The following is a 55,772-nucleotide window of genomic DNA, read 5'->3' on the forward strand; positions in this document are numbered from 1 at the left end:
ATCTGGCCAAGGCCTTTGAATTGCTGGAACGCCTGCAGCCCGGCCTCGACAAGCTGCATCAGGAGCTGCTTTTGCGCAGTGTCGAGGGGCCGCTTCACATGATCCTTGGCGGGCCGGGCAATCTGGCCTTCGGCACCGCGCAGCACCGCTCGATGGAGTTGATGCATCAGCTTGGGATTACCGGCGGGCGGACCCATGTTCTTTATAACTCCGGGCTGCATGACTGGGCATGTGCCCGATTGGACGCCGCAGACGAGATCAGCCACGATATCCTGTCGATGCCGGGCGAGGATGAAGAAGCCTTGCTAAGCGGTCACACGCTTGCGGGACTGGTGGCATGGCACAAAGGAGATATTGCCGCGGCCAGAGCACAAATGGGCCATGTCATCGCACTTTACCAACCCGACAGACACGCGGCCCTGTTTCCGAAATATCTCAAGGATTTCGGGGTCTTCAGCCTGTTCTATTCAGCGCTTGCCGCGGCCATTGCAGGCGACCCGGACACCGCCCGCAACTTTGCCGTCCGCGCCGAGGACCTCAGCGAACGGCTGGGGATCGCGCATGCCAAGGGCTTTGGCAAACTGGCGCGCTTCCTGACCGAGATGTTCTGCGGCGATCCGGACGCCACCGCCCGGCACGCGACAAGCGGGTTGGAGCTTGCCCGGACCCACCGCTTCCCCGAATTCGAGGCGATGGCGATCTTTGCGCAAGGATGGGCGATGACCCGCAGCCCATCAACCCATGCCGAGGGGCTGGAAAAGATGATCGCGGGCTTCCAGAACTGGTGCGATACGGAATTCATCGCATGGCAATCCCTGTTCGAAGCCATGATCGTTGAAGAGCTGGTTGTTGCCGATCGCCGGGCAGAGGCGGTCGTCCACCTGCGCCAACTCAAGACCCGGCTGGACTGGACCGGAGAGAAGCAGTTCCTGCCACTGGCTTTGAACGCCGAGGCACGTCTTCTGGCTGCCGATGGGCAACGGATCCCTGCCAGTGCCTGTGCCCAACGCGCGGTCGATCTGGCCAGAAAAAACGGCATGGCGCTGTGGCTGGCGCGGGCCGAGGACACCTTGTCCGGTCTCGACAGATGAGCCCGCCTGCCATGCGCGACGTCGATCGCTTCACACTGCTGGCCCAGCTTGAACCGGATATCAAACAGCGGGCTGCGGCTGCATTGCGATGGCGCAATTATAGCGCCGGCGAGATCATCATGGGGCCGGACGAAGACAGCGGCGACGTGTTCTTTCTGGGCTCCGGTCAGATATTCGCCGTGCATTGGACGGAAGACGGCCGCGAGATCATCTTTTCCGCGATCCCCGAGACCGGATATTTCGGCGAGCTGATGGCAATCGATGGCGTGCGCCGCTCGTTGTCGGTCTATGCGCGCACGACCGCCAGTCTGGCCATCCTGCCCGGAAGCGTCTTTCAGGAACTGATGGACATCAGCCCGGCTTTCCGCCGCGCCGTCCTGATCGATCTGGCCAAGAAGGTCCGCGACCTGACCGAGCGGAACTATCAGTTGACGACCTATTCTGTCATCGACCGGGTCAAGGCGTTCATCCTGCGCTTCGCGGCCGAAGCCAGCCGTTTGCAGCCCGGCGATCTGTTGCCGGATTTGCCCACCCACGCCGAAATCGCCGCTCATATCGGGGCGACCCGAGAGGCCGTGAGTCGCGCCTTTTCGACACTGAGACGCAAGAAAATCATCACCGGCAGCCGCCGCGGCCTTCAGATCAGTGACCCCGAGGCGCTGATGACGCCCTTCGGCACCGACGAGGACGAGGCGTTTTCCGGGTGCCGGCATCCCACCCGGCCGCAGCAGGCCGATAAAAGAAATACTCATTAATCGAGGCATCGGCCCCGGCACCATCTGTGGTCCACCTTCACGCCGCGTCCAGCGCCATGCCCTGACAGGCCGCTTGCTGGTGAAGCCTCTCGTACACGGGGCGATAGCGCGAGTTGTGCATATAGACGCTGAGGGCCGACAGGATCAGATTCAGATCCTCATCCGACAGCAAAGGTTGGAACTGCGTATCCGATTTTTGGTACGGCATGAACTTTCTCCCATTGGATAATAGCCATTTCCTCCGTGGCCTGCAGGAATGAATTTACCGGCACGGATCGCCGGGCGATGTGCGCAAGATCACAAACTGCGAAAGAATTTCATCCAGAAGGCGAGATGGCGACAGCCGCCACAGCCTGTTTGCCCGCGACGATCCGGACGTTTATCTGGGGCTTTGCTGATCGGGAAAAATCGGCTCAAAGGGAATAGCTGAAGTTGCGGCCAGTTAACGGGCCGTTGACGACCCTGATCGGTTCACTCACGCCGGCCAGCATGACCTGCCCGGCGGGTTCGATCCTTATTTGGTCGTGCGTGTCGCATCCGCGTGATCTTGTATCATGCGCCCTCTTGAGCCCGGCGCAGGTTCACGACGGATTTTATCGCCATGCGCTTCGCCTCCTCGGGCGCGACGCCCATGGCGTCGCAGTTATGGAGGATGGCTTGCATGACCCGCAATTCATGGTCATTGGCCACCGACTGATCCCGAGGTGGCTGGGGGCCTTGCGCCGTCATCTGCCTTTCCTTGCCACGACGCTTGCCACCACATCCTTGGTGCTGGGCGCGGCAGCGATCACCTTGGCCTTTTCCTTCTTGGGCTTCTTTTCGTCGCGTTTTCGTTTGTTCATGCCCTTGGCCATCTTCTGGCTCCTCTGGTTGCCGTCGACAGTCGACGGAATGTGCAGCGTAGACCTTTGTACGGGGATAGATAGACAATTCGCTGCGACTGTGACCTGGGCCTGCACCCGGCGCATGTCGCGACCGGTTGCCTATGTCCACAATCCGCAGCGACACTCTTGAATGTAAAGAAATACCATCCATATACCATCCAAACGGATGGAAAAAAGGTGCCGACGATGCGTCAGTTACGAGAGAGGACGCCGGAAAGCGAGAAGATCACGCTGAATCTGGGCTTTGTCGATCTGGGCCGGATCGATCTTCTGGTGCAGGAAGGCTTTTATTCGAACCGAAGCGATTTCATCCGCACGGCGATCCGCAACCAGTTGGACAGTCATGGAGAGGTCGTCACCCGCTCGATCCAGCGCAACACGATGGAGCTGGGTTTGCGCGATTACAGCCGTGCGGAACTGGAAGCCCTCCGCGATGCCGGAGAGGTGCTGCACGTCAAGGTCGTGGGGCTGGCGCGTATTGCCGCCGATGTGACGCCGGAGCTGGCCACCGCCGTCATCGGTTCGATCACTGTCCTTGGCGCGCTGCAAGCCGGGGCAGACGTCCGGCGAGCGCTTGCCGACCGTATTCACTAATCACCCCTATCCAAGGATCACCAGCATGAAACCTTTTGATATCGGCGCTCTGCGTCGGGCGATTGCCGGTGCGCGCCCCGGCGCCGCCAGCGATCTGGTGCGCCGCACCTTGGCGCAGCATGGATTAGTGGGGAAGGCCGAGAACACCGACGCCCAAAATCCTCTGTCCGCCATGACTGATCTGTTGAACCGGAACGTCCGCCCCGCTCCAGCCGTGCTGGTGCCCGGCGCCAGCTTGACGACCAATCATTTTACCTGTGAGGCAGGTGCCCGCGAGTATCTGACCTATGTTCCCTCAAGCGCGCTCAAGGGCATCACCGGGTTGATCGTCATGCTGCATGGCTGCACGCAGACCCATGCCGACTTTGCGGCGGGGACCGGGATGAACACCTTGGCGGAACAGCATGGCTTCGTCGTCGCTTATCCACAGCAGTCGCGCGGAGATAACGCTCAATCCTGCTGGAACTGGTTCAGTCCCGGCGACCAGCGGCGCGACCGGGGAGAGCCTGCGATCCTTGCCGGTATAGCTGCGCATGTCGCTAAGCTGCACGGTATCCAAGCCTCGGAAACCTTCGTGGCCGGACTGTCGGCGGGGGCAGCGATGGCGGTGATTATGGGCCAGACCTACCCCGACATCTTCGCGGGGGTGGGGGTCCATTCCGGCCTGCCTTTCGGTGCCGCCCAGGATGTTCCGTCGGCCTTTGCCACGATGGCGGGAACCGTAGGGGCTAGCCCGCCGCGGCCCGGGGACCGCCGGGCGACCCCTACCATAATCTTTCAGGGAACCACCGATCACACCGTCAATCCCGCCAATGCGGATCGGATTGCCCAGGACGTTCTTGCGGCGGGTCCTGAACTGACCCTGTTCGACAAGACCTCCAGCGAGTCGAACGGCCGCAGATATGTCCGGGAAACCACGACGACAAGCGACGGGGTGGCGCTGCTGGAATATTGGAAGATCGACGGATTGGGTCACGCTTGGTCAGGCGGAAATCCTGCCGGCTCTTATACTGATCCGGCCGGGCCGGATGCCAGTGCCGAAATGGTCAGATTTTTCCTGCAGCTTGCACGGAAAATCTAGTGAGAAAATATCCAGGTCATACAGCGTGGTTTCTTAAACCAACGGGCAGTCGTTACATGATTTAGCGGTGCGCGCGCTTTATTTCTATTTGGGTCGATATACATAAAACTCTATCAGCGCAATTTCTGTCCTGCGCTGGTCCTATTTATGATGCTTATCCTATTGGCGGCGATAGGAAAGACCGCTCCAAATTCGGCCTTCATCGCGATGGATCCCGCCCCGAACCGCTCCGATATAAGCTGCGGCGGCGGCGACAAGGGCGGAGGCCGCCAGAAGGAAGGCGCTGAGGATGCCCGTAACGCGCGCTTCCTCGGCTATTTTGGCGGCTTGATCCTTTGCTTCCTGGATCTTTTGCTCGGCTTCGGCTTTGAGTTGCTCTGCCTGCGCCTTCGCTTCTTCCAGTTTCTGCTCGGCCTCCGCGCGGATTTCTTTGGCGCGATCGACGGCCTGCGTTACGCGGGCATCGACCTCGGCCGGCGAAAGCCCGGTGCGTGCCGCAACGGTTTCGCGCAGAAAGTTCTGATCCTCCTCTGAAATCTCGCCTGTCGTGACGACGTTGACAAGGACGCCGGAAACATCGCTTGCAGAGGCATCGGAATTATCCGCAGCTGGCATGCCCGGAGCCGTCGCCGGCTGATTGGTATTTGCGCGCAGCAGCGCATTGCTGATATAGTCGATCGGGTTCGATTGCAGCCCATGCGGCATCATGTCGGACAGCGTCGGCGCGACTGCCTGACCCGCCCCTTGTGCGACGCCGCCGACCAGTTGACCCGCGCCCGATACCAGTCCTCCGGCCACTTGGCCTGCCCCCTCGGTGCCGCCGACAACCGATCCCGTGGCTTCTGCTACCGAACCGGCCGCGCCGCCAACAGCTTTGACACCACCCGTGACCGCGCCAGCCGCCAAAAGGCCACTGAGAACGATCCCCAGACCCCAGACGACCAAGCCGTGGATGCCGTCGCGGGCGGTTGTTTCATCCGTCGCACCGTCATCGCTGCGTCGGCGCATCCGGCCGGCAATATATCCGCCCAGCATATAGGCCGCGACCAGTGAAACTACCGACACGAGGCCGGTCAGGATCAGCATGAAAACACTGATTCCGCCATTTTCGTCGAAGGAAAAGCTTCCCAGCCCCAATCCAACCGAAAAGGTTGCAAGAACTACGGTAATTCCCGCCGCGACGATTGCCCCGGCAAATATGGCTGGAATATCAACGTAGCCGCGACCGTTACCCAGACCCGGCGCTGTCTGTTCCTGAATGGCCATTACCGTAATCCCAGCATGGAAAGTATGAAAAGAACCACGACCACAAGGCCGACAAGATAGATGATTGAGTTCAAAGCCGTTCCTCCCGGATAAAGCACGAATGCTGCAGGATGTTTATTCGCTGGGGATAACGTGGGGCATATGCACAAGTTCCGGACCGTTAGACTTTGTTAATCAGTCTATCAGGGCAATTTTCGAAATATTTCTGGCTTGGGAACATATTGCGTTATCAATTGTTACTCGCGCCCCCGGTATTATACCGGACCATTTTGGTAGGAGGCCGAAATGAAAATCTACATGGGATTACTGGCCGCTTGTGCCGCCGGTGCGTTAACTGCTTCGGCAGCGCAGGCCGACTGTGCTGCTGAACTTGCCGCACTCGAAAGTGGCGCAACATCAACGCCAAGCGCCGAGGGCATATCCAAAGATGGATCGCTGGCACCCCTTCAAAGCGCGACTGAACAGGAAGCTGTTCCCGGACAAGATCCACCGGCAGAGCCAGACAGCGCGCCCGCTGCTATGGCAGAGGCACCATCCGACGCGACGGCGGGAACCGATGATGGGGCTACATCCGACGCTGAAGGGGTGGCCAAGGACGGCTCGCAGGCCCCCTTGGAAACCGATGCCAACCAAGCGATGTCTGGACAGGATGCACAGGCTCAGCAGGAAGGTGAGCCGACTGCTGCGGAAACCGCTCAGGCAGGCACTGCCACAGGTGATCGCGAAGCTGCCATACAGAACGCCCGCGATGCACTGGCAGCAGGGGACGAAGCCGCTTGTCTGGAGGCAGTCGCGGAGGCTGCAAAGCTTTAGTTTATGTTAACTCCGCCGTGATCGGCTGAAATCTGCCTATGTTCTTTCCCGGATTCGGCAAGCGTTCGTGTGCATGCTAGCGTTCTCTTATCGGTCAGAGGAGGGGTGAGCTATGGGGCAAAAATATGTGCCAGAATTGCACGACCCGAATTATCGCAAGGCCGAGGGACAGGACGACAAGCCCTTGACGGACGAAGAAGCCGAGCGCCGGTTTGATGCGATCATCGCCAAGCTGGACGCCGAAGACCGGGCGGCGCAGCGGTCACAATGAAATAACGCCCTGCCGATAAGGCGGGGCGTTTTTATGAAAAAGCCCCCGCGCCGTAGCGCAGGGGCGGCAGGTCAGGCGCGGTCACCTACATGGGAGACCTGTCGCGAGGCAGTGAGATTACCGGCGCCCTTCGTGCTGCAATATAACCCCTTAAGTGCATATTTGTTCCACGCTCTACCAAGAGTTGCGCTCGCGGGGTTCTTCTTGCCGCAGATATTTGGGCTTGGCCGAGTTCATTACGTCGAATTCTTCAGGCTTATGCGCGGCGCCTTCGTGCTTTCCCTGCCCATTCTCCCGCCGCGGCAGATGGGTGGCGGGGTTGCCTGTGTCCGTTGGACGTTCTCGGGTTATCACGGTTACCTCCTGCCGCGCCAACCTGCAGGAAGCCGAGTTGTTCCTGACCTGCAAATGCCCTTCGAAGCACAAGTATCCGTGCAGTTCAGGGCAGATTCTGCTTTGCCTACAGCATCCGCCGAAGCTTGAAGGCCACGGGAAAGGCAACGCGCGTGGTGGCCTGCGTCAGGATGAAAGCGATAGGCCAGGCGATGATGAACTGCCTGGGCCAGGCATGCAGCCACTCGGCGGTCAGTCCCATGCCGATGGCGGACATGATGCCCGACATGGAAAGGGCCATCATGAAGGTGATGAGGATCTGGGCGATTATCAGGGTTCGTTTATCCATCGTTCTTCTCAAGCAACGGGCAGGGCTGAACGAGTGGAAACCCGAACACGACAGCACCATCCCCAAGTGGCGCCGCGGGTTCGTGGCAAGCACGACTAGATCCTGCTGGGCAGGGGCCGGAATAACCAAACCGGCCTGAAATCTTTTCGGCAGGCGAGTTTCCTAAACCTTGGGATGCGGAGAGTCAAATCGGGCACTGATCCGCCAGTGATGCCTGCAGAAAACTGCGCGTCCCCCGCAAAGATTTCAGCCCTTCAGAATCAACGCGATGCCGCTGACGATCGAGAATGTCAGCACCGCCACGCGCAGCGCCGGGCCGTTGATGCGGGTGTGGACCAACCGTGACAGCCCGGTGCCGATAAGCACGGCCGGGACCAGATACAGGGCTGCCAGCAATTGATCCTGTCCGATGCGACCTGCGATTGCCAGTATCACCAGCGAGATCATCTCTCCGACCAGAAAGCAGGTGGCGACGGTCGAGCGTAAGACCGGTCCGGGGGCATGTTGATACAGCAACGCCAAAGGGGGGCCGCCGATGCCGGTTGCCGTTTCTGTGACGCCGGTGAAAAGGCCCACGCCCAGCGACGCCGAAGGGCTGGGCGAGAATGGCGGCGACAGCAGCGCGACAACGGCGGCCAATACGGTGAACAGGCCGACCGCGACCTCCAATTGCCTCACGGACAGTGCGATCAGCACCGCCATGCCAAGGAAGGCTCCGAAAAAGCGCCCGGCCGTGATCCAACTGGTTCCGCGCCGGTCGATCATCTGCCGCTCTCGCCACGCGACCAGAAAATTCAGCGGCAGCATAAGGATCAGCAGTGTGACCGGCAGATAGCTGGCGTCGATCAGGCCAAAGATCGGTGCCATGATCAGCGCAAACCCGATGCCGACCGCACCTTGGACAAAGGCCGAGGCGCCAACCATCATCGACAGCAAGGCAAAAGCCGCAAGCGTCATGCCGGCCTCGCCGCGATCAGGCTGTCCGCCGTCGGGTGGATCCGCTGGATAGGGGCGGCGGCAAGGGCCGGGGCTGCCAGCTCGCGGATCTCGCTCATCAGGGCATGCGCGTCCCAGTCCACCGGCCAGCCGTGCAACAGCCGCAATCTGCCATTGGTGAAGACCGCGTCGATCTGGTCGCGGTTGCCATAGCGTACCAGCTCCCATGTCAGGTCATGCGAGGGCGTGAATTCGGGCCGGTTCAGATCCACCAGCAGAAAATCGGCGGCCAGCCCTTCGGTGATGCGGCCCGTCACCCGCGCCAGACCGCTGGCATCGGCGGCCATCCGCGTTGCCGCATCCACCCACAGCCAACCGCCGCCACAGGAACTGTCGCCGCAGGCAAGGCCATAACCGGCGCGCTGCAACGTCTCTGCCGCATCCATCAGACGGAACCCGTCGGCCCTTGTGCCATCGGTGCCAAGGCCAAAGCGGATGCCAAGCGCCCGCATCTGCATCGCCGGAGCAATCGCATTTCCCTTCCAGACCGAGGCCACGGGGTTATAGGCGACCGCCGTGCCGGTATCGCGCAACAGGTTCAGCTCGGACGGCGTGACCAGAGTCGAATGCGCAATCAGCGTCTGCGGGCCAAGCGCGCCGATATGGGCAAGATGCTCCAGCGGGCGGCGCCCATTCGCGACCAGCGAGCGTTCAACCGCAACAAGATGTTCGTTCACATGGGTCTGGAAGGTCACGCCCGCTTCGGCCGCCATGGCCGAGATCTGGCGCAGCATCGCATCGCTGGCCACCTCGGGGATCGAGATGGCAAGCGAGCCGTGGATCAGCGGATCGTCCTGACAGGCCTCCAGATGCGCCTCGGCCCGGCGGATGATCTCGTCGTGTTCAGGCATTTGCGCCGTGCCGCCCTGGTCGTTGCAGATTTGCGCCACGACCAGCCTCAGCCCCACCTCGCGTGCGGCATCGACCAGTTTGCCGATATGACCCGCCGAGCGTGTCCCGGCATCTACGGCGGTGGTAAAGCCGCCGCGCAGGCATTCCAGTGCTGCCAGTTTCGACGACAGGTAAACCATATGCTCGTCAAGACTGCCTTCCAGCGGCACCCAGATGCGACGAAAAATCTCGGACGGTTCACCAAACACCAGCGATTTGCCCAGTGATTGCGTCATATGGGTGTGGGTGTCTATGAAACCCGGCATCATCAGATGATCCGGCAGTTCGATCACCCGCGCCTGCGGATGAGTGGAGCGCAGGGCGGCGGGATCGCCGATCTGCCCGAACCGTCCACCCCGCAAGAGGACGGCCATCCCGCGCTGCGGTCCGTCGTCCAGAAGCAGCCGCCCGGGCACGACGATCACATCCTCGGCCGAGGCAAAGAACTGGCGCAGGTCGGTCATCATGCTTGCTCCGTGGTTTCATGGGATTTGGATGCGCTGAATTCGAAAAGGGCGTTGACGACCGCCGCCGTGATGGTGCCCATGGCCAGCCCATTGCCCAGGATCATCTGTGACCATTGCGGAAATTGGCTGTAAACACCCGGCACAAGGATCGGCATCAATCCCATTGCCAGCCCCGAGGCCAGCGTGAACATCGCGCCGTGGTCCCGCAGATCGACCCGGCTTAGCACATGAATGCCGATGACGCCGATGATCGAAAAGACGATGATGGCGGTGCCGCCGACCACCGGGCCGGGCAGGACGCTGGCCAGTCGCGATACCGGTGCGAGAAGCGCGATGATGACAAGGAGCACTCCGGCCATCGCCGTGACATAGCGCGAGCGGACCCCGGTGGCCCGGACGATACCCACATTCTCGCCCGAGGTGATGATCAGCGAGGTGCCAAATACGCCGCCTATGATCGACATGACTGCGTCGCCCTTGATGGTGCGCGGAACGATGGCATGGGCGTCGCCCTTGCGGTTCACGATCTCGGCGGTGGCGATGGTCTGGCCCGTGGCCTCGGCCATCGAGATGATCGAGAAGATGATGAGCGGCAGCGAGGCGATGATGTCGAATTTCGGCATCCCGAAGGGGAACAGATGCGGCACCGCGATGATCGACCCGTCCATCACTCCCGTCACGTCCAGCCGGCCCAGTGCGGCCGCCAGCAGCGTGCCCGCGATCAGCCCCAGCATGACCGAGATGCGTTGCATCGTGCCGGTGAACACGCGCGAAAAGATCACCGTCAATGCAATGGTCGCCAGCGCCAGCCCGACGTTGACCGGATCGGCGAAATTCTCGCTATCCGGTCGTCCGGTGATCGTCCCGCCATAGATTTTGACCAGATTCACCGCCACCAGCAGCAGCATCGTGCCGACCACAATGGGCGGAAAGAAGCGCAGCAGGCGCCGAAATACCGGCAGCGCGATGAAATAGAACACGCCGGTCATCAGCACGGCACCAACGGCGGTCTGCACGTCGGTCTGGCTGGCAATGGCTAGAAAGATTGCAATGGGCGCGCCGCCGGGCACCATGATGAAGGGCAGCCGCGCGCCCAGACCCGCCGGCCCAAAGCTTTGCAGGATCGAGCCCAAGCCACAGACAAGAAACGTCGCACTGATGATTGATACAGTCTGCGCCGGATTGAAACCCAGCGTCTGGGCGACCAGAAATACCGCCGTGATCGGCGACGCGGCCATCACCAGCACATGCTGGAACCCGTAAATCACCAAGTCCTTGAACGGCAGAATGGTATCTACCGGCTCGGTTGTTGGGTTGGCATCCCTTATCGATGTCATTGGTTTTCCCCTGTTGGAAGTGTCGTTTGCTTCTATGCAAATCGTTTTGCTAAGCATTTTCTTATCAACATAATCGATTCGTGCAAATCGTTTTGTTGCCGGTCCGGCCGGCTTGCGGCTAAACTGGCGGTCAACACTTGGCGCATGGAAATATCTTGAGCAAACCGACGATCTCGGATCTGGCAAAGGCGGCGGGGGTGTCGGTCACGACCGTTTCGCACGCGTTCAGTGGTCGCAGACATGTCGATCCCGACACGCGGGACCGTATTCAGAAGCTTGCCGCCCAGATCGGCTATCACCCCAGCAGCATGGCGCGGGCGCTGCGCAGCGGGCGGACCGGGGTGATCGCGCTGGCCTCATCGATGCCCTTCGCCGTTGCCGCCGGGCCATCTCGACTGGGTTTTCTGATGGAGATCGCGGCCTCGGCTGCCATGTCGGCGCTGACCCGCGATCTTGCGCTGTGCCTGATCCCGCCGCACCCTTCGGTCAAAAGCTATGGCTCGGTGGGCTTTGACGGCGTGATACTGGTCGAGCCTGCTCGCGACGACCCGGTCGTGGTGCATTTTGAAAGCCGCAAGACGCCGGTGGTGTCTATCGGCACGGTGCCGGGCCGTCCCGACATTCCCGCCGTCGATATCCGCTCGGCCGAGACGGCGACCCTGCTGCTGGAGCATCTGGCGCAACAAGGGGCCAGACGGATCGCGGGCGTGATCGGCTCCAGTGCCCGGTCGAGCCAGATCGAGGCTGAACAGGCTTGGCTGTCCTTCGCAGAACGTCGGGGGGGGCAGGCTGCGCTGTTGAGACTGGATGAAGCCGAGGGCGAAGACATCGGCTACCGCGAGGCATTGCGGTTGCTGCGGGACGATCCGGGGATCGACGGCCTGTTCGCCTCGGTCGATGCCTTTGCCAGCGGAGCGGTCCGGGCCGCACGAGATCTTGGCCGCGCTATCCCCGGCCAGTTGCGCATCGTCACCCGCTATGACGGCCTGAGGGCCAAGCTGTCCCAGCCGCCCCTGACCGCCGTTGATCTGCATCTACCCATGGTTGCGGAGGCAGCCGTGCAACTGCTGTTCGACCGGATCGAGGGAACCGGCAGAACCGTCATGGCCGATTTGCCCGAACTGGTTATCCGGCGGTCATCGGCGGCAGAACCGTAGTTTCACGGTGAGTGCGGGATCGCGGCTGTTGCAGCGTGGATCGAGAGCGGTTGTCTTGAGGGATCACCGATAGCCGAAACCCATGATATAGTCCCGCAGCAGCCCCTCTTCATTCTCGGTTTCCCGCAATAGGCATTCCAGAGCATCGCGCGCATTCAGCACCCCGACCGGGTGATCCGCGCCATCGACAAGCGGCAGGTTTTTCAGCCCCCGTTCTTGCATCAACGACCAAAGCGCCCTGAGGTCATCGCTTTCCCTGCATGTCACCACCTCTCGGCGCATGACCGTGAAAACAGGTGCATGGGTGTGAAGATGCTCCCCTCGGGCCAGCCGTTCGACCAGATCCGTCTTGGTGAGAATGCCCGAAAGACAATCCCGCCCATCGTGCAGGACGACCATGTCGGTTCCGGCTTGAAGATGGCGGGCAACATCCAGAATGTCGGCCGCCTCATTCATCATGACCAGCCGTTCCCGTGCCTGTTCCACAACATAATGAACGAATGCCATCGCCATCACCCCTGCGGTTTCAGAGTTTCTGAATGGGGGAAATCCCCCTCAAAGCAATCACCGCGCCGCACACAAGCCAGCCCGTCTTTGGACTGCTGCGCCGGTGCCTAAACAGCCGCTTCTCCATGTCGCCAATAGCTTACGACCAGATGTTCGCCCTTTTCAAGGTCGGTCTCGTTGCGCTGCCAAGCCCTGATGGCGCGGAATGCCGAATATTCACAGCCCACCCAAAGATAGCGGCTGCCCTGTGCCGGATCAGGCAGACCCGCCGCGCAAACCGCATGTTTAAGCTGGGCCCCCGTTTCACCGCGGCGCATCAGCCATTCGACCTGCACCGAGGAACGCGTGGCCAGATTCTGGATCTCGGCGGCATCCTCGACCTCGATAAAGGCGCGGCCCTGCGCTTCGGGGGGCAGTGCGTCCAGCATTCGCGCGATGGCGGGCAGTGCCGTTTCATCGCCCGCGAAAAGATAGTGATCGGCCGGTCTCAGCCCACCGCCACCCGGCCCGACGATGCCGATCTCGTCGCCCTCCCGTGCCGTATCCGCAAGCGCCGAACCGGGGCCGGCCTCGGGGTGCAATACGAAATCGACAAGGATCGTGGCGCGGTCGCGTTCGACCTCGCGCACCGTATACTTGCGATAATCGGGCCTGCTGTCGGGATTATCCCATATAATCTGGCCGCTGGACCCGACGCGGGGCCATTGCGGATGGCGTGCGTCCTTTTGCACAAGCACGTTTAGATGCAACGCTTCCATCTGGTCAAAGCGACCGACATCGCCGCGCAAATGCAGGCGGCGCATGCGGGGGGTGATGGTTTCGACGCGCGTGACCTGCATGATCTGGAAGTTCGGCGGGCGATCCAGGGTGCTGCCATCGCCCTGCCAGGCGATCTGCGGCTGGTCGGGCGCGGACAGTTCAAGGACATGCTCGGCCAGTATCTGACGCATGAAATACAGTGGCTCGATATCAGGCGCCTCGATGCTGATTTCCGTCACCGGCAACGCTGGCCGGATCATGGCCTGCGCGTTGTGCAGGGTGATATGATGCACCCCATCCAGAACGCGGTGGCAGGCATGGTGATCCTGCAGATGCGCGCAAAGCGTGGCGATGATGGCATGCGGGTCGGACAGCCGGACGTGGCAGCGGGCGGTAAGCTTGCGGGTCACGAGGGGGTTCCTTCAGGGGGCGTCGATGCAAAAGCTGCCGCTTAGGGGAACGGCAAGGAAATCGGTGTTGATCCGGTCCAGCGTGTCCTGCGGGTCCAGATGGGCAAATATTTCGGGATGAATCCATCGGGCAAGGCATTCGGTCACGACGACATTCAGCGCCGAGATCGAAAGCTGGTGCGACACGCCATGCGCGCGGCCTTCGGCCACGGCGGGGATGTTGCGACGGATCGAGCCGGCAAGCACCTGCTCCAGCGATTGCTGGGCGTCTTGCGGCGGGATGCCGGCGCCGATGACGAAGCCGCCGGCCCCCGCCAGATGCGCGCCGCCGGTGGCGACATAGATGGCGGGACCGTCGATCATCAGGGTCTCGGGCGCGACACGGCCATCGTATCCCGCGATCCCCCCCGAGCCAAAGCTTTCGCCGCCGGCCAGCGCCACCATCTGGGCCAGCATGTTGTCGCGGCCGGGGACGGCGCAGCAGGGACCGGCGGCATGCCCTTCGACCAACACTTTCGGCCGGGGCGCATCGGCGGGGACGGCTTGTCGAATGGCCTCCATCCGGGCCGAGGCGAAATCGGCAAAGGCGTCGGCACGATCCTCGCGGCCCATGGCGCGGCCCAATAGATGCAGCGCGCGCGCCGAAGAGGTGACGCGGTCAATCCGGTGATCTTCACTGTTCTCCAGAAACAGCACCGGGATTCCCGCCGCCTCCAGCCGCTCGGCCAAAGGCTGCCAGCCGGGGTCCCACAGCGTCACCACGAAAAGATCGGGCGCCGCCGCGATGATCGGCTCGACCGAGGTTGATGCCGGGGTCACCCCGGCGATTTCCGGGACATCATCGACTGCGGGAAAGCGGGCGCGGACAGCGGCTTTCAGACCTGCATCCAGCCGCTGCGGCCCGCCCCAGCCGGCGACAGTGGCGACGGGGTCGGGCTCCAGCAGCGCCAGGGACAGCAGCAGCAGGCTGTCATTGGTCGCGATGTTGCGGGCAGGTCGGTCCAGCCGCACCTCGCGCCCGGCGGCATCGGTCAGCACGATCTCTGCCCGCGCGATGGCGGGCAGGATCAGGGCAAGGACAAGGATCAGGGCCCGCATGTCACCAACGATAGCTGAGGTTCAGCGTCGCCTCGCGCGCAGTGCCATAGTTGCAGCTTCCTCCGGTCGCGTTGCGGCAATGGCTGACATATTCCTTGTCGAACAGGTTCGTCACCGCAAGCTGGACCGCCGCGCCGTCCCATTGGGGACCAAGCCCGCCAAGCTCATAGCTTGCCGCGACATCGACCAGCCCACGGCCGGGGATGCGCAGATCGGGGTTGTAGCTGTTGTCCGTCTGATAGTCCGACATGGCACGGATGCCGCCCGAAAGCTGCAGGCCCGGCACCTGCCCGGGACGGTAATCCGCCCAGAGCGTCGCCTGATGGCGCGGCAGGGTCTGGATTTCGCGCCCCTGTTCGACCGGGTTGTTCGATTTGGTCACCTTGCCGTCGGTATAGGCATAGGACGCGGCAAGGCTGAACTGCGGGGTGATTTCGTATTTCGCCTCGATCTCGGCACCCTTCACCCGCTGCTCTCCGGTCTGGACCGAGCTGTATGCATCATAGGGCGTCAGCGCATTCTTGATCTTCATGTCATAGACCGAAACCGAGATCATGCCGCGTCCGTCCGCGGGCGCATATTTCACACCAAGCTCGAATTGGCGGGTTTCCTGCGCCTTGAAGGGGTTGCCAAAGGCATCGACACCCAGCAACGGCAGGAAGCCGGTCGAATAGCTGACATAGGGGGCCAGTCCGTTTTCGGCCAGATAGATCAGGCCGGCACGATACGATGTCTGATCCTCCTTGTTCGTATACCGCTCATCGCTGATGCGGTTATGGGTTTCGATCCGGGACCAGTCATGGCGAACGCCCAACGTGCCGATCCATTTCCCCCAGCGCATCTGGTCCTGGGCATAGATGCCGGTCTGCGTCTGCTCTTGCAGGGCCGAGCGGGTCACGGCGGGTGCGGGAATGTCCACCGTGCCATAGACCGGGTCCAGATAGTCCAGCGGCGGCACCCCCGCCACGCCATTGCCGAAATTGGTGCTGGAATCGGCGCGAAGGTAATCCACCCCGAAAAGCAGGCGATGCTCGACCGCGCCGGACACGACCCGACCCTCAAGCCGGGTGTCGGCGTTAAAGCTGGTCACATAGTCGTCCGAGATTGCCGAAGCACGGTTCAGCACGGTGCCCGGTGCGTCAAAGGCAAAGGCCGGGTTGACCAGTACCAGCAGCATATCCTGTTCGGATTTGGCATAGCGCAGTGTCTGGCCGACGCTCCAGTCGTCGTTGAAGCGGTGGCTGAACTCGTATCCGATGGCGCGGGTGGTGCGGTTGAACTCGTTCAGCGAAGGGTCGCCCATATACAGATCGCGCGGGATGTTGCCCGCCGGGTTGTCGATCAGCGTGCCCGTCGCCGGATAGAAGCGCGGGTTGAAGTTGTCGGGGTTGTCCTTTTGGTAATAGGCAAAGGCGGTCAGAACTGTATCCGGCGTGACCTGCCATGTCAGGCTGGGCGCGAGCATGATCTGACGATCCCGCTCTCGGTCGATCTGGGTGTGGTTGTTGCGGACTTGCCCGACGAGGCGATAGCTTAGCGTGTCGCTAAGGGGGCCAGTGGTGTCAAACCCGCCCTGTGCGCCACCAAAGGATGAAAAGCCCAGCACCACCTCGTGGCTGGCCTGCCGTTCCGGGCGTTTGCTGACCAGATTGACCAGACCGCCGGGGATAGAGCGGCCATAAAGCACCGAGGCCGGCCCCTTGACGACCTCGATCCGGTCCAGCGCATAAGGGTTGATCGTGGGCGTGGCGTAGTTGTTCGGATCGCCCGGCAGGATCAGCCCGTCCAGCCAGATGGTGCCGTAAGTGTTCGAGCCGCGGATATACAGCCAGTCATAGCGGATATCGGCGCCGTTCGGTTCGGGATGGATGCCGGGGGTATAGCGCAGGGCCTGCGCGACGGTGCGCGCGCCGCGGCTTTCGATTTCCGCGCGGGTGACGACGTTGACGGCCTGCGGCGTCTCGGTCAACGGGGTGCGGGTCTTGGAGGCAGATGCGGCGCTGCGTGCGATGGGCGCATTATCGGCTTCGGCATCGATGACCACCGGGTCCAGCATCACGCTGGCGTCTTGTGCCCAGACCGGTCCCGCCGTCAGAAGACCAAGCGCGGTTCCCCGCAATAGCCATGCCATACCGTTGCGCATCGTCCAGCCACCCTTTGCCGTATAATTGACAGATCCTGTCAGGTTCATCTATGCCATAGGGCAGCTCTGCCCATTCGCGCAATTGGCGCGGATTTTGCGCGCCAATCAGAATCGTTTGCGAAAGCTCATGTCCCCATGATGATCAACGATCGCAGCCTTATGATGCGCGTCAGTGATATGCTGACCCGTCCCGGTGTCAGCTTTGACAGCCCCGAGGATCTGGATGCCGACCAGATGCTGATGCGGGGCGCCTTTCTGCATCGGCGCATGCGCGAGGGGCTGACGATCCACCTGAGCGATGCGGTAGAAGAGCACGCCTTCACCGTGACCTCGCAGCTTGATCGGGGGTTGAACTGTGTCTTCTTTCTGGAGGGGCGGGTCGATCTGACCATCGGCCGGCGCAAGATCGCCTATGGCCGTACGGCCGCCATGCCCCCCATAGGAGCCGCCTTCCTGTGCCGTGAGACCGAGCGCTTTCAGCGCGTGTCGCGCAGTGCGCAACGTCTACGGCATCTGGTCGTGTCCGCCGATCTGGACTGGCTGACGGATGAGGCGATGGAGGCTGCAGGTCTGTCTGGCGGCGGGGCGGCCTTGGGCGACGATCTTGTGGATCATCGCTGGGCCTTGCCTACACGCATGATCTCCCTGATTGCCGAAGTCTTTGATCCGGCCCCGGCGCTTCCTGCGCTTCACAATATGTATCTTGAATCGCGCGCAATCGAGATCGTGGCCACCACGCTTGGTGCCATGGCAAAACCACAGATCGAGGCGTCGCGTCTGTCCCCGCCCGAAATGGCGCGTCTTCGCCGCGCTTGCGACTTCATCAGCGAAGATGCGGACGGTGCGAACTCGGTTGCCAATATCGCTGCAGCGGCGGGCGTAAGCCAAGCCACCTTGCAGCGGCTTTTCCGCGAGGCGTTTGGCCTTAGCGTATTCGATTACGTCCGGCGCGGCAGGCTTTCCGATGCCCATGATGCGCTTCAGCGGCGGCGAGTCACGATCCAGCAGGCTGCGGCGCTGGCCGGTTACTCGACAGCCGCGAATTTCGCCACCGCATTCCGGCGGCTCTATGGATATCCCCCCGGTGCTATAGGGCGCGCGCAGGCCTAAGCAGGATAGAGGCAAGGGTCGAATCGACCTGCGAGCCATGGCCTTGCAGCCGCCGTCCGCTGCAAGCGCACTCCCCCGCGATCAGCGGCAGGGTTGGGCCGCGCGGGGTCTGGTTTTTCTATCTTGGCGACGGGAAGAGGCAGGATCTTCTCCATTCCGTTCCGGCTTTGGAATAGTGGCTCGGCGTTAACGCGACTAAAGTGGTCGTGGTTTTAACTGCAGGATCCTAGCCCGATGCTTATGACCACGATCACGACTCAGCTCGACGAAATCGAAACCCCGCAAAGGCTGGCCGACGAATTCGGTGCCGCTGCAGCAGAGGACGATCGCACGGCCAGCTTCCCCTTTCGGCAGGTCGAGGCGCTGCGCGAAAACGGGCTGCTTGCCCTGACCGCCCCGCAGCACCTTGGTGGCCGGGGTGCGGGACTGGGGGTCGCGGCGCAGGTCATCCGCGAGATCGGCCGTGGCGATCCGGCAGTCGGTCTGGTGCTGGTGATGCAATATGCCCAACTGGCATCGCTGCATCGCGGGCGATGGCCCGCCGGGCTGGTGGCGCGCGTCGTGCGCGAGGCTGCGACCGAGGGGGCGTTGATCAACGCGCTGCGCGTCGAGCCCGAGCTTGGCACGCCAATGCGCGGCGGACTGCCGGCGACCATTGCCCGCCGAACCGGCGATGGCTGGCTGCTGTCTGGTCGCAAGATCTATTCCACCGGCAGCGAAGGGCTGCGCTGGGGTATCGTCTGGGCTCGCACGGACGAGGACGAGGCCCGCGTCGGGCAGTTTCTTGTTCCCATGCAGGCCAAAGGTGTGCGCATCGTCCCGACCTGGGACACGCTGGGGCTGCGTGCCTCATCAAGCCATGAGGTCCGGTTCGACGATGTGCTGCTGCCGCTGGATCATGCGGCGGATATCCGGCGCCCGACGGAATGGGCCATTCGCGGGGATGAAACCTCGGCCTGGGTCAACCTGCTGATCGCCGCGCTTTATACCGGGGTGGCCGAGGCGGGCCGCGACTGGATCGTCGGCTTCCTGAAGTCGCGGGTTCCAGCAAACCTCGGCAAGCCGCTGGCCGAACTGCCCCGGATGCAAGAGGCCGTGGGCGCCATCGAAGAGCGTATCGCCGTCAATCGCCGCCTGATCGCCTCGGCTGCCGAACAGGCGGATGCAGAGCGGGTGCCTTCGGCCAGCGAAACCGGGGTCATCAAGCATGTCGCCACCGAGAACGCCATCGCTGCCGTCGAAGGGGCGCTGAAACTGGCCGGCAATCACGGCATCGCCCGCCACAACCCGCTGGAACGCCATTACCGCGACGTTCTGTGCGGCCGCATCCACAGCCCGCAAGAAGACAGCGTTCTGGTCGTCGCCGGACGCGCCGCGCTTGGGCTTTGACATCAGGAGAATAACCATGTCCGTCGAATTCATCGGCTTTATCGGCAATCACAACGCCTCGGAAATCATTCCGCGTCGGGGTCCGGTCATCGACCGCGACTTTGTCCGCGCCTCGGCTGCGATCCATGAGGCGGGCGGTTTTGATCGTGTGCTGCTGGCCTTTCATTCCTCGACACCCGACAGCCTGTTCGTCGGGCAATATGTGGCCAGCGTCACCAGCCGGCTCAAGCTGATGCTGGCACACCGGCCTGGCTTTACCGCGCCCACGCTGGCCGCGCGACAGCTTGCCACGCTGGATCACCTGACAGATGGGCGCGTTGCCGTGCACATCATCACCGGCGGCAACGACCGCGAACTGGAACAGGATGGCGACTGGCTGACCAAGGACGAGCGTTACGCCCGCACACGCGAATATCTGGATATTGTCCGGCAGGAATGGACCAGCGAAACGCCCTTCGACTATCGTGGCGACTACTACAGGGTGAAGGGTGCCTTGGCGGATATCAGGCCCAAAGGCCCCGAGGGTGTCCCGGTCTATTTCGGCGGTTCGTCCCCGGCGGCGATCGACGTCGCCGGCCAGCATGCCGACGTCTATGCGTTGTGGGGCGAGACCTACGAACAGGTTGCCCAGACAATCGCCGCCGTCCGCGCCTCAGCAGCCCGCCATGGTCGCAATCCCCGTTTCTCATTGTCGCTGCGTCCCATTCTTGCTGAAACCGAGGACGCGGCATGGGCCAAGGCCGCACGTATCCTTGAGCAGGCCAAGGCGCTGCGTGCGGCGGGTGACGAGCCACGGTTGGTCAACACGCTCAACCCCGATCAACCGCAGAACGAGGGTTCGCGCCGCCTGCTGGCCGCCGCTGCCCGGGGTGCCCGGCTGGACAAGCGGCTGTGGACCGAGATCGCTGCGCTGACAGGCGCCAACGGTAACTCGACCTCGCTGGTGGGCACCCCCGATCAGGTGGCCGATGCGATGCTGGATTATTACCGGCTGGGTATTTCGACCTTCCTGATCCGGGGCTTCGATCCGCTGCCGGACGCGCTGCAATATGGCCGCGACCTGATCCCGCGCGTACGTGCGCGCGTTGCGGCCGAATTCACTTCCAGCCACGCTGCTGAATAGGGGAAACATCATGGACCGAAACATCGTCACCACATCGCGCCGCGGCCTGCTGCGATCGGGCATCGGCGTCGCGCTTGCCGCGCCTTTTCTGGGTCTTGGCGTCGGCTCTTTGGCCCGTGCACAGGGGGCAGGGGGCCTTAAACCGCTCCGGTTCGCCTCGAACGCATCGGCGATCTGCCTTGCCCCGGTCTTCGTTGCGCAAGACCATGGCATATTCGAGAAACACGGGCTCGAGGTCGAGATCGTGAACTTCGGTGCCTCGACCGAGGCGCTGCTGGAGGCCATCGCCACCGGCAAGGCGGACGGCGGCGTCGGCATGGCGCTGCGTTGGCTCAAGGCGCTGGAGCAGGGCTTCGACGTCAAGATCACCGCCGGGACCCATGGCGGCTGCTCGCGTCTGGTTGCGCTGCAATCCACCGGGATCAAGGAGTTGACCGATCTCAAAGGCAAGACCATCGGGGTCACAGACCTTGCTGCGCCGGGCAAAAATTTCTTCTCGATCCTGCTGCATCAGGCCGGTATTGACCCCGAAACCGATGTGAAATGGCGGGCCTTCTCGACCGACGTGCTTGAGATCGCGGCAGAACGGGGCGAGATCGATGCCATCGCCGACGGCGATCCCCGGGCGTATTTCTGGCTGAACGACACACCTGATAAATATGTGCAGATCGCCTCGAACCTGGATCACGGTTTCGAAAACCGGGTGTGCTGCATCGCCGGTCTCAGCGGCAGCCTTGTGCGTAACGACCCCGAGACCGCCCGGGCACTGACCCGCGCACTGCTTGAGGCGCAGGACTGGACCGTGGCCCGCCCCGAGGATGCCGCCAAGGCGTTTCTGCCGCAGGCGCCCAAGAACCGCAGCGTCGAGGACCTGATCGCCGTGCTCAAGGATCAGACCCATGACCACACGCCGACGGGCGCCGACCTGAAGACCGAGATCGCGCAATATGCCGAGGAACTGCGCGCCATCAACGTCTTCCGCCGTTCGACCGATCCACAGCAATTCGCCGAGCGGGTCTATGCCGACGTGCTGACGGCCTAGGGAGGACGGAATGGCTTCCATCGAAATTGCAACCGGGGTTGGTGCGCAATCGCATCCCTCCGGCTCTGTCCAGCGCGTGACGCTGCTTGCCTCGCTGGGGTGGTTCGCGGCCGTGGCAATCCTGCTGTTCTGGCAGGACCTGACCTTTCAGCCGCTGGTGCGCGAACTGGCATTGTGCTGGGCTGTCGTCGGCGGTGTGCTGGCGGCTCTGGGCCTTGGCGGCAACAGGTTGGGCCGTGTCGGCCGCTGGACCGCCGAGCGCGCGCCCTGGCTGCTGGCCATCGGTATCAGCGCGGCGGTCTGGACGGTGCTGACCGCCAAGACCGGCATCTTGCCGCAGCCGTTTTTCCCCACGCCGCAGGCCATGCTGGAGGTGTTCATCTATGACTGGCCCAAGATACTCTACAGTGCCTCGTTCTCGGTCTGGCTGCTGGCCAAGGGCTTTTTCTTCGGTGCCATCGCAGGCTTTTTGATCGGCATCGGCATGGGCTGGTCGCGGGCGGTCAGTTATTGGGCTACGCCGCTGCTGCGCTATATCGGGCCGCTGCCCGCCACCGCCTGGCTGCCGCTGGCCTTTTTCATCTTTCCCACTTCAGGCTCGGCCAGCGTGTTCCTGATCGCCTTTTCCACGGCCTTCCCGGTGGCGGTGCTGACATGGTCGGGCATCGCCGCGGTCAACCGCGACTATTACGAAATCGCGCGGACGCTGGGGGCCTCGCCGTTGTTTCTGATCCTGCGCGTAGCGGTTCCGGCGGCGCTCCCGCATGTTTTCGTCGGCCTGTTCATGGGCTTGTCCACCTCTTTCGCCGTGCTGGTCGTGGCCGAGATGTTGGGCGTCGAGGCGGGCCTGGGCTGGTACCTGCAATGGGCGCAGGGCTGGGCGGCCTATGCCAACATGTATGCCGCGCTGTTCGTGATGGCGGCGATGTGCTCGGGGCTGATCACGCTTCTTTTCCGCATCCGCGACAGGGTGCTTGTCTGGCAGAAAGGAGTCGTGCGGTGGTAGCACAGGCCCTCAAGATCATCCCGCAACAGGCGGGCAGTGCCATCGGCATCGAGGCGGTCTCGCACCGCTTCGATCTGGAGGGCGCGCCGCTGCCGGTGCTGGACGACATCAGTTTCGATATCGAACCGGGTTCCTTTGTCGCGTTGCTGGGGCCATCGGGTTGCGGCAAGTCCACGCTCCTGCGGCTGATCGCCGGGCTGGATCATCCGGCACAGGGCCATATCCGCGTGGCGGGCGACGAGGTGGCCGACCCAGACCCCTCGCGCATACTGGTCTTTCAGGACCCGACCTTGTTTCCATGGCGCACTGTGCGGGCCAATGTCGCGCTTGGGCTTGAGGCGCAAGGGACGCTTAAGACCGAGGGCTACCGCGTGGGCGACGCCATAAAGCTGGTGGGCCTGTCGGGTTTCGACAAAGCCTATCCGCACCAGCTTTCAGGCGGCATGGCACAGCGCGTGGCCTTGGCCCGGGCGCTGGTCAACCGGCCCAACGTCCTGTTGCTCGACGAGCCGCTGGGCAAGCTCGACAGCCTGACGCGGCTGGCGATGCAGACCGAACTGACCCGGTTGTGGCAGCAGAGCGGGCTGACCGCAGTTCTGGTAACGCATGACGTGGAAGAGGCGCTTTATCTGGCGCAGCGCGTCATCGTCTTTGGCCCGCGTCCGGCCCGCGTCGTGGCCGATCTCAGGGTTGATCTGCCCTATCCCCGCCATCGCGGCGATCCCAGGCTGGCTGAACTGCGCCATGAGGCGCTGGGTCATCTGGGTCTGGATTCAATCTGGTAGGGCGAGGGAGCCGATAATGAAGACCGCAATCACGGTGCTGCTGCTGGCCGCGCCGCTGTCCATGCCTGCCATGGCGCATATCCATCTGAACCCGGAACAGGCGCAGCGGGGCGAGACGGTCGAGCTGGCGTTTGTCGTCGGCCATGGCTGCGCCGGGGCACCGACCACCGCCCTGCGCGTGGCGCTGCCTGTCGGGCTGGCGGATGTCGTGCCGGTCGAAAAACCCGGCTGGCAGGTCTCGGTCCTGCCGGATGAGATCGGCTGGCAGGGCGGGCCGCTGGCCGATGGGCGCAAGGAAGGTTTCAGTCTGCGCGCCACCCTGACGGCAGATGCGCCCGACACCATCGCCATTCCGGTGATCCAGATCTGCGGCGACATCCAGACCCGCTGGATCGAACCTGGCGCGAATGCCGACAATCCCGCTCCGGTGCTGCGCGTTCTGCCGGCGCGATGATCGGTGCCGGCATGTTGCGATCCATTCTGGTGGGGCTGGCCGTGCTGCTTTGGTCCGCCGGGGCGGCGCTGTGCCATGCCAGCCTGATCTCTGCCGACCCGCCCGATGGCGTGGTGCTGCAAACCGCGCCGCCGACCTTGTCCCTGACCTTCAGCGAGCCGGTTCGTCCGTTGGTCGCACGGCTGAGCGCCGCCACGGGTCAAAGCCGGTTGCTGGAGCCGCCGCAGGTGCAGGGCAACCGGCTGATCTATGCCATCCCCGCTGATCTGGACCGGGGCAGCCATCTGCTGTCATGGCGGGTGACATCGGGCGACGGACATCCGGTGGCCGGAGCCAGCCTGTTTTCGCTGGGCGAGGAAACTGGTGCGGTTGCGGCCGCGCCGGGGGCACCGCTGGCCACGCGCGCCGCGTTGTGGATCCTGCGTGCCGGGCTGATCGGGGCGCTGCTGATCGGCGTCGGAGGCGCGGCGTTCCGGGCCTTTCTGTCGGATGCTCCCCGTCGCCCGTCGTCTGTCGCAGCGGGACTGGGGCTTTTGATCCTGCCGCTGGTTTGGGGTTTTCAGGGGCTGGAGTTGCTGGCCTTGTCTCCGGCGGGGCTGCTGGCCTTGCCGCCTTGGCGCGAGGGGGCGACTGGCGCGCCGGCACTGGCGCTGGTTTTCGCCGCAGCCGCATTGCTGGCCGCACTGTTGCCCGGCCGGGCCACCGCCCTGCTGGCGCTGCTGCTGGTCGGATTGGCGGCTGCAACCTCGGGCCATGCGGCAACGGCGGCCCCCGGCTTGCTGATGCGTCCGGCAGTGGCTGCGCATGTCGTGGCGGCGGCATTTTGGGTTGGTGCGCTGGTGCCGCTGCTGGCCGATCTGGCCCGCGACCATCGGGAAGGGCTGTTGCGGTTTTCGCGGCTGATCTCGTGGGTGCTGGCTGTCATCCTGGCCTCGGGCAGCGCCATCGCCTTTGTGCAACTGGGCCATCCCGCCGCGCTTTGGACCACCGATTACGGTCAAGTGCTGCTGGCCAAGCTGGGGTTGGTCGGCCTGCTGCTGGTGGTAGCGCTGGCGAACCGGCTGCTGCTGACCTCGCGCGCCATGCGCGGCGATGGCCGCCCGCTGCGCGTTGCCGTCGAGATCGAGCTGGCGCTGGTCGTGCTGATCATCGCCACCGTGGCGCTGTGGCGATATACGCCGCCACCCCGCAACCTGCCCTCTGCCCCGCCCGAGATCCGGCTGCAAGTCGCATCCGATACCCTGTCGGCCGAGATCGGCGTGTCGCCGCCGCAGGTCGGGCTGGTCTCGATCCGGGTCTTGGACCTGCGTCTGGACGGTCAGCCGGTTACGCCTGAATCTGTCGAGGTTGAACTGTCGAAACCCGCCTATGGGCTGGGGCCGTTCCGCCACGAAGCGGCGCCCGATTGCGGCGTTGTGGATGCTGGGCGATTCCTTTTGCCCCTTGATGGCTACTGGGTGCTGACGCTGCGCGTTGTGATCGGCGATTTCCGGGTCGAGGAACTGCGCGACCTGATCGAGATCGCACCCGCATCCTGACGGGATGATTCGCCCCCCTTCGGCGGCAGAGAATGCGAACCCCCCGCAACCCATGCCGACCGTGGAAATCTTCTCTGAGACCGCGGAAATTTGGAATTCATCCAGAGCGTCCGAAGGGCTAGTCAAATAAAAGACGGCAACAACTGTCGTGATTTTTGACGAAAGGGACACCATGGGCGCGCGACGGCTGAAACTGGGCTTCATGATGCATGGCAACGGCACCGGATGGGGTGACTGGCGCCACGCGGACGCCGAACCCGGCGCTTCGACCGATTTCGCCTATTACCGGCGGCAGGCACAGATCGCCGAGGCAGCGAAGTTCGATTTCCTGTTCGTCGCCGACAGCGTGCACATCACGCCAAAGTCCAGCCCGCATTACCTGAACCGCTTCGAGCCGCTGACCATCCTGTCGGCGCTGGCGGCGGTTACCGACCGCATCGGACTGGTCGGGACCCTGACGGTCAGCTATGCCGAGCCGTTCAACGTGGCGCGGCAGTTCGCCTCGCTCGACCATATCTCGGGCGGGCGGGCTGGCTGGAACGTTGTGACAAGCTGGCTGGAAGGCTCGGCCCGCAACTATTCCCGCGAAAAACATTATGATCACGCGACCCGCTATCGGCTTGCCGCCGAACATCTGGACGTGGTGCAAGGCCTGTGGGATTCGTGGGAGGACGACGCGCTGGTCCACGACAAGACCAGCGGCCGGTTCTTCGACGCGGAAAAGCTGCACCGGCTGGACCATCATGGGCAGTTCTTTCAGGTAGAGGGGCCGCTGAACATCGCGCGCTCGCCGCAGGGGCAGCCGGTCATCTTTCAGGCCGGCGCGTCCGAAGACGGCCGGAACTTCGCGGCGGCGCGCTCGGATGCGATCTTCGTGCAGGACGACGACCTGCGCTCGGCCAGCGCCTATTACGCCGATGTGAAACGGCGGGCGGCGGGGTTCGGCCGTGATCCGGACGAGCTGTTCATCCTGCCCGGCCTGCGCCCGGTGATCGGTTCGACCGAGGAAGAGGCTGAACGCAAATACCGGGAGTTCATTGCCCTGACCTCGATCGAGGATGCGCTGCTGATCATGGCGCGGTCCTTTAACGAACACGATTTCTCGCAATACGATCTGGATGCGCCGTTCCCGGATGTAGGGCGCTTTGCGCAGAACTCGAACCGCTCGACCTCCGAGCGGGTGATCCGGCTGGCGCGCGAGAGCGGCCTGACGCTGCGCGAGACGGCGCATCGATTTGCCACGCCGCGCACCGATTTCGTCGGCACGCCCGAACAGGTTGCCGACGCCTTCCAACGCTGGTTCCAAGAGCCAGCGGCGGACGGTTTCGTCTATAACAACTCGCTTCCCAACGAGCTTTCGGTTTTTGCCGACACCGTCATCCCCATCCTGCAAGAGCGGGGGCTGTTCCGGCGCGAATACGAAGGCACGACCTTCCGCGATTCGCTGGGGCTGGCGAAGCCGGTGAACCGAAACACCTCGCGGCGCATCGCGGCCGAGTGACAGAAAGGAACCATCATGACTGCAATTTCTCGTCGCGGGTTCGGCACGCTTTTCGCCGCCGCCGCACTGACGCTGGCCACACAGGCGGGTGCGCAGGATCTGACAGGCGTCACCCTTCGCATCGGCGATCAGGTGGGTGAGCAGCGCGCCCGGCTTGAGGCCGCCGGTCTGCTGGACGACCTGCCCTATGAAATCGAATGGTCGGTCTATCCCGCCGCAGTGAACCTGCACGAGGCGCTGAAGGCCGAGGCGGTGGACATCGGCATGTCCGCCGACAGCCCGGCCGTCAGTGCCATCGCCGGCGGTTCGCAGATCAAGATTGCCGCCGCCTTTCACAATGGCGGGCTTGGCACCTCGATCATCGTGCCCAAGGACAGCCCGATCCAGAGCATCGAGGACCTGAAGGGCAAGACCATCTCACCCACCACCCGGGGCAGCGTGGCGCATTATCTGACGCTGGGCACGCTGAAGAAGGCCGGGATAGACCAGGATGACGTGAAGCTGGCTTTCCTGACCCCAGTGGATGCCTCGGCTGCGTTCCAGTCCGGCGGGGTCGACGCATGGGCGATCTGGGGTATCTACAAGGCGCGCAGCATCGGCGTGCTTGGCGCGCGCGAGCTTTATGACGGCCAAGGCGTGAATACCGGCAATATCGTCTATGCCGTGACCGAAAAGACCCTTGAAGACCCCGCGAAGATCAAGGCGATCAACGATTATCTGGCCCGGATCGAGAAAAGCTACGAATGGGCCCGCGAGAACCGCGAGGATTTCCTGAGCTTCTACGAAGGCTTCTCCAAGCAGGACCGTGCCACCGTCGAGCCGCTTTACGCCGAGCAGACCGCCTATAAGCGACTGCCCATCGACGACGCCTTTGTCGCCAGCCTGCAGAATGTCTTTACGACCTGGGTCGATGCCGGGGTGCTGAGCGGCTCGCTTAACCTGTCGTCCTATGTCTATCGCGACCTGCCTGTCATCGCGTCGAACTGACATGAGCATCACCCAGATCGATCCCGCCTATACCACTGCCATGCGAGAGGTCCGGCCGACCCCGGCGGCGGATGGGCAGGTGCGGCTGAAACCGGCGACGGCGCGGGGGCGACAGGTGCCGCGCTGGATACGCCGGACCATCGGCCCGGTGACCTTGGTGCTGATATGGCACGCCGCCTCGGTCACCGGCGTCCTGCCGTCCGAGGTGCTGGCGGGTCCGGCGACGGTGCTGTCCAGCGCGACCCGGCTGGTCGAAAGCGGTGAGTTGCAGGACGCCGTCGTCGTCTCGATGCGCCGGGCGATGAGCGGGCTTCTGATCGGAGGCAGCATCGGCGTTGCACTTGCCGTCCTGTCCGGTCTGACCCGGCTGGGTGAGGACCTGATCGACGCGCCCATGCAGATGCTGCGCACCGTGCCGAACGTGGCGCTGATCCCGCTGCTGATTATCTGGTTCGGCATCGGCGAGGCGCCGAAGATCGCGCTGATCGCGCTTGCGACCGCATTTCCGCTGTATCTCAACGTCTATGCGGGCATTCGCGGCGTCGACCAATCGCTGATCGAGGCGGGGCGCACGCTGGGCCTTGGTCGCGTCGGGCTGGTGCGCAATGTCATCTTACCGGGTGCGCTGCCCAATGCGCTGGTCGGTCTGCGCTATTCGCTGGGCATCGCATGGCTGGCGCTGGTCTTTGGCGAGCAGATCAACGCCACCGCCGGGGTCGGCTATCTGATGGCCAACGCGCGCGAATTCTTCCAGACCGACGTGATCGTCGTCTGCCTTGTCGTCTATGCCCTGCTCGGCCTTGCGGTCGATCTGGTGGTGCGCAGCTTGGAAAGGATCTTCCTGTCATGGCGACCCAGCTTTACCGGAACCTGAGAAACCCGGCGGCCGTTGCGGTGCGGGGGCTCAGCCGCGCCTTTGGCCCGCGCCGGGTGATCGACAATCTGGACCTTACCATCCGGCCCGGTGAGTTCGTGGCGCTGCTGGGCGCCTCGGGATGCGGCAAGTCAACGCTGCTGCGCATTCTGGGCGATCTGGACCCCGAGTTCGAGGGAGAGGTCACCGTTCCCGCCCGCCGCGCCATCGCCTTTCAGGCGCCCCGGCTGATGCCGTGGAAACGGGTCTGGCACAATGTCGTCCTGGGCCTGCCCGGCCGGCCCGACCGCCGACGGGCCGAACGTGCGCTGGCTGAGGTCGGCATTGGCCACCGCGCTGACGTCTGGCCCAAGGTGCTGTCGGGGGGCGAGGCGCAGCGTGCCGCTCTGGCGCGGGCGCTGGTGCGCGAACCCGACCTGCTGCTGCTGGACGAACCTTTCGCGGCGCTGGATGCGCTGACGCGGATCAAGGCGCAGGCGCTGGTGGCCGAGTTGTGGCAGCGCCACGGCTGCGCGATCCTGCTGGTCACGCATGACGTGGAAGAGGCGATCCTGCTGGCAGATCGCGTGCTGGTGATGAAAGAAGGCGTCATCGCCCATCAGGAACGCATCGCGCTGGAAAGGCCTCGCGACGTGGCCGATCCTGAATTCGCCCGTGTCCGCGGGACGTTGCTGGACTGGCTGGGCGTGCGGCACGGGGCGGCACATTGAGACAGGGTTTCGCAATCACGACCGATGTTCTGGTCATCGGCGGCGGCATGGCCGGTGCCTGGGCCGCCATCGACGCCCGGCGGGCAGGGGCCTCTGTCGTGCTGGTCGAAAAGGGCTGGCTGGGCACCTCGGGGGTAACCGCGACGGCCGGGCCGGGTCATTGGTGGGTTCCCCCCGCCGACCGGCCAGCAGCCATCGCCCGCCGGCTTGCGCAATCCGGCGGGCTGAACGACCCGACCTGGATGGAACGCATCCTTGAAACGACATGGCAGAGCTTGCCGACCCTTGCCGATGTCTATGATTTTCCGCGCAATGAGCAGGGACAGCCGCAATACCGCGCCATGCGAGGGCCGGAATACATGCGCGCACTACGCAGGCGGCTGGAGGGTATCGGTGTCACCATTATCGACCACGCCCCTGCCCGGGAACTGCTGCGCCATTCCGATGGCAGCATCGGTGGTGCGCGTGGCATTCGCCGTCCCCAGGGCGATACCTGGCAGGTCGAGGCCGGGGCCGTGGTCCTGGCGACCGGTGGCACGGCCTTTCGTTCGCACCTGCTTGGGTCCCGCAACAACACCGGCGACGGTTATCTCATGGCGGCCGAGGTGGGGGCGCAGCTTTCCGGCATGGAGTTCACGGCGGTCTATTGTGTTGCCCCGGCGCGCACGACGATGACACGGTCGATGTCCTTCGCCTTTGCGACCTATTATGACGAGACGGGACAGGTTCTGCCCATATCCGGGCCGGATATCACCCGGCCGCTGGCGCAGGCGCTGATGCAGGGCCGGGTCTTTGCCGATCTCGGGCGGACACCGGCCGACATTCAGGCGCAGGTGCCAACCATCTCGCCCAATTTCATGCTGCCGTTCCGTCGCTGGAACATCGATCCCTATGCCGCGAAATTCGAGGTCACGCTGCATGGCGAGGGCACGGTGCGCGGTATAGGCGGCCTGCGGGTCGAGGGCCCGGATTGCGCCAGCGGGGTGCCGGGCCTTTTCGTTGCGGGGGACGCCGCCACGCGCGAACTGGTGGCCGGGGCAATCTCGGGCGGGGGCAATATCAATTCGGCATGGGCGCTGTCCTCGGGACGATGGGCCGGGGCGGGTGCGGCCCGCTTCGCCTTGCGCAGCCAGCGCCGCGGCGGTGCGCGCGGCGCCGGACGGGCCGGGCTGCACCCTACGGGACGCCGCCGGATAGACGAGGGTGCGATCCTTGCCCGGGTGCAGGATGCGATGCTGTCCTATGACAAGGTGCTGTTCCGGCACGAGGCACAGATGCGCGCCAGCCTGACCGGGCTGAATGAAGCATGGCGCGAGCTTGCCGAAGCGGACCGGCCGGCGCGCGAACTGGCGGCACTTGTGGCCTCGGCGCGCTGGTCGCTGAGGGCTGCGCTTTTGCGTAATGAAAGCCGCGGCATCCACCAGCGCGTGGACCGGCCCGCCACCGATCCTGCATGGGCCCGCCGGATCAGCGTGCATGGCCTGGACCGGCTGCGCGCCTTTCCCGAACCAATAGCAAGGACAGGGTCATGATCGAATTCATTTTGGCCGAGGCCTGCAACGCCTGCGGACGTTGTGTCGAAGTCTGTCCGACCGCGGTTTTCGACAGGATGCCCGACGGCTTGCCCAAGATCGCCCGGCCCGGCGACTGCCAGACCTGTTTCATGTGCGAACTTTATTGCCGCGAAGATGCTATCTTTGTCGGGCCGGATGCCGGTCGCATCGAGGGGTTCGACCCGCAAACCACGCATCGCGCCGGCTTGATGGGCGAGATGCGGCGACATCACGGCTGGGACGAATGGGACGGGCGCTATCCGAACCAGCATTGGCGCATGGAGGAAGTATTCCTCCGCGCCCGCCATTTGGCAGCAGAATAAAACCGGTAAGCGCCGATATGCGCGACCGCAGAAGGAGAAGGATATGCCCCACGACCACGATCATCACTCCCATGACCATGACCATGACGAGGCGCCGCGCTGGAAACATGACGGCGTGCGGGTCATCAAAGGGGATCAGCTCGATTCCAATACCGCCCAGACCCCCGGCATGTTCCGGCAGGCGGCGATCAATCACGCCCGCGTCGGTGCCCAAAGGATCTGGGCCGGCACCGTTGCCATCGAACCCGATGCCAAGACCGGCGTGCATCATCATGGACCGCTGGAAAGCGTGATCTATGTCGTGCGCGGCAAGGCGCGGCTTCGCTGGGGCGAGCGGCTGGAATATGTCGCCGAGGCCGGTCCCGGCGATTTCATCTACGTTCCCCCCTATGTTCCGCATCAAGAGATCAACGCCGACCCCGATCAGGTGCTGGAATGTGTGCTGGTGCGCTCGGACAACGAGGCGGTGGTGGTCAACATCACCGATGTCGATCCGATCGAGCCCCCTGAAGCCGTCTACTGGGTCGATCCGATCCACGCGGCCCCCAAATCCTGAAGGAGAAATCATGTCCAATCGTATCACCGCCGCCGACCTGCCTGCCGATTTGTTGGGGGTCGATCTGCTGATCGACGTGCGTGCGCCCAAGGGCCGCGCCGAGAATGGAGAGATCGCCTCGGCCGTCATTCTGCCCAAGTCGCTGGTGGCCGAGGTCTTTGCCGGACCCTTTGCCACGGTGCCGAAGGATGCGCGCATCGTCGTCTTCTGCGGCTCCATCAACGGCTCGGGCCCGGTGGTCGAGACGTTGACCGGGCTTGGTTTCACCAATGTTGCCGATGTCGATGGCGGCTATGCGGCGGTCAAGGAACGCGGCATCGCCTGAGCGGCGAGGTCGGAACAACAACAACACTTTTTGGAAGGCCATGTCATGCGTGTCGCGCTTACGCTGTTTCTGATTCTCAGCCCCGCAGCAGCGTTTGCCCATCCCGGGTATCTGCATGCCGGTGGGTTCGCCACGGGTTTTTTGCATCCCTTGCTGGGGCTGGATCATGTCGTTGCCATGATCGCAGTGGGTCTGTGGGCGGCCTCGCTGGGGGCATCGGCGGCGCCGGTCCTGTTCCTTGCCTTTCCGCTGGCCATGATCGCTGGCGGATTGCTGGGCGCGGCGGGCATTCCGGTTCCCGCCGTTGAGGCAGGCATCGCCGCCTCGTCCATCGTGATCGGGATTGCCGTCATGCTGGCGCTGCGTGCGCCGCTGTGGGCGGCAGGTCTGGTCGTTGCCATCTTTGCCGTTTTCCACGGCCACGCCCATGGCGCCGAGATGCCTGCGGGCAGCAACCTCGTCCCTTATGCGACGGGTTTTGTTCTGGCGACGCTGCTTTTGCATCTGGCGGGTCTTGGTGTCGGTCGGCTGGGACGCGCGTATCAGGGCACGCTTGCGTTGCGCGGAATGGGGGCGATCATCGCGCTTGTTGGCTCGTTCGCGCTTGGCGGGTTGGCCGGATAGCTGACCCCCTGCCGTCATTTCACCTCGGCACTGCGACTGATATCCGCACCGACGGCATTCCCGGCGCCTATGAGGTGGTGCATTGGCCGAAGTGGGGCTGATCTTCGTCGCCTCGGTCCCCTCCTTTGACAAGGGCACGCCGAGTGTCATCCATGTGCTTGATGCCGGCAACCTGCGCCCGATCCGGCAGATCCAGTTGCCGCGCCGCGCTTTTGCGCTGGCGCTCGACCGGAGCACGGGCCGGCTTTACGCCGGCAATACGATGGACGGTTCACTGACCGTGATCGACGCGAAGGGCGGGCAGATCCTCGACACCATCCAGCTTGGCCTGAAGGATGAAGAGGGCGGATTCGAACATATCCGTATGATCGCGCTGGACGAGGACAAGGGCCTTGCCTTCGTCAGATCGGCGCAAAAGGATCACGACGTGAAAGAGCGCATGTCCTTGCCGGCTCATCCCAATAGTCTGGAGGTCAGCGAGAATGGCCAGACGCTGTTCCTGACAGTGAAGGCGCCGCTTGATAAGGCGCATCCGGATTACCGTGAGGGTAGGCTGGATTCGCTGCTGCGAATCGATCTGGAACGGCTCGGCAAAGGAGACAAATGATCCAAGCATAGGGGGCTGTCGGCTTGGGCCGGACGCCGTGGTTTCATGCGTGAAGGTGGTGGTCTGGCGAGCCATCCGTCAGCTTCCTGCGGGAAGGGTCAAAATGGCCGCGCCAATGCTTTTGGACAGCGGCCAGCGGGTCAGAGTGCCGGCTCAAGCACCTTTCGCAACATCGAACGCGCCCGGTTCACCCGGCTTTTGATCGTGCCGATGTCGCATTTCAGAATCCGGGCCGCGTCCAGATAGCTTTCGCCAAGCGCCCCCACCAGAATGATCGCCTCGCGATAGTGGTTCGGCATTTCGCGCAGCGCCGCCTTCAGTTCGGTCGCCTGCATATGCCATTCCTGATTGGGCTTGACCTGCGGCACCAGCGAGGCGCAATCCGCCGCACCCGTGCGTTCGCGGGCAGATCTCTGGCAGTTCGTAAAGAAACGGTTGCGCATGATGGTAAAAAGCCAGGCACGCATATTGGTGCCGGGGTGGTAGCGATGGGCATTTTCAATCGCGCGAAGCAGGGTTTCCTGAACAAGATCCTCGGCATCCGGGACCGATCGGCACAAGGCCCGCGAATAGGCCCGCAGCGCCGGGATATGGCTGAGGATGTCGTCCGACATTGACCTTATTTCCACCCCGCTGACCTTGCGAATTCAATGCGGCAGAGCGGGGATGGTTCCGTCCGAAATAATCGCTGGGCAGAAACCGGCCGACGACTATCGGGCCCCACCGTCACGGCGATGGCGGACGTCCTCCAGTGGCCTTGCGAGTTCGCGCATGGCGAGATCGGTTCCTTTTCCGTCTGTGCCAGCAGTTCGGTCAGCGGTTTATCGAGTTGGGGGTCGACAATGGAACCCCTTTCACCCTTGGCCATCTGGAAATCCGCTCCGCTTATGACTTGCGCCAGTTTAGTCGAACAGCTTGGCCGGGGGAGTCCATTCGCCCCAAGTATTCCAAGAGTGCTGCAGATCTCCCGACACCGACCCTTGGTCGCCAGACGGTGGCCACCATAGGCTTGGGTGTTTGCAATGGCTTATCGCAGTGGGTTTTCAGACCCGTTCGCATGGTCGGCAATCCGGTTCCGATTCTTGCGGGAACATTTCAACCGGATGCCGGTTCAGACAGCCCCCCTGCATAGAGACGATGTGATGGCGCGTGACACGGACGCTCCGAAAAAAGGTCCAAGGCGAGAGGCAACCGGCTGAGACTGCGCACAACGCCGGGGGGCAGGAAGGGCCGCACCATCGAATTTTTGGACCAAACTTTTAGCGCAGTTGGTCGATCATCCAGGTCGGGCGATGCGGGGCATGCGCTGCAATCTCTTGAATAAGCGTTTCCGGTATCGACACGTCGATCTTGTCCCGATGAACCCCATGCAGCACGAACAGGCTGTCCAGACCGCTTTGCTGCGCGCCCGCTACGTCGTGCAGCAGCGAATCCCCGACCCCAAGCACTCGACTGGGCGATAGTCCCAACTCGACTATCGCCGTGCGGTAGATCCTTGGATGGGGTTTGCCGTGGTAATGGCTGGTCCCGCCCATCTGCTCATAAAGTGCGGCGACGGCACCCGGCGCGACCAGGATCTCTCCCTCGCCGTTCACCCGTTCCATGTCGGGATTGGCGCAGATCAGGGGAAGGCCAAGCCGGGCCGCGATCTGCAATTCGGACAGCCAGATTTGCGGAATCCGGTCGGCCACCTCCATGCTCAGAAGAAAGACGAAATCCGCCTGCCGGGCATGGGCAACCTGCTCATAACCGTGATCCAGCAGGGGGGGACGGTCGGTTTTGCGACCGAGCACCAACACTTTGCGCCCAAGCCCGGCATAGGCCCGGTCACGCTGTCCGATCAGCGCATCATAGGCATCATCGCCGGCCGAGAGGATACGGTCATAGAGTTCCGCCCCGATCCCCATTGCGGCCATGAGATGTGCGTTCTCCGCACCTGTCCGGCCGGAATTCGACAGGATGATCACCTTTTTGCCGGCTTTTTTCAGTGCGGCCAGCGCGGCCAGCGCCTCGGGGTAGACGTCGGCCCCGTTATGAAGCACGCCCCATTGATCGACCAGATACCCGTCATAGCGGTCCGAGATATCGGCAAGCCGGTCCAGCTGCAGCGGCAGGCATGTGGTTGTCACGTCACCTTCTCCCGCACCCAAGCGCTGATGAACTCGCTGGCGATGACCAGCACCAGAATGGCGCACAGGATCAGCAGAACCTGGTTCCAGGCAAAGGAGTTGATGGAGGAGTAAAGATAAAGCCCGATGCCGCCGGCGCCGACGAAGCCCAAGACCGAGCTTTCGCGGATATTGATGTCCCAGCGGTAAACCGTGGTCCCGATAAGTGCGGGTTGGATCTGCGGCCAGATCGCGGTGGCCCAGACTTGATAGCGGTTGGCGCCCGTCGCCTCGATCGCCTCGATCTGGCCCGGATCGACCTCTTCGATGGCTTCCGCGATCAGTTTCGCGATAAAGCCGACCGAGCGTGCGGCGACCGCGCAGATCCCCGCCACCGGGCCGGGGCCGAAGATCGCCACGAACAAAAGCCCCCAGATCACCGTATTGATGGACCGCGACAGCACAAGGATTACCCGTCCGATGGCCCAGCTTATCCGGTTGTAGGTGGTGTTGCTGGCAGCCAGGAAGGCCACAGGCACGGCAAGCACGAAAGAAATCATCGTGCCCAGTGTGCCGATATGGACCGTCTCGATCAGCGGTCCGAGGATCTGCGGGGCATAATCCCAGCGTGGCGGCCACAGGCGGTCCGCAAGATCCATCGCCTGCACATGGGCATCCGCGAGGAAATGCCACTGGACCTCCATCGCCTGCATGGCCCAGACGACGATGGCGACGCATAGGATCGTCCAGCCCCAATGCGCATAGGTCTCGCGGCGGGTGTAGCGGTGATAGCGGGTGGGATAGCGGGATGGGCTATTCATCAGCGCAGTCTCCGGCGGATCCAGTCGCTCAGGATCTCTCCCATAGCGACCAGCGCGGCAATGCAAAGAAGGATCGCACTGGCGAAATCGTAGTCGTATTTGGTGAATGAGGCCGACAGGGTCGTGCCGATGCCGCCCGCGCCCACGATGCCGATGATCGTCGAATGCCGCAGGTTGGAATCAAGCCGATAGATATAGATGCCGATCTGTTTGACGAGAACCTGAGGCATGACGCCAAAACTGACGATCTGGCCAAAGCTTGCCCCGGTGGCGCGCAGGGCCTCGATCGGTCCCATCTTCATGTTTTCGATATCCTCGGCCAATGTCTTGGCAAGAAAGGTGGTCGAGCCAAAGGCGAGGGTCAGAACCCCCGCAAGCGGACCAAACCCGAAAAGCTTTACGAAAAAGATCGCGATCAGAATCTCGTGGAACGTGCGTCCGACGACGATAAAGCCCCGTGCGGCCAGATAGACCGGTTTCGGCGCAAGGTTGCGCGCGGCGGCCAGCCCGACCGGGATGGCAAGGACGATGCCGACCACGGTCGAGATGATGGCGATCTGGATGCTCTCCATCATGCCGTTCCATATCAGCGACCAGCGCGAAAAGTCCGGGGGCAGCATGCGCGCAAAGATATCGCCGGCCCGGGAAAAGCCCGCCATCACCCGCCTGCCATCGACATTGAGCGTCAGGACGGTTGCTATGACGTAAAGGACCACCCCCCAGTAAAACAGCCGGCGAATCCTGTAGCTGCCGAAAATCGTCGGTGGGCGCCAGCTTTGTGCCTGGGCGGGGGCATCAGAGCGGTTCATTGGGCAGCCTCGACGGGTTCGGCCTGCTGTTCGGTGAATGCTTCGAAACTGCCATACACTTCGGCCAGCCGCTGGTTGGTAAGCGCGGACGAAGGACCATCAAAGACCTTGCGCCCATCGCGCATGCCTATGATCCGATCACAGCAGGCCTTGGCCAGACCCACATCATGGATATTGATGATTGCGGGCATCTGCTCTTCGTGGATCACATTGGAGACAAGCTCCATGATCTGGCGCGAGGTATTGGGGTCAAGGCTCGCCGTGGGTTCATCCAAAAGAAGAAGCTTTGGCCGCTGCATCAGGGCGCGTGCGATACCGACACGCTGGCGTTGCCCCCCTGACAGCGCATCAGCGCGGCGGTTCTCGAAACCCGAAAGCCCAACCCGGTCAAGAAGGGCATATGCCGCCTGAATATCCTCTGGCGGATAACGATAGCGCAGCGAGGTCCAAAGCCCCACATAGCCCAAGCGCCCGGAAAGGACGTTTTGCATGACCGTCAGCCGTTCGACGAGATTGTATTCCTGAAAGATCATGCCGATCTGGCGGCGCATCGCCCGCAGATCATTGCGCCGCAGCGACGTGATTTCGGCATCGTGCAGTTTGACCGAGCCCGAGGTGGGCTCGACCAGCCGGTTGATACAGCGGATCAGGGTCGATTTGCCCGCACCGGACGAGCCGATGACGCCGACAAGCTGAGGGGTATGGATCTGAAAGCTGACGGCATCCAGCGCACGGCGCCCGGTGCCATAGTCCTTTGTCAGATCCGCGACTGCCAGAAGGGCGGATGTCATCGGCTCGTCCCGGTCATTCGTTTTTCAGAGTTGTAAGGCCAGCTTCGTCATAGGTCGCGCCGGTTTCGATCTGGATCGCGACGACATTGACCCAGTCGTCCTTGTATTCGACCGGCGTGAAGCCCTTGGTGTCCTTGAACTCTTCAAAAAGGCTGGAGTTCTGGAAGTCGAAATCAAGAAAGGCTTGGGCGATCGCGTCGGCCAGCTCCGGCTTCAGGTTATAGGCGGTGCCATAAGCCGTGCGCGGAAAGGGGCTTGATTCATAGATGATCCGCAGGGCGTCCTTTTCCACCACGCCGCGCTCGATCATCCGTTCCAGCACGCTGGATGCGACGGGCGCCGCGTCGTAATCGCCGTTGACGACGCCGAGGATCGAGTTGTCATGCTTGCCCGAATAGAGGATTTCGTAATCCTCGCCCGGCGTAACACCCATTTGCTTGAAAAGGACGCGCGGCGCGGTATCGCCCGAGTTGGACGAGGGCGCGACATGGGCGACCCGCTTGCCCTTCAAATCCGCGACGGTCTTGATATCGCTCGCGGCAGGCACCACAAGCTGCAGCGTATAGCCCAGCGAACCGTCGATCTTGTCCATCGTCACTTTGGGATGGAAGCCGGCGATATTCACGGCATAAGGAACCGCCCCCGCGGCAACACCGGCGATATGCAGGCGACCCGAGCGCATGGCCTCGACCTGTGCGGCATAGGATTCCGCCGGGAACCAGGACACGTTCTTGCCGGTCTTTTCGGTCAGGTGCTTCAGCAAATCCTGGAAAGTGCCCTCGTAAACGGCGGGGTCCTCGACCGGAGTATAGCTGAAGATCAACGTATCCGGGTCGAGCAGTTTTGCCGGATCCGTCGGCGGATCGGCGAGCGCATCGCCGTCGGCATCACAGAACCGGTCGTTGAGGTGACCTCGATTGGCACAGTCTTGCGCCAAAGCGGCGCTGGACAGCATGCAGGTAACGGCCAGGGCTATGCCCGGCAGGCCTAGTTTGATCATGGACATGCGCTCTCCTCCCAAAGAACCCTGTCATGGAAGCAAGTTTACATTTAGCTGTCAACAAAACGTCACCAAACTGTTAAATTTCTTTCAGGCCGGGACGCCAGCCTGCTGTTTACAGTCGGAATTCTTAATCATGGCCTTGTTGCAGGTTGAACTGTTCGATGGTTGGAAGATAACTATCATGAAACTGGACAAGAGGCGGATATGGAGCATCACCGGCTGACGGAGCGACAGGACCGCATCCTGCGTCATATCCAGGACGCAGGTTTTGCCACCATCGATTCCATGGCCGAGAGTTTCGGCGTTTCAGCCCAGACCGTCCGGCGCGACCTGATTGCACTTGAGCGAAGCGACTACCTGATCCGCTTTCACGGCGGGGCAGGGCCGGGGCGGAACATGGTGCGGCTGGGTCATGCCGAAAAAAGCACTGCCGCCCAGGACGGCAAGACCCGCATCGCCCAGGCCGTGGCGAAAATGATCCCCGAGGGCGCGGCCGTCTATCTTGACGTGGGCTCGACGGTCGAGGCGGTCGCGCGCGCCTTGACCCAGCACAGGCATTTGCGGATTGTGACGCCCGGCGCGGCGGTTGCGATGATTTTTGCCACCGCCCGGCAGATAGATGTCTTCCTGACCGGCGGCAGCCTTCGCGGTGCGAATGGGGCTTTGGTGGGCGAGCATGCCAAGGAAACCCTTCGCCGCTTTCGTTTCGACCATATGGTGACCAGCTTCGGCGGCTTTTCTCCCGAGGGTGAGCCGATGGATTTCGATCCCGAAAAGGCGATCCTTCGCCGCATCGCGCTTGAGAATTCATTGCAGCGGATCGGGGTGGTCGATGCCTCGAAGTTCCATCGCCACGCGCTGGCAAAGATGCACGACGGTGTGGGCTTCACGGATCTTGTAACCGACGCTCCGCCGCCCGAACAGGTGGTCGCGGCAATGGCCCGCAGCCAGACCCGTATCACGGTGGTGGAAGCACCACAGATCGAAAGCCGCTAGTCCAAGCCCGTCAAACAGCAGATCCGCGACCCGCCGCGCCCATGCTGCGGCGCGGAATGCATATCGGCCTTGCCGGATGGCCGGCTACTCTGCGCGGGTTGCCCGATCTATATCCGTCTTGTCCGCAACATGCCCGATGAATGGGCGAGATGAAAACAGGTGCTGAAATGTCCGTCGTCGAACTGAGCCGTCATAATGCCACCGGTGGTCTGAGCCAGGTTGTCGCGCGTCTCATCGCGACGGTCGTTGCCTGGAACGATGCCCGCATCACCCGCCGCGAGTTGAACAGCCTCTCCGATCGCGAACTGGCCGATATTGGCGTGACGCGCGGGGATATCGAGCGTATCGCCCGCGGCCTCTGAGGCCCACCTACCTGCAATGACCCAAACCCCCGATGCTCCGCAGCGGGGGTTTTTGCATGGCCGGGAAGGGCGGATCTGCGGGGAATACCGGGTTTCATGCGGATTGTGTCGCGCGCAGGTAATGGGCGTGCGAATGACGGGCCGACGGGAAGCACACATATGGCGACCGGCGTGGTTCAACTGCGGAAAAGGCTGCGGTGTCATCCGGCCCGATGCCCGGGGGGTGATGTCTTTGTCTAAGTTTACGCCATGGAGCGGGCGGCCTGCCCGAGGGTCGGAAATTTCCTGCGAGGTTGAACCCGACCGCAGCGGCAAGGATAGTGCCATCGATCTGGTGCTGAAACTGAGCGAAGGCCCTGCAAGCTAAGAAAGGCTTGCCAGTGACTGATCTGTCGAAAGGTCGGGATCAACCGAGCGGCCTACTTCAGTTGGAATAAAAGGTATGCCGGCCTTCCGCCCACAGAAATGACCGCTTCGCAGTATTCCGGCGCGCGGCGGTGATAGGCGGCCGATACTCTGGCACCAGTTTCGCCGGGAACGCGAAGAGGACGGAAGAACTCAAAGCAGATGTCGTGATCAGGCCGGCTCGCGCATCTTTACACCGCCCGCAAATCGGATCAACTGCACACCGAACAGTACAGTATGGCACCGCCGACATGAATTGGGATGATTTCCGGATAATCTCGGCTGTTTACAGGACCGGTTCCTTTGTCCGGGCAGCGCGGGCGCTTCACATCGATGAAACCACGGTCGGCAGAAGGGTCGCGCGGATCGAGGCGGGGCTGGAGGTGCCCTTGTTCGAACCCGCAGATGGCATGCGTCGGCCGACCGCAGCATGCCTTGCCATCCTGCGCCCGTTGCATGAGATGGAAGCAGCCGCCGACAGCATCTGTCGGACATTGAAGCAACAGGATTATTCGGACCGGGTCTTTCGCATCTCGACCATTGCGGCGATCGCCGAGCACTGGCTGGCTCCGAATTTGCCCGCTTTGTTCGATGACATGCCCGAATTGTCATTGAGCATCGACAGTTCGGACGACAATGTCGACATGTCCCGTTGGGAGGCGGATTTTGCCTTGCGCTTGGGGCGTCCCAAGCGGGGCGCTTTCCTGATGCGTCGGATCGGAAAAATCGGGTTCTCTCTGGTCAGGCCCAGCGGCATGGCACCCGAGGCAGAGATTTTCGCCGCCTATCCGCAGGAGCTGGCCAATACTCCCGAGATGTTGGGCTTGTTCTCGACGTGCCCGGGGCGGACGATCCGGCTGGAGACATCCAATCTCAGCGTGATCCGCACTATGCTCGCGAGCGGTCAGGGGACTGGTGTATTGCCGGATCTGATGGTTCAGGATCTCGTCCGGCTGGACAGCGTCCACGTGACGCCCTTGCCGATTTCGCGCGATATCTGGCTGCTGTCGCAACCGCATCTGCGCAACGATCCCTTGGCCCGCAAGCTGTCGGAATGGTGTGCCGAGCTTTTCTCCGCGCACAGAGAAGATACGGGCAGCACGACCAAAGAATGAGTTGCCTCTGGCGCAGCACATCTCGCGAACAATTCTCAATGCATTGATATTTATTGATTTAATCAGGTCTCAATCGGAGATTTTAATCACTGCATTTTTGCAACCCCCACCTGCATAAAAACACATTCCGCCTTTCGAGAACTGCCCGCAGTCTGCTGCAGGAACGGGATCTGCCGATTTGACGACGCTCTGCTGAGCAGAAAATTCGCGATGCTCGTGAAGAACCGAACGAGAGGAGGCGTGCGGTGACTTCGATTGACGATTTTCAATTGCAGGCGGGTGAATCTGTCGGCGTGCCCGATTGCACCATCTTTGCGGAACCTGTGACGTCCGGCAGCCGTCTTGCCGTTCTGGGGCTCAGCCTTGCCGCCGGTCTGGCGGGCGGGCTGTTGCTTGGGAATGCGGAAACCGGCGCGGCTTTATGGGGTTGCATCGGCCTTGCAGCTTTTGCCGGAGGCGTGCTGTCGACCTGGTCGCCCTGCGGCTATTCCTCGATTTCGCTGCTGCGGCCAACCGGCAAGGGAGCGCAGGCCTTGATGGGCTGGCTGCCAACCTTTGCGATGCATGGGCTGGGCTATGCTGCGGGGACGCTGATACTTGGCACTGTGCTGGGTGCGATCGGCATGCTGGTCGGTCTGTCGGGCTTTGCCAGCGGTTTCGGCTTGGCGGTTCTGGCGCTGATCGGCCTGGCCTATGGCGCGCATCAACTGGATTTCTTGCGTGTCCCCTATCCGCAGCGCCGGGCGCAGGTGCCGCATGACGCGCGCCAGCGCTTTCCGAAATGGGTGGTCGGCGGGCTTTACGGATTGTCGCTGGGACTGGACTACCTGACCTATGTGCAGACCCCGCTGCTTTACATGATGACCGCGGCAGCCATCCTGACCGGCAATATCGCCGAGGCCATAGCCATTATCGCGCTGTTCAACCTTGGACGCTTTCTGCCGGTGGCGGTGAACCTGTTCCCGGTGACGGATTATGCCATCCAGGCATGGCTGGGCCGCCATCAGCAACGCGCGGCAATCGTGGATGGCGCGATCCTGACCGCATTGGGCACTGCCTGTGCCGTGTTGGCACTTATCTGACGCTTTACTGAACTTCTTGGCTTTTTTGCATAGCCCTCCATCCGGTGTCCCGGATGGGCCGGGTCGATACAAACTGGGAGGAAACCATGGCTCTTTCACGCAGAGCGACCATCAAGGACACCAGGCTTCTAGGCCTGTGCGCGACCTCTTTCCTGCTGGCCACGGGGCCAATCATGGTTCAGGCTCAGGAAAGCGGGGCGGCAGAGCCGGTTACGGCCACCGCGACGGCCGCCGCCGACGGGCAGACCGAGGGCCAGCGCGAGGCCGCCGAGGGCGCCCGCCAGCTTGCTGCAGGCGAGGCGGATGAACCGATCATCCTGAACGCACCCAAGCCCGATGCCCGGCGCGTCTATGTGCAGGATCCGGCGCATTTCGCCGCGATCACCCAGCAGTTTGTCATCGACGGTTCGACCGGACAGGTGCTGGGCATGACCGATGGCGGCTTCCTGCCGCAGCCGGTGACGGCCGAGGACGGCTCATTCTTTGCACAGGCCAGCACGGTGTTTTCGCGGATCGCCCGTGGAACTCGCACCGATTATATCGAGGTCTTCGATCCCGAGACCTTCCTGCCGACCGCCGATATCGAACTGCCCAAGGATGCGCGTTTCCTGGTCGGTACCTATCAGTGGATGAACGCGCTGACGCCGGACAACAAGACCTTCCTGTTCTATCAGTTCTCTCCGGCCCCGTCGGTGGGCGTGGTCGATCTGGAGAACCAGCAGTTCGCACGCATGTTGGACGTGCCGGATTGCTATCATATCTTCCCGGCCAGCCCGACCGTCTTTTACATGAACTGCCGCGACGGCAGCCTGGCGCGGGTCGATTTCTCGGGCGAGGAACCGCAGGTCACGAACACCGAGGTTTTCCATACCGAGGAAGAACTGCTGATCAACCACCCGGCCTATTCGATGCGCGTCGGCCGTCTGGTCTGGCCGACCTATACCGGCAAGATCTTCCAGATGGACCTGACCGCCGAGGCGGCCAAGTTCCGCGAGCCCATCGAGGCGCTGACCGAAGCCGAGCGCGCCGAAGGCTGGCGTCCGGGCGGCTGGCAGCAGACCGCCTATCACCGCCAGTCCGACCGTATCTTCCTGTTAGTCGACCAGCGCGACGAATGGCGCCACAAGACCGCCAGTCGCTTCGTCGTGGTGCTGAATGCCGCCACGGGCGAACGCCTTGCCAAGTTCGAAATGGGTCACGAGATCGACTCGATCAATGTCAGCCAGGATGCCGAGCCGCTGCTCTATGGCCTTTCGTCGGGCACGCAGACCCTGCATGTCTATGACGCCGGCTCGGGTGAAGAGCTGCGCAGCGTCAACCAGCTTGGCCGCGGTCCGCAAGTCCTGCTGACCCATGACATGGAGTCCTGAGATGACGGCGCTATTGCAGGAGCCCCTGATCCTCTGGACCATGCGCAGTTTCCTCGCGGCACTGTTCGCCACCGCTGCGATCTCGAAACTGACGGGAATAGAAGAGTTCTATGGCGTGGTGCGGAACTTCCGCCTGCTGCCTGATGGGCTAAGCCGGGCGGTGGCCATGGTGCTGCCTGTGGTCGAGCTGGCCGTCGCGGTGGCCTTGCTTGTGCCGGCGCTGGCCTTGCCCGCCGCCGTTGCCGCGGCGGTCCTGATGGCGGTTTTCGGCTTGGCCATCGCCATCAACGTGCTGCGCGGGCGGACGCAGATCGACTGCGGCTGTTTCCGCAACGGCATGAAACAGCGCATCAGTTGGCTGATCGTCGGCCGCAATGCTGTGCTGACGGGATTGGCGCTGGCTTTGGTTGCGCTGCACCCGGGCGCGCGTCCGGCCGGCGTGGTCGAGCTGACGACCGGCCTGATCGCCGGTGCGGTCCTGATGCTGCTTTATCTTGGTGCCTCGTTGCTGGGCGGTTTGACCGCCAGGCAGAACGCAACCTCTACAGCGAAAGGCCGCTGACATGACGTTTCTGATTGCCTCGAATATCCTGCTCTGGATCGCCTTCCTGGGCGTGACGGTGGTCATGCTGGGCCTGGTGCGACAGATCGGACTGCTGCACGAACGTTCCTCGCCCATGGGCGCGATGATCACCGATCACGGCCCGGACATAGGCGACCCGGCTCCTGAATTCGAATTGCCCGATTACTTCGGCCGCCCGGTGCATATCGGCGGGGCCTCGGCAGGGGGCAAACCGACGCTGCTGATGTTCACCGCCCCGACCTGTCCCGTTTGCGACAAGCTGTTTCCGATCATCAAATCCATCGCCAAGGCCGAAAAGATCGACGTGGTGATGGTCAGCGACGGCGCGCCTGAAGAACACGCCCGCTTTCTCAAGAACCATGAACTGGGCCAGATCCGCTATGTCGTTTCGGCCGAGATGGGCATGGCATTCCAGGTCGGCAAAATCCCCTATGGCGTGCTTTTGGATGCCGGGGGCACCATCAAGGCCAAGGGGCTGACCAACACACGCGAGCATCTGGAAAGCCTGCTGGAGGCGGACAAGACCGGTTTCGCCTCGCTGCAGCAGTTCATGGCCAGCCGCAAAAAGAACGCGGCCTGACCCGGCCGTTCCTGTCTCTACCCAAGCTGAGGGAGAAATAACGATGCTGGGGAACTTCAGATTCGATGCCATGGTCGAAAGACTGTCCCGCCGGGTAGCCGGCCGCACCAGCCGCCGTGGCGCCATCGGCCGGATCGGCACGGTGTTGGCAGGCGCGGCCATAGTGCCACTTTTGCCGGTGGACCGACGTGGCCGCGTAAGCCGCGCAAATGCCGCCTCGGCCCCCGAGGGCACCGATCCGCGTGCCAAATGGGTGCCGCAGGACAACGATGTGCAGTCCTGTGACTATTGGCGGCACTGCTCGATCGATGGCAATATCTGCGACTGCTCGGGCGGCTCGCTGACCAACTGTCCGCCGGGAACCAAGCTCGCTACCGCGTCCTGGGTGGCCAGTTGCTATAACCCGACCGATGGCCAGAGCTATCTGATCGCCTATCGCGACTGCTGCGGAGCCAATGTCTCTGGCCGCTGCCCCTGCCTGAACACCGAGGGCGAATTGCCGGTCTATCGGCCCGAGTTCGCCAACGACATCATCTGGTGCTTCGGCGCCGAGGATGACGCCATGACCTACCACTGCACCATCTCGCCAATCGTGGGCAAGGCAAGCTGATCATTTCCACCGGACGCGACCTTTGCACGGTCGTGTCCGGCACTTCCCCCAAGAGGAACCATCCATGAATTTCCCAACGAAATCGCGGTCCGTCCTGGCTGCCCTGATGCTTGCGGCGTTCAGCGGGACCGGAGCCTTTGCGGCTGACACGATCACCGTGCCCAGCGAAGCCGCGGTGCCGGTCGCCGAGGTCCCGGCAGATGCCATTATCGTCAATATCGAGAAGATGAAATACGACCAGCCCGAATTGAAAGTGAAGACCGGCGACACGGTTTATTGGATCAACAAGGAAGTCATGCCGCACAACGTCGCCTTCAAGAAGGGCGTGGTGGGTGACGAGCCCTTCAAGGGTGAGATGCTGAAGAAGGATCAGGCCTATTCCATCACCTTCAACGAAGCCGGAAGCTATGAATACCACTGCACGCCGCATCCTTTCATGCGCGCCACGGTGATCGTCGAGTGAGCAGCCGCAAAGGAGCCGGCCATGTGGATTCCCTATGACATCCGGGCCGCGCTGAAGGCGGAAAGCAGTCGTGACAGCATCCGCCTGTCGCGGGCTGACGGCCGCGTGCGGGAATTCCTGGTCGGTTTCTACCTGCGCAATCCGGTGACCCAGCTATGGGAACTGGACTTGCTGGTTCCCGGCGATACGCCGCTTGCGGGGCCGGACCCTGCCGGCATGCGGATCAGCCTGCATGGGAATGAGGGCGGCAAGCTTGCCGAGATCCTTTGTCGGCTGGATGCCGGCTCAGCCGAAGCGGCGCTGGACTGCGCCCATGCCGCTATCGAACGCCGCATCATGCGCTATCTGGTGGAAACCGGGCGCGGCACGGCGATTGCCGGCTGGCGCATTGCAGACATGTCCCATGGCGCGCGCTGGCGCTGCACGCCATTCCGCCCCAGCGCCATGCAACTGGACTTTGCCGCGCTGGCCCCAATCGAACCCGACCTTGCCCCTATTGTCGGATTGTTTCAGCGTGCTCGTAACGCGCCCGACGCAGCCAGCCGGCTGTTGGCAGGCTTTGCCGTGCTGCATGCCGCTGCAACGGGCCATGCTGCACTGGAGCATTCGGGTGCCAAGGGCCTGCGGATAAGCGAAGAGATGCTGATCCATTCCGGTGCCATCAACGCCCCCGAGGACCTTCTGGGCCTTGATCTGGCAGAGCTGATCGCGGTGCTGCGGCCGCATCACGACCGGCTTTTTGCGCCGGGAGGAGTGCTGGCCCCGCTGGCAGATGATCTGCCGGCGCAAAAGCACCTGTCGCAGCTTGCCAATCTGGCGGATCTGGTCGCGCATCGCCTGATCGTGGCCGAGGTGCGCGCCCGCACCCTTGCCGCCCGCTCTGCGCCGGCGGCGGCCGGAGGAGTCGAGGTCTGATCGCCATGGCGTTGCTGCGTCCGATTTGGGTTCTTGTGATACCGCTGTTGCTGGCCGGCGCCGTCGGCATGGTTGGTGCTGCAGCGGGGCGCGACCAGCAGGCCCTGAACGGCAATGCAACGCCTGAACTTGCCCAGCTTGGCCAGCGCCTGTTCCATGATGTCGCGCTGTCGCGTGGCGGTACGCAATCATGCGCGACCTGCCACGACCCCGAGCACGCGTTTACCGACCCGCGCGAGGGCGCCGCCGGCCGGGCCGTATCCTTGGGCGATGACGGCATGTCCTATGGCGACCGCAATACCCCCACGCTGAATTATGCGGCGCTCAGTCCGGTCTTTCACCGTGATGACAAGGGCCGGTACAAGGGCGGGCAGTTCTGGGACGGACGTGCCGACGACCTGGAGGATCAGGCCGGCCAGCCGATGCTCAACCCCGTCGAGATGGCGATGGTAGACAAGGCAGCCGTCGTCGGGAGATTGCGCGAAGACCCGGCCTATCGGGAAAGCTTTGCTGCGCTGTTCGGCCCCGACGCGCTGAACGACGTGGGGCAGGCGTTCGAACGCATCACCGCCGCGCTGGCCGCCTATCAGCGCGGCGAAGAGTTCCTGCCCTTCGATTCCAAATTCGACCGCTGGCAGCGCGGCGAGGCCACCCTGACAGCGCAGGAGGAATTTGGTTATACGGTCTTCCTGACCTGGAACTGCCGGTTGTGCCACCAGTTGCAGAAACAGGGCGTGGTTCAACGCGAGACCTTCACCAGCTTCGAGTTCCACAATATCGGCGTGCCGGTCAACCCGGCTGCCCGCACGGCCAGCGGGCTGGGCCCTGACCATGTCGATCTTGGCCTGCTGGCACGGCCAGACATTGACGATCCGGCGCAGGCAGGGCGCATCAAGGTGCCAACGCTGCGCAACGTCGCGGTGACCGGGCCCTATATGCACAACGGGGTGTTTCAGGATCTGCGCACCGCCGTGCTGTTTTATAACAAATACACCAGCCGCCGGCCCGTCTCGCGCATCAATCCCGAAACCGGCGAGGACTGGGGCACGCCCGAAGTGGCCGAGAACCTGTCGCTGGCCGAGTTGCAATCCGGGCTGATGCTGGACGGGGCACGCGTCGATGCGTTGGTGGCCTTTCTAGAGACCCTGACCGACCAGCGCTATGAACCGCTGCTGGCCGAGCAAAAGCGCGCACAGGAGGAAGTGGCTCAGTCCGACTGAAGCTATCGCCCCAAAAGGAGACGAAGATGGCATCCAGCAAGCGCAAGGTGAACCGTCGCACGGCCATGCAGGAACTTGCCCGCGGGGCGGGGGCGGTCTGTTTGGGCGGGGCCTCTCTGGCGGCGCTGGTCCATTCGGCCTCGCATGCCGATGCCCGTGCCCTGCGCCCGCCCGGAGCTTTACCCGAGGAAAACTTTCTGGCCGCCTGCGTCCGCTGCGGGCTTTGCGTGCAAGCCTGCCCATATGACACATTGTCCCTCGCAGAGTGGGGACAGGAGGCGGCAGTCGGCACCCCCTATTTCACGCCGCGCGAGGAACCCTGCTATATGTGCCGGGACGTGCCCTGCGCACGCGCCTGCCCGACCGGGGCGCTTGACCGCGACATCGTTTCGATCCGCGATGCGGACATGGGGGTCGCCGTGCTGGTCGGACACGAGGATTGCCTGAACTACAAGGGCATGAATTGCAGCATCTGCGTCCGGGTCTGCCCGATCCGGGGGGACGCCATCTCTCTTGAACCCGGCGAAGTCGACGGCCGCAGGATCCTGATCCCGACCGTGCATTCCCAGCATTGTACCGGCTGCGGCACTTGCGAGAAGCATTGCGTCACCGGCCATGCCTCGATCCGCGTGCTGCCGCGCGATCTGGGCATGGGCGGGGCCGGCCGCAACCGCGCGGGAAGGTCGGCATGATCGGGCCGCTGATCTCGGAAAACCGCCGGCTTAGCGTTCAGGCGCGGGGTTGGTGGCGTTCGCATAAATGGTGGTTGCTTCGCCGCTTCAGCCAGATCTCGCTTCTTGGCCTGTTCATGCTGGGGCCATGGCTGGGGATATGGATCGTGCGCGGCAATTTCGCCGCCAGCGACATCGCCGGCACGGTCACGCTTGCCGATCCCTATATCCTTGTGCAGGGCATCTTTGGCGGCACCTCGCCAGCCGCGCCGGTGCTGACAGGGGCGGTCATCATTGCGCTGGCCTATCTCTGCTTGGGCGGGCGGGCCTACTGTGGCTGGGTTTGTCCCGTCAACATCGTCACCGATACCGCCTTCTGGCTGCGCGAGAAGACCGGGCTGACCCGCGACCGCAAGCTGGACCGGCGCACCCGGCTGGCCATTCTGGCCGCCACCTTGCTGGCCTCTTTCGCGACCGGCACCGTGGCATGGGAATTCGTCAACCCAGTCAGCCTGCTGCAGCGGGCGCTGATCTCGGGGATCGGCTTTGGCTGGTCGATTATCCTTGCAGTGTTCCTGTTGGATCTTTTCGTTTCGCGGCGCGCATGGTGCAGCCACCTGTGCCCGGTAGGCGCATTTTACGGGCTGATCGGCCGAGCATCGCTGGTTCGGGTTTCTGCCGCGCGACGCAGCGCCTGTACCGATTGCGGAGCCTGCTTCAACATTTGCCCCGAGCCGCATGTCATCGTTCCGGCGCTGAAAGGGCAGGGAAGCCCCCTGATCCTGTCCGGCGACTGCCAGAACTGCGGTGGCTGTATCGATGCCTGTCCGACAGACGTGTTCCAGATATCCTGCCGCAAGCCGTGGATTTCCCGCATGACCGCTGATTAAACCTGCATGGTCTGCGCCGGCTTGTCGGGGCTTTCGTGGTGGTCCCGCCTATTGGAAGGCGGAAGTTTGCGCACCCGCAAGGTCAGCGATTGACTTTTATGTGATAACCGCAACAGCTGTCCGCGGTAGCTTTATGGTTAGTCCTGCTGAGAGGAATTATGGCAGATATTACAGGTACAAGCGGTAACGATAGACTTCCCGGCACCGACAGTGCGGATACAATCCGCGGCCTTGAAGGCAATGATACGCTGATCGGCGGCGCCGGCAATGATTGGCTTTATGGCGATTCCGGGGATGATATTTTCGACATTACGGCCAGCGATTTCGGTACGGACCGGTTCTTCGGCGGCGATGGCACCGACACGATCCGGCTGCAGGCCAATATCCAGGTGTCCGGCCTTCTGTGGAACAGCAGCTACCTGAACAGCGTCGAGCAATTGAATTTCAATTATCACACGCTCTCTGGCACCACCGGCAACGACACCATTGATATCAGCGGTTTCTCGGCCATCGCCGGCTATCGCATGATCAACATGGGCGACGGCAATGATATCTTTCGCGGCTTCGTGGGCGCAGACGCGGTCAACGGCGGCACCGGCAGCGACACGCTTTATGGCGGGGCTGGCAACGACACCCTCATCGGCGGCGCCGGAAACGACTCGCTTTATGGCGATTCCGGGGATGATATTTTCGATATTACGGCCAGCGATTTCGGTACGGACCGGTTCTTCGGCGGCGATGGCACCGACACGATCCGGCTGCAGGCCAATATCCAGGTGTCCGGCCTTCTGTGGAACAGCAGCTACCTGAACAGCGTCGAGCAATTGAATTTCAATTATCACACGCTCTCTGGCACCACCGGCAACGACACCATTGATATCAGCGGTTTCTCGGCCATCGCCGGCTATCGCATGATCAACATGGGCGACGGCAATGATATCTTTCGCGGCTTCGTGGGCGCAGACGCGGTCAACGGCGGCACCGGCAGCGACACGCTTTATGGCGGGGCTGGCAACGACACCCTCATCGGCGGCGCCGGAAACGACTCGCTTTATGGCGATTCCGGGGATGATATTTTCGATATTACGGCCAGCGATTTCGGTACGGACCGGTTCTTCGGCGGCGATGGCACCGACACGATCCGGCTGCAGGCCAATATCCAGGCGTCCAGCGTGCTGTGGAACAACAGCTACCTGAACAGCGTCGAGCAATTGAATTTCAATTATTATTCCATTTCCGGCACCAGCGGCAACGACCGTATCGATATCAGCGGAGTTTCAGCTATCGCCAGTTATCGCACGATCAACATGGGCGAAGGAAATGACGTTTTTGTAGGCTTTGGTGGCAGCGATTACGTCGATGGTGGGGCCGGCAACGATACGCTGAATGGTGGAGCCGGCAATGACACATTGACTGGCGGAGCCGGCAATGACGTCCTGAATGGCGGGTCTGGCAACGATGTCTTCACTATCACCAGCAGTGATTTCGGCACCGACAAGATCGACGGCGGCGCCGGGACCGACGCAATACGGTTGCAGACCAGTATTCAGGTGTCGAGCCTGCTGTGGAACAGCAGTTATCTGAAGAGTGTCGAGCAACTGGACTTCAATTACTACAACATCTCTGGGACCACCGGCAATGATCGCGTCGATCTTAGCGGGTTTACGACGGTTTCAGGTTATCGGATGATTAATCTGGGCGACGGTAATGACGTCTTTATCGGTTACGGCGGCAACGATAACGTCGACGCCGGCGCGGGCAAGGACACGCTGGTCGGCGGTGCGGGCAATGACACGTTGAACGGTGGCGCAGGCGTCGATACCACTAGCTACGCATCGGCAACGGGTGCCATCAAAGTCGATTTGCGGGTGGCTACGGCCCAGAACATCGGCGGGGGTCAGGGCAATGATGTGCTGCTTAGCATCGAAAACCTGACCGGTTCGAAATACGCGGACCAGTTGATCGGCAGTGGATCCGCCAACCAGTTGGTCGGCGGCGCGGGCAATGACACGCTGAAGGGGCTGGGTGGCAACGACGTTCTGAACGGCGGTGCTGGAAACGATCGCCTCGAAGGTGGCGCCGGCAACGACGCGCTGACCGGCGCGGCGGGCAATGACCTGCTGATCGGCGGGGCGGGCAATGATACGCTGAATGGCGGCGCGGGCGTCGATACCGCCAGCTATGAGACCGCAACGGGTGCCATCAAAGTCGATCTGCGGGTGGCTACGGCCCAGAACATCGGCGGGGGGCAGGGCAGTGATGTGCTGCTTGGCATCGAAAACCTGACGGGCTCGAAATATGCAGACCAGTTGATCGGCAGTGGATCCGCGAACCGGTTGGTCGGCGGTGCAGGCAATGACACGCTGAAGGGGCTTGCCGGCAATGATGCTCTGAACGGCGGCGCTGGAAACGACCGCCTGGAAGGCGGCGCGGGCAATGACACGCTGAACGGTGCGGCGGGAAAAGACCTGCTGACCGGCGGGACTGGTAAAGATAACCTGACCGGCGGGACTGGGGCCGATACGTTCGTCTTCAACACCATTCAGGAAGCCGGAAAGGGTGCAACCCGGGATGTCATCACCGACTTTGTCGCGGGCACGGATACTGTCCAGCTTTCTTCGATCGATGCGAATACCTCGGCCAGCGGCAACCAAGCCTTCCACTGGAGCGGCGCTCAGGCCAGCGCTTATGGGGTGTGGAGCGTGCAGTCCGGCGGCAATCGGGTTGTCCGCGGGGATGTCAACGGCGACGGGGTCTTTGATTTCGAAATCCAGCTGAATGGTGTGTCGCATCTGACGGCGGATGATTTCATCCTGTAGGCGGATCGAATATTCCGATGATGCTTGGACGATTACGTCCGGTTTGGCAGGGTGACGAACCTTGCCAAGCCAATTTCTTTTGAACCCGGCAAGGGAATGTCCTGAGTTCAGCGTGTCTGACCCGTTCCATGCCGGGTTCTGCCGCCACCATGCGGGCCATCTGGATCGGGCTCGGCTAGCCAAAACGCTTCGGCATGCCGGTTCTGCCGCCAATCCTTCCATCTTCCGGATCCCGGCAGCGGCAGCAACCTTTTCGACAGCATTCCGGCACGCTGGTATCCCGAAACTGCGTCGCCGCAGGTGTTCAGGGTCTGGCGACCTCGGGGCCCGGGCTTGTTTCGGGGGTAAGGGCATTGCTGACCAGCGCCGCGGCAGCCGGATTATCGCGCAGCCCCAGCATCACATCCTCCAGCCGTTCCGGATAGGCGGTCGGGAAGGTCCAGTAGCGGGTGCCCACCTCGCCCTTGCCCATCTCCAGCGCGCGGTCGGCGGGGGGCAGATGCCCAAGCAGCATCAGCAGCACGTCGCTGCTGACCCAAGGGTCGTCATACCAGAAGGTATGCGACCGGGTGGACAGCCCGTCCATATTCTCGGGCCGGACGCGTATGACCTCCAGCCCGTTGTCGCGGGATGCATCAAGCAGGAAGTCTGTCGCCTCGGGTGTCAGCTCCGCCATGTCGGGCCGCCCGGCGCGGGATGATCGGGTGACGACCTGCGCCAGCCGCAGCGCGCTGTCGTTAAGGTTGACCGCTGCGCTGACGCGCCGGGCGATGTGGATATAGTCCTCAAGGTCGGCAACAAAGGCACGGAAATTGACGTCGGGCGCAGCGTGATAGACCTCGCCCAACCTTGGGGCGGGGGCGCCTGCCGCCACCGCACGGCCAACAATAGCCGCGCCTTCCGACCCCACGGTTCCCCCCGCGCTGTAGGTGAAAAGATCGATGTTTCTGGCGCGCGTGTGCGCAGAAAGCAGCGTCACCAGCCGCGCCAGTTGCGGGGCTGCGCCAAGTGCGGTTTGCAGGTCGCGGGGATAGCGCATAAAGTTCTCGGCCGTCGGCCAGGCGAACAGCACGACGACGGAATTGCGCCCGGTGAAATGCATAAGCTGTGCAGCCTGTCCCGCTGCACGCTCGACCGTGGTGTTGGCGCCGTGGACATAGATGATGACATCCGGGTCGGCGGCTTTGCCGATGGCACTGTCTACGCGCGCGAACCAGTCCAGCGCCTGCGGTGAAAGCTCGTCGCCCGAGATGGTCGCATCTTCGCGCATCGTCTCGAGGTTCAGGAACGGCCGCTCGCTATCCTCGGCAGAGGGGGAGGTCGAAAGCCCGTAAAGCCATTCCCAGGTTTGGCCCGCATCGCCTGCCCGAACGGTGGAAACACCCAGATGCAGGTCTGTTGACGGCGCGACGGTGTAGATGCGGCTGGAGGCAGGGCCGACCGGCAGACGGTTCGTGGCGTAAAACACCTCCATCCGCGTATCCGCAGGCGGCGTTGGCTGCGCGGCGAACAGGTTGGTGCCGTCACGCAGAAAGACCTGCGGCGCCGGCATCAGGCGCATGGGTGGGTGTTGCGCTGCTATGAAGAAAGCGACAGCGATCCCAACGACCAGTATCGTCCCAAGCCCAATAGCGAGATAGCGCAGCATCGAGAACACCCAAAATCATTATTGCGCAAAGACTATCCGATCCCTTCGACCTTTGCCAATGCCCGCAAGGTTGGACGGGCGGCTGCAAACACCGAAAAGTCATCGCTTTTCCTTCTCGCTGAGGATGAAAAAAGGGATTAATGTAACGGCCATGCGCAGATTGTTCCTCACCCCGCTTCTTGTCGCCCTTCTGGCTCAGCCCTCGGGCGCAGAGGATGCCGACGACGGTCCCGCCGCAGACCAATGCGTGGTGCTGATGCATGGACTTGGGCGCACCGAAATCTCGTTTGTGATCGTGGAGCAGGCGTTTGCCGCCCTTGGCTACCAAGTGGTCAACCTGCACTATCCCTCGACCGAGGCGACGGTTCAGGAATTGCTGGGTTATGTCGATGGTGCGGTCGAGGAATGCGGTGACAAGCGAGTGAACTTTGTCACCCATTCGATGGGCGGTATCCTTGCCCGCGCCTGGCTGAACGACAACCGGCCCGAGAACATGGGCCGGGTCGTCATGCTCGCGCCGCCCAATCAAGGATCAGAGATCGTGGATGCGCTTGGCGATTTGGCGCTCTACCGCTTTTTCACCGGGCCGGCCGGGCTGCAACTCGGCACCGGCCCGGACGGGCTGCCCTATCAGCTCGGCCCGGTGGATTTCGAACTGGGCGTGATCGCGGGAAGCCGGTCGTTCAACCCGTTGCTGTCCTCGCTGATCGAGGGGGACAACGACGGCAAGGTTTCCATTGCCAGCACGATGGTTCAGGGGATGACTGATCACATCGTGCTGCCGGTGACGCACACCTGGTTG

Annotated in this window: 60 protein-coding genes (2 of these 60 cut by a window edge); 41 read left to right on the top strand and 19 right to left on the bottom strand. The window is 62.7% G+C overall.

Annotated features, from left to right (window positions below; all coding sequences use genetic code 11):
• Both JWJ88_RS20755 and JWJ88_RS20760 read left to right on the top strand, forming a co-directional pair.
• On the top strand, window positions 1–1,091 hold the 3' portion of the coding sequence (locus JWJ88_RS20755; protein WP_205297086.1) for an ATP-binding protein. It extends 1,867 nt beyond the left edge of the window; 1,091 of the gene's 2,958 nt are visible here — the last part of the coding sequence; the start codon falls outside the window, past its left edge; it ends in the stop codon at window positions 1,089–1,091.
• 11 nt (window positions 1,092–1,102) lie between these two features.
• Window positions 1,103–1,846 (top strand): Crp/Fnr family transcriptional regulator, encoded by a 744-nt coding sequence (locus JWJ88_RS20760; protein ID WP_205297087.1) that lies wholly within the window; start codon window positions 1,103–1,105, stop codon window positions 1,844–1,846.
• A gap of 37 nt (window positions 1,847–1,883) precedes the next feature.
• Here JWJ88_RS20760 and JWJ88_RS20765 read toward each other — a convergent pair whose 3' ends face one another.
• The 3 genes from JWJ88_RS20765 to JWJ88_RS22025 form a co-directional block, all read right to left on the bottom strand.
• Window positions 1,884–2,054: a hypothetical protein gene (locus tag JWJ88_RS20765; protein WP_205297088.1), complete on the bottom strand. Its 171-nt coding sequence runs from the start codon at window positions 2,052–2,054 to the stop codon at window positions 1,884–1,886.
• 344 nt (window positions 2,055–2,398) lie between these two features.
• A complete protein-coding gene (locus JWJ88_RS20770) occupies window positions 2,399–2,575 on the bottom strand; it encodes a hypothetical protein (RefSeq protein WP_205297089.1) in 177 nt (58 codons plus the stop codon).
• Window positions 2,572–2,700, bottom strand: a complete 129-nt coding sequence (locus JWJ88_RS22025) for a hypothetical protein (RefSeq protein WP_256439751.1) — start codon at window positions 2,698–2,700, stop codon at window positions 2,572–2,574. The genes JWJ88_RS20770 and JWJ88_RS22025 overlap by 4 nt, the downstream gene beginning before the upstream one ends.
• A 216-nt stretch (window positions 2,701–2,916) precedes the next feature.
• Here JWJ88_RS22025 and JWJ88_RS20775 point away from each other — a divergent pair, with 216 nt between their 5' ends.
• Together JWJ88_RS20775 and JWJ88_RS20780 are read left to right on the top strand one after the other, a co-directional pair.
• Window positions 2,917–3,324, top strand: coding sequence for a CopG family transcriptional regulator (locus JWJ88_RS20775; protein ID WP_353143082.1), 408 nt, complete (start codon window positions 2,917–2,919; stop codon window positions 3,322–3,324).
• Between the two features lie 25 nt (window positions 3,325–3,349).
• On the top strand, window positions 3,350–4,405 hold the full coding sequence (locus tag JWJ88_RS20780; protein WP_205297091.1) for an extracellular catalytic domain type 1 short-chain-length polyhydroxyalkanoate depolymerase: 1,056 nt from the start codon (window positions 3,350–3,352) through the stop codon (window positions 4,403–4,405).
• A gap of 159 nt (window positions 4,406–4,564) precedes the next feature.
• On the opposite strand, the gene JWJ88_RS20785 is transcribed toward JWJ88_RS20780, so the two are convergent.
• Window positions 4,565–5,350, bottom strand: a complete 786-nt coding sequence (locus JWJ88_RS20785; protein WP_322986511.1) for a hypothetical protein — start codon at window positions 5,348–5,350, stop codon at window positions 4,565–4,567.
• 606 nt (window positions 5,351–5,956) lie between these two features.
• Between JWJ88_RS20785 and JWJ88_RS20790 the strand changes: the two genes are divergently transcribed.
• On the top strand, window positions 5,957–6,484 hold the full coding sequence (locus JWJ88_RS20790) for a hypothetical protein (RefSeq protein ID WP_240200392.1): 528 nt from the start codon (window positions 5,957–5,959) through the stop codon (window positions 6,482–6,484).
• A 112-nt stretch (window positions 6,485–6,596) separates the two neighbouring features.
• Window positions 6,597–6,755, top strand: coding sequence for a hypothetical protein (locus JWJ88_RS20795; RefSeq protein WP_205297093.1), 159 nt, complete (start codon window positions 6,597–6,599; stop codon window positions 6,753–6,755).
• A gap of 460 nt (window positions 6,756–7,215) precedes the next feature.
• Here JWJ88_RS20795 and JWJ88_RS20800 read toward each other — a convergent pair whose 3' ends face one another.
• The 4 genes from JWJ88_RS20800 to JWJ88_RS20815 form a co-directional block, all read right to left on the bottom strand.
• A complete protein-coding gene (locus JWJ88_RS20800; RefSeq protein ID WP_205297094.1) occupies window positions 7,216–7,437 on the bottom strand; it encodes a DUF2798 domain-containing protein in 222 nt (73 codons plus the stop codon).
• 246 nt (window positions 7,438–7,683) lie between these two features.
• Complete coding sequence (locus tag JWJ88_RS20805; RefSeq protein WP_205297095.1) at window positions 7,684–8,394, bottom strand: sulfite exporter TauE/SafE family protein; 711 nt, start codon at window positions 8,392–8,394, stop codon at window positions 7,684–7,686.
• Window positions 8,391–9,788, bottom strand: coding sequence for an amidohydrolase family protein (locus JWJ88_RS20810; protein ID WP_205297147.1), 1,398 nt, complete (start codon window positions 9,786–9,788; stop codon window positions 8,391–8,393). Before JWJ88_RS20810 ends, JWJ88_RS20805 begins: the two co-directional genes overlap by 4 nt.
• Window positions 9,788–11,128, bottom strand: coding sequence for a uracil-xanthine permease family protein (locus tag JWJ88_RS20815; protein ID WP_205297096.1), 1,341 nt, complete (start codon window positions 11,126–11,128; stop codon window positions 9,788–9,790). Before JWJ88_RS20815 ends, JWJ88_RS20810 begins: the two co-directional genes overlap by 1 nt.
• Before the next feature lie 155 nt (window positions 11,129–11,283).
• Here JWJ88_RS20815 and JWJ88_RS20820 point away from each other — a divergent pair, with 155 nt between their 5' ends.
• Complete coding sequence (locus JWJ88_RS20820; RefSeq protein WP_205297097.1) at window positions 11,284–12,285, top strand: substrate-binding domain-containing protein; 1,002 nt, start codon at window positions 11,284–11,286, stop codon at window positions 12,283–12,285.
• Between the two features lie 63 nt (window positions 12,286–12,348).
• Here JWJ88_RS20820 and JWJ88_RS20825 read toward each other — a convergent pair whose 3' ends face one another.
• The 4 genes from JWJ88_RS20825 to JWJ88_RS20840 all read right to left on the bottom strand — a co-directional run bounded on the left by JWJ88_RS20825 (window position 12,349) and on the right by JWJ88_RS20840 (window position 17,202).
• Complete coding sequence (locus tag JWJ88_RS20825) at window positions 12,349–12,792, bottom strand: CBS domain-containing protein (RefSeq protein WP_205297098.1); 444 nt, start codon at window positions 12,790–12,792, stop codon at window positions 12,349–12,351.
• Between the two features lie 107 nt (window positions 12,793–12,899).
• Entirely contained in the window at window positions 12,900–13,961 is a 1,062-nt protein-coding gene (locus JWJ88_RS20830; protein ID WP_205297099.1) for a siderophore-interacting protein, read from the bottom strand.
• 12 nt (window positions 13,962–13,973) lie between these two features.
• Window positions 13,974–15,059, bottom strand: coding sequence for an ABC transporter substrate-binding protein (locus tag JWJ88_RS20835; protein WP_205297100.1), 1,086 nt, complete (start codon window positions 15,057–15,059; stop codon window positions 13,974–13,976).
• A 1-nt stretch (window position 15,060) separates the two neighbouring features.
• Window positions 15,061–17,202, bottom strand: coding sequence for a TonB-dependent siderophore receptor (locus JWJ88_RS20840; RefSeq protein WP_205297101.1), 2,142 nt, complete (start codon window positions 17,200–17,202; stop codon window positions 15,061–15,063).
• Window positions 17,203–17,337: 135 nt separating this feature from the next.
• On the opposite strand from JWJ88_RS20840, the gene JWJ88_RS20845 reads away from it, so the two are divergent.
• The 18 genes from JWJ88_RS20845 (at window position 17,338) to JWJ88_RS20930 (ending at window position 33,709) form a co-directional block, all read left to right on the top strand.
• Window positions 17,338–18,312 (top strand): helix-turn-helix transcriptional regulator, encoded by a 975-nt coding sequence (locus JWJ88_RS20845; protein ID WP_205297102.1) that lies wholly within the window; start codon window positions 17,338–17,340, stop codon window positions 18,310–18,312.
• Window positions 18,313–18,546: 234 nt separating this feature from the next.
• Complete coding sequence (locus tag JWJ88_RS20850; protein ID WP_205297103.1) at window positions 18,547–19,701, top strand: acyl-CoA dehydrogenase family protein; 1,155 nt, start codon at window positions 18,547–18,549, stop codon at window positions 19,699–19,701.
• A gap of 16 nt (window positions 19,702–19,717) precedes the next feature.
• Complete coding sequence (locus JWJ88_RS20855; RefSeq protein WP_205297104.1) at window positions 19,718–20,824, top strand: LLM class flavin-dependent oxidoreductase; 1,107 nt, start codon at window positions 19,718–19,720, stop codon at window positions 20,822–20,824.
• Window positions 20,825–20,834: 10 nt separating this feature from the next.
• Window positions 20,835–21,866 (top strand): ABC transporter substrate-binding protein, encoded by a 1,032-nt coding sequence (locus JWJ88_RS20860; protein WP_205297105.1) that lies wholly within the window; start codon window positions 20,835–20,837, stop codon window positions 21,864–21,866.
• Window positions 21,867–21,876: 10 nt separating this feature from the next.
• A complete protein-coding gene (locus JWJ88_RS20865; RefSeq protein ID WP_205297106.1) occupies window positions 21,877–22,872 on the top strand; it encodes an ABC transporter permease in 996 nt (331 codons plus the stop codon).
• Entirely contained in the window at window positions 22,866–23,657 is a 792-nt protein-coding gene (locus JWJ88_RS20870; RefSeq protein ID WP_205297107.1) for an ABC transporter ATP-binding protein, read from the top strand. The genes JWJ88_RS20865 and JWJ88_RS20870 overlap by 7 nt, the downstream gene beginning before the upstream one ends.
• A gap of 16 nt (window positions 23,658–23,673) precedes the next feature.
• On the top strand, window positions 23,674–24,111 hold the full coding sequence (locus JWJ88_RS20875) for a YcnI family protein (protein WP_240200393.1): 438 nt from the start codon (window positions 23,674–23,676) through the stop codon (window positions 24,109–24,111).
• An 11-nt stretch (window positions 24,112–24,122) separates the two neighbouring features.
• Window positions 24,123–25,649 (top strand): copper resistance CopC/CopD family protein, encoded by a 1,527-nt coding sequence (locus JWJ88_RS20880; RefSeq protein ID WP_240200394.1) that lies wholly within the window; start codon window positions 24,123–24,125, stop codon window positions 25,647–25,649.
• 172 nt (window positions 25,650–25,821) lie between these two features.
• The gene (locus tag JWJ88_RS20885) at window positions 25,822–27,150 is read left to right on the top strand and encodes an LLM class flavin-dependent oxidoreductase (RefSeq protein WP_205297109.1); all 1,329 of its coding nucleotides are present in this window, start codon (window positions 25,822–25,824) and stop codon (window positions 27,148–27,150) included.
• 15 nt (window positions 27,151–27,165) lie between these two features.
• Window positions 27,166–28,137 (top strand): ABC transporter substrate-binding protein, encoded by a 972-nt coding sequence (locus tag JWJ88_RS20890; RefSeq protein WP_205297110.1) that lies wholly within the window; start codon window positions 27,166–27,168, stop codon window positions 28,135–28,137.
• Between the two features lies 1 nt (window position 28,138).
• Entirely contained in the window at window positions 28,139–29,011 is an 873-nt protein-coding gene (locus JWJ88_RS20895; RefSeq protein WP_205297111.1) for an ABC transporter permease subunit, read from the top strand.
• Window positions 28,984–29,721 (top strand): ABC transporter ATP-binding protein, encoded by a 738-nt coding sequence (locus JWJ88_RS20900; RefSeq protein WP_205297112.1) that lies wholly within the window; start codon window positions 28,984–28,986, stop codon window positions 29,719–29,721. Before JWJ88_RS20895 ends, JWJ88_RS20900 begins: the two co-directional genes overlap by 28 nt.
• Entirely contained in the window at window positions 29,718–31,253 is a 1,536-nt protein-coding gene (locus JWJ88_RS20905) for an FAD-dependent oxidoreductase (RefSeq protein WP_240200395.1), read from the top strand. The genes JWJ88_RS20900 and JWJ88_RS20905 overlap by 4 nt, the downstream gene beginning before the upstream one ends.
• Window positions 31,250–31,597 carry a 4Fe-4S dicluster domain-containing protein gene (locus tag JWJ88_RS20910; protein ID WP_205297113.1) on the top strand — a complete coding sequence of 116 codons (348 nt, stop codon included), beginning with the start codon at window positions 31,250–31,252 and terminating at the stop codon, window positions 31,595–31,597. The genes JWJ88_RS20905 and JWJ88_RS20910 overlap by 4 nt, the downstream gene beginning before the upstream one ends.
• Before the next feature lie 43 nt (window positions 31,598–31,640).
• Window positions 31,641–32,153, top strand: coding sequence for a cupin domain-containing protein (locus JWJ88_RS20915; RefSeq protein WP_205297114.1), 513 nt, complete (start codon window positions 31,641–31,643; stop codon window positions 32,151–32,153).
• A gap of 10 nt (window positions 32,154–32,163) precedes the next feature.
• Window positions 32,164–32,478 carry a rhodanese-like domain-containing protein gene (locus tag JWJ88_RS20920; protein ID WP_205297115.1) on the top strand — a complete coding sequence of 105 codons (315 nt, stop codon included), beginning with the start codon at window positions 32,164–32,166 and terminating at the stop codon, window positions 32,476–32,478.
• A 45-nt stretch (window positions 32,479–32,523) separates the two neighbouring features.
• A complete protein-coding gene (locus JWJ88_RS20925; protein WP_205297116.1) occupies window positions 32,524–33,102 on the top strand; it encodes a HupE/UreJ family protein in 579 nt (192 codons plus the stop codon).
• 82 nt (window positions 33,103–33,184) lie between these two features.
• Window positions 33,185–33,709 (top strand): YncE family protein, encoded by a 525-nt coding sequence (locus JWJ88_RS20930; protein WP_205297117.1) that lies wholly within the window; start codon window positions 33,185–33,187, stop codon window positions 33,707–33,709.
• 140 nt (window positions 33,710–33,849) lie between these two features.
• Here JWJ88_RS20930 and JWJ88_RS20935 read toward each other — a convergent pair whose 3' ends face one another.
• The 6 genes from JWJ88_RS20935 to phnD all read right to left on the bottom strand — a co-directional run bounded on the left by JWJ88_RS20935 (window position 33,850) and on the right by phnD (window position 39,244).
• The gene (locus tag JWJ88_RS20935) at window positions 33,850–34,323 is read right to left on the bottom strand and encodes a sigma-70 family RNA polymerase sigma factor (RefSeq protein ID WP_205297118.1); all 474 of its coding nucleotides are present in this window, start codon (window positions 34,321–34,323) and stop codon (window positions 33,850–33,852) included.
• Window positions 34,324–34,968: 645 nt separating this feature from the next.
• Window positions 34,969–35,838, bottom strand: coding sequence for a TIGR01459 family HAD-type hydrolase (locus JWJ88_RS20940; RefSeq protein WP_205297119.1), 870 nt, complete (start codon window positions 35,836–35,838; stop codon window positions 34,969–34,971).
• Window positions 35,835–36,638: a phosphonate ABC transporter, permease protein PhnE gene (gene phnE, locus JWJ88_RS20945; RefSeq protein ID WP_205297120.1), complete on the bottom strand. Its 804-nt coding sequence runs from the start codon at window positions 36,636–36,638 to the stop codon at window positions 35,835–35,837. The genes JWJ88_RS20940 and phnE (JWJ88_RS20945) overlap by 4 nt, the downstream gene beginning before the upstream one ends.
• Entirely contained in the window at window positions 36,638–37,447 is an 810-nt protein-coding gene (gene phnE, locus JWJ88_RS20950) for a phosphonate ABC transporter, permease protein PhnE (protein WP_205297121.1), read from the bottom strand. The genes phnE (JWJ88_RS20945) and phnE (JWJ88_RS20950) overlap by 1 nt, the downstream gene beginning before the upstream one ends.
• Window positions 37,444–38,238: a phosphonate ABC transporter ATP-binding protein gene (gene phnC, locus JWJ88_RS20955; RefSeq protein ID WP_205297122.1), complete on the bottom strand. Its 795-nt coding sequence runs from the start codon at window positions 38,236–38,238 to the stop codon at window positions 37,444–37,446. The genes phnE (JWJ88_RS20950) and phnC overlap by 4 nt, the downstream gene beginning before the upstream one ends.
• Before the next feature lie 13 nt (window positions 38,239–38,251).
• Window positions 38,252–39,244, bottom strand: coding sequence for a phosphate/phosphite/phosphonate ABC transporter substrate-binding protein (gene phnD, locus JWJ88_RS20960; protein WP_205297123.1), 993 nt, complete (start codon window positions 39,242–39,244; stop codon window positions 38,252–38,254).
• A gap of 201 nt (window positions 39,245–39,445) precedes the next feature.
• Here phnD and JWJ88_RS20965 point away from each other — a divergent pair, with 201 nt between their 5' ends.
• The 14 genes from JWJ88_RS20965 (at window position 39,446) to JWJ88_RS22035 (ending at window position 53,322) form a co-directional block, all read left to right on the top strand.
• The gene (locus tag JWJ88_RS20965; protein ID WP_205297124.1) at window positions 39,446–40,237 is read left to right on the top strand and encodes a DeoR/GlpR family DNA-binding transcription regulator; all 792 of its coding nucleotides are present in this window, start codon (window positions 39,446–39,448) and stop codon (window positions 40,235–40,237) included.
• 140 nt (window positions 40,238–40,377) lie between these two features.
• Window positions 40,378–40,599, top strand: coding sequence for a DUF1127 domain-containing protein (locus JWJ88_RS20970; protein WP_407673954.1), 222 nt, complete (start codon window positions 40,378–40,380; stop codon window positions 40,597–40,599).
• 572 nt (window positions 40,600–41,171) lie between these two features.
• On the top strand, window positions 41,172–42,119 hold the full coding sequence (locus JWJ88_RS20975) for a LysR family transcriptional regulator (protein ID WP_240200396.1): 948 nt from the start codon (window positions 41,172–41,174) through the stop codon (window positions 42,117–42,119).
• A 245-nt stretch (window positions 42,120–42,364) separates the two neighbouring features.
• Window positions 42,365–43,201: a methylamine utilization protein MauF gene (locus tag JWJ88_RS20980; protein WP_205297125.1), complete on the top strand. Its 837-nt coding sequence runs from the start codon at window positions 42,365–42,367 to the stop codon at window positions 43,199–43,201.
• 173 nt (window positions 43,202–43,374) lie between these two features.
• Complete coding sequence (mauB, locus tag JWJ88_RS20985; protein WP_205297152.1) at window positions 43,375–44,571, top strand: methylamine dehydrogenase (amicyanin) large subunit; 1,197 nt, start codon at window positions 43,375–43,377, stop codon at window positions 44,569–44,571.
• 1 nt (window position 44,572) lies between these two features.
• Entirely contained in the window at window positions 44,573–45,133 is a 561-nt protein-coding gene (locus JWJ88_RS20990; RefSeq protein WP_205297126.1) for a MauE/DoxX family redox-associated membrane protein, read from the top strand.
• A 1-nt stretch (window position 45,134) separates the two neighbouring features.
• Window positions 45,135–45,734, top strand: coding sequence for a methylamine dehydrogenase accessory protein MauD (mauD, locus tag JWJ88_RS20995; RefSeq protein WP_205297127.1), 600 nt, complete (start codon window positions 45,135–45,137; stop codon window positions 45,732–45,734).
• A gap of 43 nt (window positions 45,735–45,777) precedes the next feature.
• Window positions 45,778–46,344: a methylamine dehydrogenase (amicyanin) small subunit gene (mauA, locus tag JWJ88_RS21000; RefSeq protein ID WP_205297128.1), complete on the top strand. Its 567-nt coding sequence runs from the start codon at window positions 45,778–45,780 to the stop codon at window positions 46,342–46,344.
• Between the two features lie 64 nt (window positions 46,345–46,408).
• Complete coding sequence (locus JWJ88_RS21005) at window positions 46,409–46,807, top strand: amicyanin (protein WP_205297129.1); 399 nt, start codon at window positions 46,409–46,411, stop codon at window positions 46,805–46,807.
• A gap of 21 nt (window positions 46,808–46,828) precedes the next feature.
• Entirely contained in the window at window positions 46,829–47,722 is an 894-nt protein-coding gene (gene mauJ / locus JWJ88_RS21010) for a methylamine utilization protein MauJ (RefSeq protein WP_205297130.1), read from the top strand.
• Window positions 47,723–47,727: 5 nt separating this feature from the next.
• Window positions 47,728–48,942: a cytochrome-c peroxidase gene (locus tag JWJ88_RS21015; protein WP_205297131.1), complete on the top strand. Its 1,215-nt coding sequence runs from the start codon at window positions 47,728–47,730 to the stop codon at window positions 48,940–48,942.
• Between the two features lie 26 nt (window positions 48,943–48,968).
• Window positions 48,969–49,634: a ferredoxin-type protein NapG gene (gene napG, locus JWJ88_RS21020; RefSeq protein WP_205297132.1), complete on the top strand. Its 666-nt coding sequence runs from the start codon at window positions 48,969–48,971 to the stop codon at window positions 49,632–49,634.
• The gene (gene napH / locus JWJ88_RS21025; RefSeq protein WP_205297133.1) at window positions 49,631–50,503 is read left to right on the top strand and encodes a quinol dehydrogenase ferredoxin subunit NapH; all 873 of its coding nucleotides are present in this window, start codon (window positions 49,631–49,633) and stop codon (window positions 50,501–50,503) included. Before napG ends, napH begins: the two co-directional genes overlap by 4 nt.
• A 158-nt stretch (window positions 50,504–50,661) precedes the next feature.
• Window positions 50,662–53,322 (top strand): calcium-binding protein, encoded by a 2,661-nt coding sequence (locus JWJ88_RS22035; protein ID WP_205297134.1) that lies wholly within the window; start codon window positions 50,662–50,664, stop codon window positions 53,320–53,322.
• Between the two features lie 304 nt (window positions 53,323–53,626).
• Here JWJ88_RS22035 and JWJ88_RS21035 read toward each other — a convergent pair whose 3' ends face one another.
• Window positions 53,627–54,883 (bottom strand): alpha/beta hydrolase, encoded by a 1,257-nt coding sequence (locus tag JWJ88_RS21035; protein WP_240200398.1) that lies wholly within the window; start codon window positions 54,881–54,883, stop codon window positions 53,627–53,629.
• Between the two features lie 6 nt (window positions 54,884–54,889).
• Between JWJ88_RS21035 and JWJ88_RS21040 the strand changes: the two genes are divergently transcribed.
• Complete coding sequence (locus tag JWJ88_RS21040) at window positions 54,890–55,111, top strand: hypothetical protein (protein ID WP_205297157.1); 222 nt, start codon at window positions 54,890–54,892, stop codon at window positions 55,109–55,111.
• Between the two features lie 10 nt (window positions 55,112–55,121).
• Window positions 55,122–55,772: the 5' portion of a lipase family protein gene (locus JWJ88_RS21045; RefSeq protein ID WP_205297136.1), read on the top strand. The gene runs 105 nt beyond the window's last position; the window shows 651 of its 756 coding nt (coding positions 1–651); it begins with the start codon at window positions 55,122–55,124; its stop codon lies off the right edge, out of view.

Source organism: Paracoccus methylovorus, assembly GCF_016919705.1.
GTDB classification, from domain to species: Bacteria; Pseudomonadota; Alphaproteobacteria; order Rhodobacterales; family Rhodobacteraceae; genus Paracoccus; species Paracoccus methylovorus.

Excerpts from the sequence above, each read along its gene's own strand:
- JWJ88_RS20760 (WP_205297087.1), top strand. The coding sequence starts at position 1,103 with ATGCGCGACGTCGATCGCTTCACACTGCTGGCCCAGCTTGAACCGGAT.
- JWJ88_RS20765 (WP_205297088.1), bottom strand. The coding sequence starts at position 2,054 with ATGCCGTACCAAAAATCGGATACGCAGTTCCAACCTTTGCTGTCGGAT.
- JWJ88_RS20770 (WP_205297089.1), bottom strand. The coding sequence starts at position 2,575 with ATGACGGCGCAAGGCCCCCAGCCACCTCGGGATCAGTCGGTGGCCAAT.
- JWJ88_RS22025 (WP_256439751.1), bottom strand. The coding sequence starts at position 2,700 with ATGGCCAAGGGCATGAACAAACGAAAACGCGACGAAAAGAAGCCCAAG.
- JWJ88_RS20775 (WP_353143082.1), top strand. The coding sequence starts at position 2,917 with ATGCGTCAGTTACGAGAGAGGACGCCGGAAAGCGAGAAGATCACGCTG.
- JWJ88_RS20780 (WP_205297091.1), top strand. The coding sequence starts at position 3,350 with ATGAAACCTTTTGATATCGGCGCTCTGCGTCGGGCGATTGCCGGTGCG.
- JWJ88_RS20790 (WP_240200392.1), top strand. The coding sequence starts at position 5,957 with ATGAAAATCTACATGGGATTACTGGCCGCTTGTGCCGCCGGTGCGTTA.
- JWJ88_RS20795 (WP_205297093.1), top strand. The coding sequence starts at position 6,597 with ATGGGGCAAAAATATGTGCCAGAATTGCACGACCCGAATTATCGCAAG.
- JWJ88_RS20800 (WP_205297094.1), bottom strand. The coding sequence starts at position 7,437 with ATGGATAAACGAACCCTGATAATCGCCCAGATCCTCATCACCTTCATG.
- JWJ88_RS20805 (WP_205297095.1), bottom strand. The coding sequence starts at position 8,394 with ATGACGCTTGCGGCTTTTGCCTTGCTGTCGATGATGGTTGGCGCCTCG.
- JWJ88_RS20810 (WP_205297147.1), bottom strand. The coding sequence starts at position 9,788 with ATGACCGACCTGCGCCAGTTCTTTGCCTCGGCCGAGGATGTGATCGTC.
- JWJ88_RS20815 (WP_205297096.1), bottom strand. The coding sequence starts at position 11,128 with ATGACATCGATAAGGGATGCCAACCCAACAACCGAGCCGGTAGATACC.
- JWJ88_RS20825 (WP_205297098.1), bottom strand. The coding sequence starts at position 12,792 with ATGGCATTCGTTCATTATGTTGTGGAACAGGCACGGGAACGGCTGGTC.
- JWJ88_RS20835 (WP_205297100.1), bottom strand. The coding sequence starts at position 15,059 with ATGCGGGCCCTGATCCTTGTCCTTGCCCTGATCCTGCCCGCCATCGCG.
- JWJ88_RS20840 (WP_205297101.1), bottom strand. The coding sequence starts at position 17,202 with ATGCGCAACGGTATGGCATGGCTATTGCGGGGAACCGCGCTTGGTCTT.
- JWJ88_RS20845 (WP_205297102.1), top strand. The coding sequence starts at position 17,338 with ATGATGATCAACGATCGCAGCCTTATGATGCGCGTCAGTGATATGCTG.
- JWJ88_RS20850 (WP_205297103.1), top strand. The coding sequence starts at position 18,547 with ATGCTTATGACCACGATCACGACTCAGCTCGACGAAATCGAAACCCCG.
- JWJ88_RS20855 (WP_205297104.1), top strand. The coding sequence starts at position 19,718 with ATGTCCGTCGAATTCATCGGCTTTATCGGCAATCACAACGCCTCGGAA.
- JWJ88_RS20860 (WP_205297105.1), top strand. The coding sequence starts at position 20,835 with ATGGACCGAAACATCGTCACCACATCGCGCCGCGGCCTGCTGCGATCG.
- JWJ88_RS20865 (WP_205297106.1), top strand. The coding sequence starts at position 21,877 with ATGGCTTCCATCGAAATTGCAACCGGGGTTGGTGCGCAATCGCATCCC.
- JWJ88_RS20875 (WP_240200393.1), top strand. The coding sequence starts at position 23,674 with ATGAAGACCGCAATCACGGTGCTGCTGCTGGCCGCGCCGCTGTCCATG.
- JWJ88_RS20880 (WP_240200394.1), top strand. The coding sequence starts at position 24,123 with ATGTTGCGATCCATTCTGGTGGGGCTGGCCGTGCTGCTTTGGTCCGCC.
- JWJ88_RS20885 (WP_205297109.1), top strand. The coding sequence starts at position 25,822 with ATGGGCGCGCGACGGCTGAAACTGGGCTTCATGATGCATGGCAACGGC.
- JWJ88_RS20890 (WP_205297110.1), top strand. The coding sequence starts at position 27,166 with ATGACTGCAATTTCTCGTCGCGGGTTCGGCACGCTTTTCGCCGCCGCC.
- JWJ88_RS20895 (WP_205297111.1), top strand. The coding sequence starts at position 28,139 with ATGAGCATCACCCAGATCGATCCCGCCTATACCACTGCCATGCGAGAG.
- JWJ88_RS20900 (WP_205297112.1), top strand. The coding sequence starts at position 28,984 with ATGGCGACCCAGCTTTACCGGAACCTGAGAAACCCGGCGGCCGTTGCG.
- JWJ88_RS20910 (WP_205297113.1), top strand. The coding sequence starts at position 31,250 with ATGATCGAATTCATTTTGGCCGAGGCCTGCAACGCCTGCGGACGTTGT.
- JWJ88_RS20915 (WP_205297114.1), top strand. The coding sequence starts at position 31,641 with ATGCCCCACGACCACGATCATCACTCCCATGACCATGACCATGACGAG.
- JWJ88_RS20920 (WP_205297115.1), top strand. The coding sequence starts at position 32,164 with ATGTCCAATCGTATCACCGCCGCCGACCTGCCTGCCGATTTGTTGGGG.
- JWJ88_RS20925 (WP_205297116.1), top strand. The coding sequence starts at position 32,524 with ATGCGTGTCGCGCTTACGCTGTTTCTGATTCTCAGCCCCGCAGCAGCG.
- JWJ88_RS20935 (WP_205297118.1), bottom strand. The coding sequence starts at position 34,323 with ATGTCGGACGACATCCTCAGCCATATCCCGGCGCTGCGGGCCTATTCG.
- phnE (WP_205297120.1), bottom strand. The coding sequence starts at position 36,638 with ATGAATAGCCCATCCCGCTATCCCACCCGCTATCACCGCTACACCCGC.
- phnE (WP_205297121.1), bottom strand. The coding sequence starts at position 37,447 with ATGAACCGCTCTGATGCCCCCGCCCAGGCACAAAGCTGGCGCCCACCG.
- phnC (WP_205297122.1), bottom strand. The coding sequence starts at position 38,238 with ATGACATCCGCCCTTCTGGCAGTCGCGGATCTGACAAAGGACTATGGC.
- phnD (WP_205297123.1), bottom strand. The coding sequence starts at position 39,244 with ATGTCCATGATCAAACTAGGCCTGCCGGGCATAGCCCTGGCCGTTACC.
- JWJ88_RS20965 (WP_205297124.1), top strand. The coding sequence starts at position 39,446 with ATGGAGCATCACCGGCTGACGGAGCGACAGGACCGCATCCTGCGTCAT.
- JWJ88_RS20970 (WP_407673954.1), top strand. The coding sequence starts at position 40,378 with ATGGGCGAGATGAAAACAGGTGCTGAAATGTCCGTCGTCGAACTGAGC.
- mauB (WP_205297152.1), top strand. The coding sequence starts at position 43,375 with ATGGTTCAGGCTCAGGAAAGCGGGGCGGCAGAGCCGGTTACGGCCACC.
- JWJ88_RS20990 (WP_205297126.1), top strand. The coding sequence starts at position 44,573 with ATGACGGCGCTATTGCAGGAGCCCCTGATCCTCTGGACCATGCGCAGT.
- mauD (WP_205297127.1), top strand. The coding sequence starts at position 45,135 with ATGACGTTTCTGATTGCCTCGAATATCCTGCTCTGGATCGCCTTCCTG.
- mauA (WP_205297128.1), top strand. The coding sequence starts at position 45,778 with ATGCTGGGGAACTTCAGATTCGATGCCATGGTCGAAAGACTGTCCCGC.
- JWJ88_RS21005 (WP_205297129.1), top strand. The coding sequence starts at position 46,409 with ATGAATTTCCCAACGAAATCGCGGTCCGTCCTGGCTGCCCTGATGCTT.
- mauJ (WP_205297130.1), top strand. The coding sequence starts at position 46,829 with ATGTGGATTCCCTATGACATCCGGGCCGCGCTGAAGGCGGAAAGCAGT.
- JWJ88_RS21015 (WP_205297131.1), top strand. The coding sequence starts at position 47,728 with ATGGCGTTGCTGCGTCCGATTTGGGTTCTTGTGATACCGCTGTTGCTG.
- napG (WP_205297132.1), top strand. The coding sequence starts at position 48,969 with ATGGCATCCAGCAAGCGCAAGGTGAACCGTCGCACGGCCATGCAGGAA.
- napH (WP_205297133.1), top strand. The coding sequence starts at position 49,631 with ATGATCGGGCCGCTGATCTCGGAAAACCGCCGGCTTAGCGTTCAGGCG.
- JWJ88_RS22035 (WP_205297134.1), top strand. The coding sequence starts at position 50,662 with ATGGCAGATATTACAGGTACAAGCGGTAACGATAGACTTCCCGGCACC.
- JWJ88_RS21035 (WP_240200398.1), bottom strand. The coding sequence starts at position 54,883 with ATGCGCCTGATGCCGGCGCCGCAGGTCTTTCTGCGTGACGGCACCAAC.